The organism is Pseudomonas sp. OV546, from assembly GCF_900116845.1.
Lineage (GTDB): Bacteria > Pseudomonadota > Gammaproteobacteria > Pseudomonadales > Pseudomonadaceae > Aquipseudomonas > Aquipseudomonas petroselini.
Genome location: NZ_FPCE01000001.1, coordinates 1 through 57,671, shown reverse-complemented (window position 1 = coordinate 57,671; position 57,671 = coordinate 1). Strand labels below are relative to the sequence as shown.

The 57,671-nt window shown below is 61.3% G+C and carries 46 protein-coding genes and 6 pseudogenes (1 of these 52 running past the window's edge); 20 read left to right on the top strand and 32 right to left on the bottom strand.

The features are described from left to right. From BM403_RS00250 to BM403_RS00235, 4 genes are all read right to left on the bottom strand, one after another. A protein-coding gene (locus tag BM403_RS00250; protein ID WP_015885029.1) for a BPL-N domain-containing protein crosses the window boundary here: on the bottom strand, positions 1-253 show its beginning. 473 nt of this gene lie to the left of the window's left edge; only the first 253 of its 726 coding nucleotides appear in the window; it begins with the start codon at positions 251-253; the stop codon falls past the left edge of the window. Positions 254-380: 127 nt separating this feature from the next. Further along, the gene (locus BM403_RS00245) at positions 381-1,007 is read right to left on the bottom strand and encodes a glutathione S-transferase family protein (RefSeq protein WP_093541122.1); all 627 of its coding nucleotides are present in this window, start codon (positions 1,005-1,007) and stop codon (positions 381-383) included. Between the two features lie 135 nt (positions 1,008-1,142). Further along, positions 1,143-2,885 (bottom strand): OPT family oligopeptide transporter, encoded by a 1,743-nt coding sequence (locus tag BM403_RS00240; protein WP_093541120.1) that lies wholly within the window; start codon positions 2,883-2,885, stop codon positions 1,143-1,145. Between the two features lie 1,344 nt (positions 2,886-4,229). Then, positions 4,230-4,688, bottom strand: coding sequence for an REP-associated tyrosine transposase (locus tag BM403_RS00235; protein ID WP_064052818.1), 459 nt, complete (start codon positions 4,686-4,688; stop codon positions 4,230-4,232). Between the two features lie 430 nt (positions 4,689-5,118). On the opposite strand from BM403_RS00235, the gene BM403_RS00230 reads away from it, so the two are divergent. Further along, positions 5,119-6,240, top strand: coding sequence for a lactonase family protein (locus tag BM403_RS00230; RefSeq protein WP_093541118.1), 1,122 nt, complete (start codon positions 5,119-5,121; stop codon positions 6,238-6,240). Positions 6,241-6,243: 3 nt separating this feature from the next. On the opposite strand, the gene BM403_RS32410 is transcribed toward BM403_RS00230, so the two are convergent. The 3 genes from BM403_RS32410 to BM403_RS00215 form a co-directional block, all read right to left on the bottom strand. After that, the gene (locus tag BM403_RS32410) at positions 6,244-7,251 is read right to left on the bottom strand and encodes a methyl-accepting chemotaxis protein (protein ID WP_370636186.1); all 1,008 of its coding nucleotides are present in this window, start codon (positions 7,249-7,251) and stop codon (positions 6,244-6,246) included. Positions 7,252-8,703: 1,452 nt separating this feature from the next. Continuing rightward, positions 8,704-9,399 carry a tRNA (adenine(22)-N(1))-methyltransferase gene (locus tag BM403_RS00220; protein ID WP_093541116.1) on the bottom strand — a complete coding sequence of 232 codons (696 nt, stop codon included), beginning with the start codon at positions 9,397-9,399 and terminating at the stop codon, positions 8,704-8,706. Further along, complete coding sequence (locus BM403_RS00215) at positions 9,396-10,115, bottom strand: FadR/GntR family transcriptional regulator (protein WP_064052815.1); 720 nt, start codon at positions 10,113-10,115, stop codon at positions 9,396-9,398. Before BM403_RS00215 ends, BM403_RS00220 begins: the two co-directional genes overlap by 4 nt. A 325-nt stretch (positions 10,116-10,440) precedes the next feature. Here BM403_RS00215 and BM403_RS00210 point away from each other — a divergent pair, with 325 nt between their 5' ends. Next, complete coding sequence (locus tag BM403_RS00210) at positions 10,441-11,799, top strand: MFS transporter (protein ID WP_015885037.1); 1,359 nt, start codon at positions 10,441-10,443, stop codon at positions 11,797-11,799. Between the two features lie 19 nt (positions 11,800-11,818). Continuing rightward, complete coding sequence (gene gudD / locus BM403_RS00205; RefSeq protein ID WP_015885038.1) at positions 11,819-13,144, top strand: glucarate dehydratase; 1,326 nt, start codon at positions 11,819-11,821, stop codon at positions 13,142-13,144. 110 nt (positions 13,145-13,254) lie between these two features. Here gudD and BM403_RS00200 read toward each other — a convergent pair. From BM403_RS00200 to BM403_RS00195, 3 genes and pseudogenes are all read right to left on the bottom strand, one after another. Continuing rightward, positions 13,255-13,476: pseudogene (locus tag BM403_RS00200) on the bottom strand (DNA-binding protein); the annotation flags it as partial. 1 nt (position 13,477) lies between these two features. Further along, positions 13,478-13,552, bottom strand: a pseudogene (locus BM403_RS32040) (type II toxin-antitoxin system RelE/ParE family toxin); the annotation flags it as partial. Between the two features lie 134 nt (positions 13,553-13,686). Beyond that, on the bottom strand, positions 13,687-14,613 hold the full coding sequence (locus BM403_RS00195; RefSeq protein ID WP_093541114.1) for an ABC transporter substrate-binding protein: 927 nt from the start codon (positions 14,611-14,613) through the stop codon (positions 13,687-13,689). Positions 14,614-14,854: 241 nt separating this feature from the next. On the opposite strand from BM403_RS00195, the gene BM403_RS00190 reads away from it, so the two are divergent. Next, positions 14,855-16,096 carry an acyl-CoA dehydrogenase family protein gene (locus BM403_RS00190; RefSeq protein ID WP_093541112.1) on the top strand — a complete coding sequence of 414 codons (1,242 nt, stop codon included), beginning with the start codon at positions 14,855-14,857 and terminating at the stop codon, positions 16,094-16,096. 39 nt (positions 16,097-16,135) lie between these two features. Here the strand turns inward: BM403_RS00190 and argE are convergent, their stop codons facing one another. The 7 genes from argE to BM403_RS00155 form a co-directional block, all read right to left on the bottom strand. Then, complete coding sequence (gene argE / locus BM403_RS00185; protein ID WP_046036686.1) at positions 16,136-17,287, bottom strand: acetylornithine deacetylase; 1,152 nt, start codon at positions 17,285-17,287, stop codon at positions 16,136-16,138. Continuing rightward, complete coding sequence (locus BM403_RS00180; RefSeq protein WP_093541110.1) at positions 17,284-17,958, bottom strand: DUF1028 domain-containing protein; 675 nt, start codon at positions 17,956-17,958, stop codon at positions 17,284-17,286. Before BM403_RS00180 ends, argE begins: the two co-directional genes overlap by 4 nt. A gap of 9 nt (positions 17,959-17,967) precedes the next feature. Further along, positions 17,968-18,699, bottom strand: a complete 732-nt coding sequence (locus BM403_RS00175) for a class II aldolase and adducin N-terminal domain-containing protein (RefSeq protein WP_015885044.1) — start codon at positions 18,697-18,699, stop codon at positions 17,968-17,970. Between the two features lie 54 nt (positions 18,700-18,753). Beyond that, positions 18,754-19,584 carry an ABC transporter substrate-binding protein gene (locus BM403_RS00170; RefSeq protein ID WP_093541108.1) on the bottom strand — a complete coding sequence of 277 codons (831 nt, stop codon included), beginning with the start codon at positions 19,582-19,584 and terminating at the stop codon, positions 18,754-18,756. A gap of 40 nt (positions 19,585-19,624) precedes the next feature. Further along, on the bottom strand, positions 19,625-20,497 hold the full coding sequence (locus BM403_RS00165) for a phytanoyl-CoA dioxygenase family protein (RefSeq protein WP_093541106.1): 873 nt from the start codon (positions 20,495-20,497) through the stop codon (positions 19,625-19,627). Positions 20,498-20,524: 27 nt separating this feature from the next. After that, positions 20,525-22,042 (bottom strand): amino acid ABC transporter permease/ATP-binding protein, encoded by a 1,518-nt coding sequence (locus BM403_RS00160; RefSeq protein WP_015885047.1) that lies wholly within the window; start codon positions 22,040-22,042, stop codon positions 20,525-20,527. A 189-nt stretch (positions 22,043-22,231) separates the two neighbouring features. Then, entirely contained in the window at positions 22,232-23,221 is a 990-nt protein-coding gene (locus tag BM403_RS00155; protein WP_015885048.1) for a LysR family transcriptional regulator, read from the bottom strand. Between the two features lie 182 nt (positions 23,222-23,403). Here BM403_RS00155 and BM403_RS00150 point away from each other — a divergent pair, with 182 nt between their 5' ends. The 6 genes and pseudogenes from BM403_RS00150 to BM403_RS32400 all read left to right on the top strand — a co-directional run. Beyond that, the gene (locus tag BM403_RS00150; RefSeq protein WP_015885049.1) at positions 23,404-23,826 is read left to right on the top strand and encodes a RidA family protein; all 423 of its coding nucleotides are present in this window, start codon (positions 23,404-23,406) and stop codon (positions 23,824-23,826) included. Continuing rightward, entirely contained in the window at positions 23,823-24,803 is a 981-nt protein-coding gene (locus BM403_RS00145; protein ID WP_046036689.1) for an NAD(P)H-quinone oxidoreductase, read from the top strand. Before BM403_RS00150 ends, BM403_RS00145 begins: the two co-directional genes overlap by 4 nt. Positions 24,804-24,816: 13 nt before the next feature. Beyond that, positions 24,817-25,257: a type II 3-dehydroquinate dehydratase gene (locus BM403_RS00140; RefSeq protein WP_046036690.1), complete on the top strand. Its 441-nt coding sequence runs from the start codon at positions 24,817-24,819 to the stop codon at positions 25,255-25,257. Between the two features lie 93 nt (positions 25,258-25,350). Next, positions 25,351-26,604 carry a flavin-containing monooxygenase gene (locus BM403_RS00135; protein ID WP_093541104.1) on the top strand — a complete coding sequence of 418 codons (1,254 nt, stop codon included), beginning with the start codon at positions 25,351-25,353 and terminating at the stop codon, positions 26,602-26,604. A gap of 415 nt (positions 26,605-27,019) precedes the next feature. Further along, a pseudogene (locus tag BM403_RS32405) lies at positions 27,020-28,174 on the top strand (FIST signal transduction protein); the annotation flags it as partial. 507 nt (positions 28,175-28,681) lie between these two features. Then, positions 28,682-29,041, top strand: a pseudogene (locus BM403_RS32400) (methyl-accepting chemotaxis protein); the annotation flags it as partial. An 86-nt stretch (positions 29,042-29,127) separates the two neighbouring features. On the opposite strand, the gene msrA reads toward BM403_RS32400, so the two are convergent. After that, positions 29,128-29,634, bottom strand: a complete 507-nt coding sequence (gene msrA / locus BM403_RS00125) for a peptide-methionine (S)-S-oxide reductase MsrA (protein ID WP_093541102.1) — start codon at positions 29,632-29,634, stop codon at positions 29,128-29,130. Between the two features lie 135 nt (positions 29,635-29,769). Between msrA and BM403_RS00120 the strand changes: the two genes are divergently transcribed. Both BM403_RS00120 and BM403_RS00115 read left to right on the top strand, forming a co-directional pair. After that, positions 29,770-30,810, top strand: coding sequence for an alpha/beta hydrolase family protein (locus BM403_RS00120; protein WP_093541100.1), 1,041 nt, complete (start codon positions 29,770-29,772; stop codon positions 30,808-30,810). A gap of 119 nt (positions 30,811-30,929) precedes the next feature. After that, complete coding sequence (locus BM403_RS00115) at positions 30,930-31,091, top strand: DUF2986 domain-containing protein (RefSeq protein WP_080567208.1); 162 nt, start codon at positions 30,930-30,932, stop codon at positions 31,089-31,091. A gap of 1 nt (position 31,092) precedes the next feature. Here the strand turns inward: BM403_RS00115 and BM403_RS00110 are convergent, their stop codons facing one another. Then, complete coding sequence (locus tag BM403_RS00110) at positions 31,093-32,304, bottom strand: YeeE/YedE family protein (protein ID WP_093541098.1); 1,212 nt, start codon at positions 32,302-32,304, stop codon at positions 31,093-31,095. Positions 32,305-32,577: 273 nt separating this feature from the next. Between BM403_RS00110 and BM403_RS00105 the strand changes: the two genes are divergently transcribed. Then, positions 32,578-33,846, top strand: coding sequence for an MFS transporter (locus BM403_RS00105; RefSeq protein WP_093541096.1), 1,269 nt, complete (start codon positions 32,578-32,580; stop codon positions 33,844-33,846). Here BM403_RS00105 and BM403_RS00100 read toward each other — a convergent pair. Continuing rightward, positions 33,797-34,594, bottom strand: coding sequence for a DNA/RNA non-specific endonuclease (locus tag BM403_RS00100; protein WP_015885058.1), 798 nt, complete (start codon positions 34,592-34,594; stop codon positions 33,797-33,799). The two genes, BM403_RS00105 and BM403_RS00100, sit on opposite strands and share 50 nt — an antisense overlap. Positions 34,595-34,751: 157 nt before the next feature. Here BM403_RS00100 and BM403_RS00095 point away from each other — a divergent pair, with 157 nt between their 5' ends. Next, complete coding sequence (locus BM403_RS00095) at positions 34,752-35,813, top strand: SDR family oxidoreductase (protein ID WP_093541094.1); 1,062 nt, start codon at positions 34,752-34,754, stop codon at positions 35,811-35,813. Here the strand turns inward: BM403_RS00095 and BM403_RS00090 are convergent. The 4 genes from BM403_RS00090 to BM403_RS00075 all read right to left on the bottom strand — a co-directional run bounded on the left by BM403_RS00090 (position 35,810) and on the right by BM403_RS00075 (position 40,002). Next, positions 35,810-36,829 carry a sensor histidine kinase gene (locus BM403_RS00090; RefSeq protein ID WP_046036696.1) on the bottom strand — a complete coding sequence of 340 codons (1,020 nt, stop codon included), beginning with the start codon at positions 36,827-36,829 and terminating at the stop codon, positions 35,810-35,812. The two genes, BM403_RS00095 and BM403_RS00090, sit on opposite strands and share 4 nt — an antisense overlap. An 8-nt stretch (positions 36,830-36,837) precedes the next feature. Further along, positions 36,838-38,298 carry an ATPase domain-containing protein gene (locus tag BM403_RS00085; protein ID WP_046036697.1) on the bottom strand — a complete coding sequence of 487 codons (1,461 nt, stop codon included), beginning with the start codon at positions 38,296-38,298 and terminating at the stop codon, positions 36,838-36,840. Then, a complete protein-coding gene (locus tag BM403_RS00080) occupies positions 38,295-38,729 on the bottom strand; it encodes a hypothetical protein (protein WP_046036698.1) in 435 nt (144 codons plus the stop codon). Before BM403_RS00080 ends, BM403_RS00085 begins: the two co-directional genes overlap by 4 nt. 61 nt (positions 38,730-38,790) lie before the next feature. Next, on the bottom strand, positions 38,791-40,002 hold the full coding sequence (locus BM403_RS00075; protein WP_015885063.1) for an MFS transporter: 1,212 nt from the start codon (positions 40,000-40,002) through the stop codon (positions 38,791-38,793). A gap of 123 nt (positions 40,003-40,125) precedes the next feature. Between BM403_RS00075 and BM403_RS00070 the strand changes: the two genes are divergently transcribed. After that, on the top strand, positions 40,126-40,830 hold the full coding sequence (locus BM403_RS00070) for a TetR/AcrR family transcriptional regulator (protein WP_046036700.1): 705 nt from the start codon (positions 40,126-40,128) through the stop codon (positions 40,828-40,830). A 51-nt stretch (positions 40,831-40,881) separates the two neighbouring features. Here the strand turns inward: BM403_RS00070 and BM403_RS00065 are convergent, their stop codons facing one another. Both BM403_RS00065 and BM403_RS00060 read right to left on the bottom strand, forming a co-directional pair. Continuing rightward, positions 40,882-41,925, bottom strand: coding sequence for an NAD(P)-dependent oxidoreductase (locus BM403_RS00065; protein ID WP_093541092.1), 1,044 nt, complete (start codon positions 41,923-41,925; stop codon positions 40,882-40,884). 120 nt (positions 41,926-42,045) lie between these two features. Then, positions 42,046-42,942, bottom strand: a complete 897-nt coding sequence (locus BM403_RS00060; RefSeq protein WP_015885066.1) for a LysR family transcriptional regulator — start codon at positions 42,940-42,942, stop codon at positions 42,046-42,048. A gap of 122 nt (positions 42,943-43,064) precedes the next feature. Between BM403_RS00060 and BM403_RS00055 the strand changes: the two genes are divergently transcribed. From BM403_RS00055 to BM403_RS00045, 3 genes are all read left to right on the top strand, one after another. Beyond that, a complete protein-coding gene (locus tag BM403_RS00055; protein ID WP_046036702.1) occupies positions 43,065-43,730 on the top strand; it encodes an RraA family protein in 666 nt (221 codons plus the stop codon). Then, a complete protein-coding gene (locus BM403_RS00050) occupies positions 43,727-44,932 on the top strand; it encodes a pyridoxal phosphate-dependent aminotransferase (protein WP_093541090.1) in 1,206 nt (401 codons plus the stop codon). The genes BM403_RS00055 and BM403_RS00050 overlap by 4 nt, the downstream gene beginning before the upstream one ends. A 95-nt stretch (positions 44,933-45,027) precedes the next feature. Further along, positions 45,028-46,323, top strand: coding sequence for a cation:dicarboxylate symporter family transporter (locus BM403_RS00045; RefSeq protein WP_093541088.1), 1,296 nt, complete (start codon positions 45,028-45,030; stop codon positions 46,321-46,323). 223 nt (positions 46,324-46,546) lie between these two features. Here BM403_RS00045 and BM403_RS00040 read toward each other — a convergent pair whose 3' ends face one another. Further along, positions 46,547-47,005, bottom strand: coding sequence for an Hsp20 family protein (locus tag BM403_RS00040; protein WP_015885070.1), 459 nt, complete (start codon positions 47,003-47,005; stop codon positions 46,547-46,549). Positions 47,006-47,228: 223 nt separating this feature from the next. On the opposite strand from BM403_RS00040, the pseudogene BM403_RS31255 reads away from it, so the two are divergent. Next, a pseudogene (locus BM403_RS31255) lies at positions 47,229-47,327 on the top strand (LysR family transcriptional regulator); the annotation flags it as partial. A gap of 46 nt (positions 47,328-47,373) precedes the next feature. Here the strand turns inward: BM403_RS31255 and BM403_RS00035 are convergent. Both BM403_RS00035 and BM403_RS32395 read right to left on the bottom strand, forming a co-directional pair. Continuing rightward, on the bottom strand, positions 47,374-48,168 hold the full coding sequence (locus tag BM403_RS00035; protein ID WP_093541086.1) for a hypothetical protein: 795 nt from the start codon (positions 48,166-48,168) through the stop codon (positions 47,374-47,376). Positions 48,169-48,418: 250 nt separating this feature from the next. Beyond that, positions 48,419-48,547, bottom strand: coding sequence for a hypothetical protein (locus BM403_RS32395; protein WP_232504881.1), 129 nt, complete (start codon positions 48,545-48,547; stop codon positions 48,419-48,421). A 35-nt stretch (positions 48,548-48,582) separates the two neighbouring features. On the opposite strand from BM403_RS32395, the pseudogene BM403_RS00025 reads away from it, so the two are divergent. After that, positions 48,583-48,933 (top strand): annotated as a pseudogene (locus BM403_RS00025) (transposase); the annotation flags it as partial. A gap of 486 nt (positions 48,934-49,419) precedes the next feature. Here the strand turns inward: BM403_RS00025 and BM403_RS00015 are convergent. From BM403_RS00015 to BM403_RS00005, 3 genes are all read right to left on the bottom strand, one after another. Beyond that, positions 49,420-49,878: a DUF4279 domain-containing protein gene (locus BM403_RS00015; protein ID WP_198409082.1), complete on the bottom strand. Its 459-nt coding sequence runs from the start codon at positions 49,876-49,878 to the stop codon at positions 49,420-49,422. Then, on the bottom strand, positions 49,875-56,960 hold the full coding sequence (locus tag BM403_RS00010) for a two-partner secretion domain-containing protein (RefSeq protein WP_093541084.1): 7,086 nt from the start codon (positions 56,958-56,960) through the stop codon (positions 49,875-49,877). Before BM403_RS00010 ends, BM403_RS00015 begins: the two co-directional genes overlap by 4 nt. A gap of 33 nt (positions 56,961-56,993) precedes the next feature. Next, positions 56,994-57,671 (bottom strand): ShlB/FhaC/HecB family hemolysin secretion/activation protein (locus BM403_RS00005; RefSeq protein WP_139237931.1); only part of this gene is annotated, 678 nt, incomplete at its 5' end.

Here is a 57,671-nt window from a genome sequence, read left to right as displayed (position 1 = left end):
CGGGTTGCACGTAGAGGTCGTAGCGCGCCAGGGTTTTCGGCGTGATGTCGATGGCCTCATCCGCGCCCACGTAATCGATCTGGTAGCCGGGGTTGAGGCGATGCAGGGCCTTCGCCACGTTCTCGGAACAGTCATCGCAGCCCGCCGGACCCCGGTAGATGGCGACGTGGGTGATGGGCGTCGCAGCCTCGGCAGGCGAAGGCAGCAACAGCACGGATGCAAACAACGTGGCGGCGACAGCGCGTAGGCTCATGACCGAAGACTCCTGTACGGACAGGGCAAAGCCTATAACGACTGCGCCAATCAATCCGTTAACAGTTGTAAACACCGGTCACAATGGGCGCGCTGTTTATGGGCCTGGCGTGGCGCTGCCAAACCCTTCATTTGGCAAACGCATACTCCCCACCCTGCTCCACCGCCTTGCGATAAGCAGGCCGCGCCTGAAATTTTTTCACCCACGCCGCCAGGTTCGGGTAGGCCTGCAGCTTGCCTTGGGCCTTGGCGATTTCGCCGATGAAGCTCATCTGGATATCCGCGCCGCTCAACTCATCCCCCAGCAGATAGGACTTACCCGCCAGCTCGTCATTCAGGTAACCCAGATGGTTAGCCACTTCCGACTCGATACGCGGGTGCAGCGGCGCACCGGCGTCGCCCAAACGGCCGACGTAGAGGTTGAGCATCAGCGGCAGCATCGCCGAGCCTTCGGCAAAGTGCAGCCATTGCACGTAGGTGTCGTAGGCGGCGCTGGCAGGGTTCGGTTGCAGACGGCCCTGGCCGTGGTGGCGGATCAGGTAGTCGATAATGGCGGCGGATTCGATCAGCACCCGGCCGCCGTCTTCGATCACTGGGGATTTGCCCAACGGGTGGATGGCCTTGAGTTCAGGCGGCGCGAGGTTGGTTTTCAGGTCGCGTTGGTAACGCTTGATCTCGTAAGGCAGGCCGAGTTCTTCAAGCAGCCACAGGATGCGTTGCGAGCGTGAGTTGTTGAGGTGATGGACGATGATCATGGAGGCTCCGCTGGGCAAGAGTGGGTTGTGGATAAACAGACTACGCCACCGTCGCGCAGTGCCATCAAATAATTTTCCAGGTGACGAGCGCCATCGTTACCAGGGGCGTCGGTTGGAAAGGAGGCATTCGGCTGATCAGCCGTTCCCCACCATCGCCCACAACGAAGCCCCCACGCCCGTAATGCTCTCCCCCGCAATCAACCCCGCAGCAGCGGTGATCGCAAAGCGTTCGGTGATGCTCGGCCAGCGGCAGCTCACCAGCCAGGTGAGCACGGCGCCCAGGGCCATCATCAGCGAGACCGAGGCCGGCAATACAAAGGCCAGGCCCAAGGCGGCGGCGCTGGGCAGGTAGCGGGCGCGATGGGCCGCCAAGGTGCTGTCCAGCACGCCCAGCAACACGCCGACTAAGCCGCCGATAACGATTGCCCAGCGGATGCTCGTCGACAACGAATCCAGCCCGAGGGTCAGGGTTTGCGCCACGGCTTTCCAGGTGGCGACAGCCGGTGCCGGCCACTCTTCGGTGAGCAGCATGGAGTGGGGGTCGGGAATCAGCGCCAGGTAGGCGAACACGCCCACGATGCTGCCGACGAAAATCCCCAGGATCTGCGCGATCACTTGCTTGTGCGGCGTGGCGCCAATGGCCTTGCCCACCTTGAAGTCATTCATCAGGTCTGTGCACTGCCCGGCCGAACCACCGGCGGTGTTGGCGCTCATCAGGTTGATCGGCACCTGCCCCGGCGCGACGATGCCGAAGCTCAACTGCGACAGTTGCCCGATGGCGCCGATGGGCGGAATACCCGTAGCACCGACGACACGCGCGGCCACGGCGGCCAGGCAGATGGCCAACGGGATGGTCAGCAAGGCCATCCACAGGTTGATCCCGAATAACAGCGCCTGCAGGCCCACCACCAGCACAATCGACAGGGCGAAACCGGCGGCAGGTCCGGGCTTGGGGACACGCCAAGGGGTACCGCCATCGGCTTGGGTCGACCGGTGCAGGGCGCATAAACGGATGGTCAGCGAGGCCAAGGTGGAACACACCATCAGGCTCACCCCCGGCCACAGCAACCACTCCACCAGGGCGGCGAACTGGGGGCCGCTGCTGTCGGCCGGCAATGTCACCAAGCCTTGCGCCAACAGCCACGGCGCCAGGCCACCCCAGGCGAGCAAAGCACCGAGCAGCAGCGTCAGGCCCACACGAATACCGATGATCCCGCCGAAGCCCACCAGCAACAGCGATGGGTCGGCGGTGAAGGTCAGGCGCTCCCACGAGGCGCTCGGCGACCAGCGCGGGAAGGCCCAGATAAAGGTATCCACCCACTTGACCGCGCCGGACAATAACGCCGCACTGAGCAACACCTTCAAGCGCGTCGCGGCTTCGCGGCCGTGGTTGTAGATGTGCAGCAGGGTTTCCAGGGTGGCCATGCCCTCGGGGAATTTCAGTGCGTTGTCATTGAGCAGTGATGGGCGCAGGTACCAGGCGATCCAGATACCCAGGAAGCTCACCGAGAACACCCAGGCGATCATCGGGAGAGCGTCCAGCTGGTTGCCCGTGAGCAAGGTGTAAGCCGGGATCGGCGCCACCAGCCCGCCGGAAATGATCGACGCCGCTGCCGAGGCGACGGTCTGGTTGATGTTGCTTTCATGCAGCGTCCACGGCAGTTGCCCGGAGGAGCGCTTGGACAGGCCTTGCCAGATCGCGTAGCCGACCAGCAATGCGATGATCGACATGTTGAACGACCAGCCGATCTTCAACCCGGCGTACACGTTGGAAGGCGTGAGCAGAATGCCAAGGACAGTGCCGGTGATCACGGCGCGCAGGCTGAGTTCACGTTCGACAGGGGCGTGCATGGGGAGCGTTGGCAAGGTCGAGGGCATGCGGATTCCTTTCGGCAGGGAACGGGGCGACCAGACAAGTGAGCCCTGCGGGGGGCTGAAGGTTCCTGAGTTAATGCGCCCGGTCGGCCTTTTGTAGTGAGCGGGCTTGTCGAATCGTCGCACCGCCCGCGCTGGGCTGCGAAGCGGGCCCAATGCGACCAGTGCGTTGAATCAGGCAGAACGCGTGGCCAGGTTTGGGGCTGCTGCGCAGCCCAGCGCGGGGCAAGCCCGCTCACCACAAAAGCTCCACCATCACAAAAGCTCGATCACTACAGAGTCTTCACCAGATGAGCCCAGCAAGTGCGCCCGGGGGGCTGAAGGTTTCTGATTGGGTCCTGAGGGGCGGGCCTTTTGTAGTGAGCGGGCTTGCCCCGCGCTGGGCTGCGAAGCGGCCCCAATGCGACCAGTGCGTTGAATCAGGCAGAACGCGTGGCCAGGTTTGGGGCTGCTGCGCAGCCCAGCGCGGGGCAAGCCCGCTCACCACAAAAGCTCCATCATCACAAAAGCTCGATCACTACAGAGGCTTCACCAGATGAGCCCAGCAAGTGCGCACGGGGGGGGGTGAAGGTTTCTGATTGGGTCCTGAGAGGCGGGCCTTTTGTAGTGAGCGGGCTTGCCCCGCGCTGGGCTGCGAAGCGGCCCTAATGCGACCAGTGCGTTGAATCAGGCAGAGCGCGTGGCCAGGTTTGGGGCTGCTGCGCAGCCCAGCGCGGGGCAAGCCCGCTCACCACAAAAGCTCCATCATCACAAAAGCTCGATCATCAGAGGAGCCCAGCAAGTGCGCCCGGGGGCTGAAGATTTCTGATTGGGTGCTGAGGGGCGGGCCTTTTGTAGTGAGCGGGCTTGTCGAATCGTCGCACCGCCCGCGCTGGGCTGCGAAGCGGCCCCAATGCGACCAGTGCGTTGAATCAGGCAGAACGCGTGGCCAGGTTTGGGGGCTGCTGCGCAGCCCAGCGCGGGGCAAGCCCGCTCACCACAAAAGCTCGATCACTACAGAGGCTCGATCACCAGAGGATCCCAGCAAGTGCGCCCGAGGGGCTGAGGTTTTCTGATTGGGTGCTAAGGGGCGGGCCTTTTGTAGTGAGCAGGCTTGCCCCGCGCTGGGCTGCGAAGCGGCCCTAATGCGACCAGTGCGTTGAATCAGGCAGAGCGCGTGGCCAGGTTGGGGGATGCTGCGCAGCCCAGCGCGGGGCAAGCCCGCTCACCACAAAAGCTCGATCACCACGAAAGCTCGACCATCACAAAAGTTCGCTCACCACAAAAGCTTGCTTGCCAGAGAAGTCCGCTCATCAAAAACAGGGTGAGCCGAACGGGCGGTCTTGCTGGAAAAACCTCCGTTTCAGCTTAAAGCCACGCGGCATCCCATAATGAATAATCCCCTACCCGCTCCACCAAGCCGGCTCGCAATGGGTTGGCAATGATGTAGCGGGCCATCTTGCGAATATCGTCCTCTTCCCGCACCGCCCTGTCGTGATAGCCCGGTTGCCAGACACGTTCTTTGCTTTGACGGCGTCGGTTGATGGTCAATGTGCTACGCGACTTCATGCGTCGCACCACGTCGGCCAAGGTCATCTGCTTCAACTCAAACAACCAGTGAATGTGGTCAGGCATGATGACCCAGGCCAGAGAGTCGACCAGTCCCCGCTCATGAGCCTGCCGGAATTCGGCAACCAGCAGACGCCCCAGGGAAAGGTCTGTGAATAGACGCTGACGGTGATGAACGACGACGGTAATCAGGTAGCTGCGTCCGTGTTCCGAATAGCGACCGTGACGCAGACGATGGGATTGGGGTGTGGGGCGCATTCCGTTGCTCTTGGTGAAAGTCCTGAAGAGCAATAACGCTAGCGTGCGGTGTGCGGGGGGCCAGTATCACTTGATGACTGAATGTATCTGGGCCTATTGCGGCGCAAGCAGGGTGAGGCGGTTAGCAATTTTTTGTGGTGAGCGGGCTTGTCGAATCGTCGCACCGCCCGCGCTGGGCTGCGCAGCAGCCCCAATGCGACCAGTGCGTTGAATCAGGCAGAGCGCGTGGTCAGGTTTTGGGGCTGCTTCGCAGCCCGGCGCGGGGCAAGCCCGCTCACCACAAAAGCCAGCTCACCACAAAAGCTCGATCACCAGAAGAGGCCAGCAAGGGAGCGAGGCCATCGCCCATCGCGTTAAAAAACAACCATTGCCGAGATCCATTTACAGTCATACGATGACTGACCACAATCATAAAAATAAGGGTTCCGCAGTGAATAAACCTCTCCTCCTGGCCGCCGCCGTTGTCTGCGGCTTCAGTGCACACGGCAACGCCGCCACCTTTGCGTATATCTCCAGCCCCGGTGACGGGATGATTTCCCAGTACCGCCTCGACGAAGACAACGGTGCGCTGAAGCTGATCAATCAAGTCAACGCCGGCGACCAGGTCAACCCCATGGCTCTCAGTCCTGACGGCAAAACGCTGTTCGCCGCCTTGCGGGTCAAGCCGTTTCAGGTCCAGGGTTTCAGCATTGACCCCACCAGCGGGCATTTGACGCCGCAGTCCAAGGCGCCGCTGGCCGAGAGCATGGCGTACCTGGCCACCGACCGCGCCGGGCGTTACTTGCTCGCCGCGTCTTACGGTGCAGACACCCTCAGCGTGCAGCCCGTCGACAAGGCCGACAAGATCCTCACCTACAAGACCGGCCCCCACGCGCATTCGCTGCGCACCGACCCGAGCAATCGCTTTGCCTACGCGGGCAATCTGGGTGCGGACCATGTGCTGCAATACCGCTTCGACGCCGACACCGGCGCACTCACGCCCATCGGTACAGGCTACGTGAGTGTCCCGGCCAACACCGGGCCTCGGCACCTGGCGTTTTCGGCCAACGGTAAATACCTGTACGTGGTCGGGGAAATGAGCGGCACCGTCACCGCATTTTCCATCGATGACCGCAGCGGCGCGTTGACCCCGATTGGCGTGGCCAACGGCATTCCCGATCGCTTGAAACTGGCCCACGGCGAAGTGCGGGATGCGCGCAACAACGACTTGAAAGACGACCCGACGCCGCGCATCTGGGCGGCCGACCTGCGCCTCTCGCCGGATGGCAAGCTGCTGCTGATGAGTGAGCGCACCAGCAGTTCGGTATCGGCCTTTGCGGTGGATGCCGCTACCGGCGGCCTGCGTTTTCTCGACAACTACCCGGTAGAAGAGAAACAGCCGCGCAATATCGCCTTCTCACCCAATGGGCAGTGGCTGCTGGTGACGGGTGAGAAAAGCGACACCGTCGGCACCTATGCCGTCAGCGACACAGGTGCCTTGAAGCGAGTGAGCGAAGCACCGTCGGGCAAAGGCGCGCTGTGGATTGAAGTGCTGCACACCGCAGCGAAGTAACCCTCAGCTCAACCGGAACCGTGCGGTGTTGTCACTCAACGCCTGGCTGCCCTTGCTCAGGGTGTCCGCCGCGCGGTTGACCGCTCGCGCACCCTCCAGCAAGCGCCCCGCCGCCTGGTCCACTTGCTGGATGTTGCCGCTCACCTCGTCCGCCGTCGCGGCCTGCTCCTCGACCGCCGTGGCGATCTGCGCCAGCGTGTCGGTGACGTTCTGCACCGCGCCGGCGATTTCGCCTAAGCGCGCGCCCAGCCCGGTGACGGACTCGGCGTCGGTCAGCGCCTGATCGCACGCGGCCCCCATCAGGGTGACCGCCTGGCTGACGGTGGCGCGCAGGCTGTCCACGGTGCCGGCGATCTGCGCGGTGGAGGCCTGGGTGCGTTGCGACAGGCTGCGCACTTCATCGGCAACCACGGCAAACCCCCGGCCCTGCTCGCCGGCACGCGCTGCTTCAATGGCGGCGTTCAGTGCCAGCAGGTTGGTCTGCTCGGCAATGCCGCGAATAGTATCGACCACCGACTGAATCTGCTGGCCCTGCTGGCTCACTTGTTCCAATGCATTGGCGGTGTCGGTCAGGCGTTGGTTGAGCTGTTGGATGCTGGCGGTGGTGCGCTGGCTGTCGCGACTGCTGTCTTCGGCGATGCGACGGGTTTGCTGGGCACTGCCCGAGGCTTGTTCACAACTTTGCGCGACGCCCAGGGAGGTGGCGGCCAACTGCGTGGCGGCGGCGGCAATCTGGCTGATCTGGTGCTGCTGGTCTTCGACTTCGGTGAGGGTGCTGCCCGATTGCGAATTGAGGGTGAGCACCGCCGAGCCGAGCTGCTGGGTTTCGTGATTGACCCCGAGCAGGCTGGTGCGCAATTGCACCACCGCGACGTTCAGCGCGGTGCTGATGGCGGCGAGTTCGTCGCGCCCCTCCACCGCCACTTCCACACACAGGTTGCCGTCGCGCAGAGACTCGGCGAGCGTGGTGATGCCGCTGGCGCTGCGGCGGATGGAGGTTTGCAGGCACATGAACAGGTACAGCGCCGCCAAGGCCAGCAGGCCGAACGTCAGCGCCAACGGGATGAACTGCTGGCTCGCGCGGTCGTGGTAGTAGCTCAGGCGCGCATCCATGGACTTCAGCGACTGAATGCGCAGCGCGCCGAGCGAGTCGAGCATCGCGTCGATACTGCGTTCGAAACCGGCCGTGTCGAGCTTGATGCTGCCGCCGAATACGCCGTCGTCGAGCACTTTGAGTTCGTTATCCAGCAACTGCAGGCTGGTGTCGTATTGTGCAGTCCACGGTTCCATCCCGGCGTATTGCTTGGCCTTGAGCGAGGCGGCGGCCTTGGCCAACTGGTCCCGCGCATCGCCGATGCGGCTGCGCAGGTCGCGCAGTTGCAACCGGCTTTGCAAAGTGAACTGTCCCGAAGAAATAGACGACTGCCCGACGCTGGCCATCCGGCCGACCCGTTCAATCAGGTCAGGGGTGTGCTGGGTGCCCATCTGCATGAGCATGTAGGTTTCCAGCCAAGGGTCGAGGATCAGCCCGGCGTCCAGGGTGATCTGCTCGCGCAGGGTTTGCATCGCCGTCAAGGCCGCGGTGAAACGATCATAACCGTCCGGCCACCAGCCTACGGTGCGCAGGGATTGGGAGTCCATGCCCTTGACCGTGGCCTGCAACGCCTCGAAGCGCGCCAGGATGTCAGCGCTGGCGTTCTGGGTTTTCAGCGAATCGCCCAAGGCTTGCAGGCTTTGCTGGATCACTGGGAAATTCGCATCGACCTTGTCCATCGCTGCCTTCGCCGCCGGCGTCGGGGCGTGCAGGATGTCTGCCGCTTTCCAGCGCGCGGCCAGGTTGCGCTGAGCCGTCAACTGGCCATCTAACGCGTCCAGGGCTAACAGCTGCCGAAGGCCGGACTGCTCGCTGGAAATCACGCTTAATTTGTCGCGATAGTCCGACCCCATCATCCACAGGCTACCCGCCAGGGGCAGCATGAACAGGAAAAACAGGACCTGGAACTTACGCGCAAAGCCGAAACGCCCGAGCAGGCGGATACCGGGTGACAAAAGGCTGTGCATGTACGACAACTCCCCAAAACAACCCACACGGTGCAACGGTGGGCGAATGCTTGAAATGACTAACGGCAAAATGCCATGTCATTGATTGAGAAGGCCCAAGCAAGATACGGGCCGCTGCTGCACAGCCCTGAAACAGGGCGGGCGGTGCACCAGCAGCCTCCTCTGCGTGCTCGAAAATGGGGCGAAAACACTCAGCATCGACAACGGCGCTGTCACCGTCGGAGACGACTGCCCGAGACGCGTTCCAAAACACCCTTAATCACAGGCATCCTATCGGCCGCCCCCCGACCGAACTTGAGGGCCCGCAAACTTACTGGTGGTGAGCGGGCTTGCCCCGCGCTGGGCTGCACAGCAGCTCCGAAAAGAACGTTGGCCACCTGACGCTTTTGACCCTTCACCCGCTCACGCCAGCAATTGAGCAATCCACCCCGCCTGCCGGGCAATCTCTTGCACCTTGTCCTCCGGCACCGCCTGCCGCGCGTGCTCCAGGCTCGCCAAGGTCTTCTGCTTCTGATGCAACATGCGCTGCCACTTGGCGATGAACGCCGGGCTACGCGCCTGCATCTGCAAGGGGCCGAAGTACAGCTGTTCAGCGCTATACACCACCGGCCCGGCGCGCTCGGCAACGATGATCTCGTAATAGAAACGGTTCTCCCGCAGCAGCTCTTCACTGCGGATCGAATAACCGTTGTCCATCAGCCACTGACGCAACGGCTGCTCACCGCCGTTGGGTTGCAGGACCAGCCGCTCCTGGCCGCTCAGATGCGCCTTGCCGCTTTCCAGGATGTCCCGGATCGTCTCGCCGCCCATGCCGCAGACGCTGATCGCGGTGATCCCGTCCGCCGCCTCGATGGCCGCCAGACCATCGGCCAGGCGCACGGTGATGCGCTGCTCCAGGCCGTTGTCACGCACGGTGCGTTGCGCTGCATGAAAAGGCGTCGTCGCCACCTCCCCCGCCACTGCCGCAGCGATCACCCCCCGGCGCATCAACGCGACCGGCAGGTAAGCGTGGTCGGAACCGATATCGGCCAGGCGCGCGCCATGGGGCACGTTCGCCGCCACGCGCTCCAGGCGCAGGGATAAAGTGTGTTCGTTCACCGGTCTTGCTCCCCCGAAAAACGATCCCGGCTGTTGGTCAGGTGCAGCACCATAGCGGCGCGGGCGGCGTCCGGGTCCTGGCGTTTGATCGCATTGAAGATCGCCTCGTGTTCCAGGTTCGCCAACTGACCCAGTTTGGCAAAGTCGGCACCGCCACGTTCATCGCCCTTCACTTGGGTGCGCGGGATCATCGCATTGCCCAGGTGCAGCATGATTTCAGTGAAGAAGGTATTGCCGGTGGCCTCGGCAATCAGTTGGTGAAAGCGTTTGTCTTCCTCCACGCAGCTGTCGTTGTTGGCCAGGGAGGCTTGGTAGTCATCCAGCGCTTGACGCATGTGCGCGAGTTGTTCCCCGGTTCGGCGCAAGGCCGCCAGCGCCACGGCTTGCACCTCCAGGCCCAGGCGCAGTTCGAGCATGTTGCGCACGCTGGCCACCGTGTCCACGTGCAGGCGCAGCCCTTGTTGAGCCTGTTGCGCCAGCACAAAGGTGCCGATGCCATGACGCGTCTCGACCAACCCGGACGCCTGCAACTTCGAGAGCGCCTCGCGGACTACAGTGCGGCTCACCCCATGCTCAAGCACGATGGTGGATTCCGACGGCAATTTTTCACCGGGCTTCAACTGGCCGAGCAGGATGCGCTGGGTCAGGGCGTCGACCACGCCTTGGGCCAGGTTGGTGGAGCGTCTACGGGGAGGGGTTGCGCTATCAATCGGCATTACGGCGGGTCCACGGGGTTGGGCTGGGGGGAGCTTAACACCGCCTGGACGGGCAAGGTCCTGCAAATCAAAAATACGCCAAACTTGTATGACAACCAATCTGAGCCGCCGATTTAGTAATAATTTCAGAAATGCTCTTCCCCTTTCGCCAAACGCGCAAAAAACCCGTAAACACTGGAAAATAACCAGAACACACAATCAGGCAGGCCCCTTATAAGAACAAAAATACCCCCCATGCATTGCGATAAAAAGAAAACCACTTGTATGATGTCTATCAACAAAACACGCAAACCCGCATAAAAATAATCAGGGGGAGTTTTGAATTGTGAACAATTCAAGCCATGCATCTGCCGCACCAGAAAGTGATTCGGTCCTCGCACGCGCCGTGAGCAAAGTGAAGGGCCATGTGCTCCCACTGTTCGTGATCATGTTCATCCTCAACTACATCGACCGGGTCAATATCGGCTTTGTGCGCACGCACATGGAACATGACCTGGGCATCGGCGCCGCCGCCTATGGGTTCGGCGCCGGGTTGTTCTTCATCGGCTACGCCCTCTTCGAAGTGCCCTCCAACATGCTGCTGCAAAAGGTCGGGGCACGTATCTGGCTGACCCGCATCATGTTCACCTGGGGCATCGTCGCGACGATGATGGCGTTCATCCAGAACGAAACCCACTTCTACATCCTGCGTTTTCTGTTGGGCGTGGCCGAAGCCGGTTTCTTCCCTGGGGTGATCTACTATTTCACTCGCTGGCTGCCGGGCGTGGAGCGCGGTAAAGCCATCGCGATTTTCCTCAGTGGTTCTGCGGTGGCCTCGCTGATTTCCGGCCCGCTGTCGGGGGTGCTGTTGCAGATCGAAGGGTTCGGCTTTCACGGCTGGCAGTGGATGTTTGCCATTGAAGGCCTGGCCTCGGTGGTGATCGGTTTCTTTGTGTGGTTCTGGCTGGACTCCAAGCCCCACGACGCCAAATGGATGACCCGCGAAGAACAGGACGCACTGGTCAACGCTATCGACCAGGAACAGCGCGAACGTGAAGCCCTCACCACCGTCAAACCGACGATTGGCAAGCTGCTCAAGGACCGTCAGATCCTGCTGTTTTGCGCCCTGTACTTTTGCATCCAACTGACGATTTACGCGGCGACCTTCTGGCTGCCGAGCATCATAAAGAAAATGGGTGACTTGAGTGATGTGCAGGTCGGCTTTTTCAACTCGATTCCTTGGCTGATCTCGATCATCGCCATGTACGCCTTCGCTTCGCTGTCGGGCAAGTTCAAGTTCCAGCAGGCCTGGGTGGCGGCAGCGCTGTTGATTGCAGCGGCCGGCATGTTCATGTCCACCACCGGTGGGCCGGTGTTTGCCTTTGTGGCGATCTGTTTTGCGGCCATTGGCTTCAAGTCGGCATCGTCGCTGTTCTGGCCGATCCCCCAGGGCTACCTGGATGTGCGCATCGCCGCAGCGGTGATCGCGCTGATCAACTCCATCGGCAACCTGGGCGGCTTCGTCGCGCCGACCACCTTCGGCTTTCTCGAACAGACCACCGGTTCGATCCAGGGCGGCCTCTACGGCCTGGCCGGCACCTCGGTGCTCGCCGCGATCCTGGTGTTCTTCGCCAAGACGTCGCCGTCTGCCGTGTTGACGTCGCCCAGCGCACCAACAGGCGCCGCCATCAGCAAACCTCTCTGAGCCCCTTTAGGAACCTGCCATGAATACTCCCGTCGTCACTCACTTCCAGGTCATCCCCGTCGCCGGCCACGACAGCATGCTGCTCAACCTCAGCGGCGCCCATGGCCCCTACTTCACGCGCAACATTGTCATCCTCAAGGACAGCAGCGGTAATACCGGCGTGGGTGAAGTCCCCGGCGGCGAGCGTATCCGCGAAACGCTCGAAGACGCCCGCAGCCTGGTGGTGGGCCAGCCAATCGGCCAGTACCAGCGTGTCCTCAACCAGATGCGCAGCACCTTTGCCTCACGGGATGCGGCCGGCCGCGGCCTGCAAACCTTCGACCTGCGCATCACCATCCACGCCGTCACCGCCGTGGAAGCCGCGCTGCTCGACCTGCTGGGTCAGTTCCTCGAAGTCCCCGTAGCCGCCTTGCTCGGTGAAGGGCAGCAGCGCGATGCGGTGAAAATGCTCGGCTACCTGTTCTATGTCGGCGACCGCAACGCGACCGACCTGGCCTACCGCAACGAAGCCGACAGCGACGATGAATGGTTCCGCCTGCGTCACGAAAAGGCCCTGACCAGCGACGCCGTGGTGCGCCTGGCCGAAGCCGCCCAAGCCAAGTACGGCTTCAATGACTTCAAGCTCAAGGGCGGCGTGCTCAGTGGCGATGCCGAAATCGAAGCCGTCACCGCCCTGGCCGAACGTTTCCCCGACGCACGCATCACCCTCGACCCGAATGGCGCCTGGTCATTGAAAGAAGCCATCCGCCTGTGCCGCGACCAGCACCACGTACTCGCCTACGCCGAAGACCCCTGTGGTGCCGAAAACGGCTACTCGGGCCGCGAGGTCATGGCCGAATTCCGTCGCGCCACCGGCCTCAAGACCGCCACCAATATGATTGCCACCGACTGGCGCGAAATGGGCCATGCGATCCAGTTGCAATCGGTGGACATCCCCCTCGCCGACCCACACTTCTGGACCCTGCAGGGCTCGGTGCGCGTGGCGCAGATGTGCAACGACTGGGGCCTCACCTGGGGCTCGCACTCCAACAACCACTTTGATATTTCCCTGGCGATGTTCACCCAGGTCGCCGCCGCTGCCCCCGGCGACATCACCGCCATCGACACCCATTGGATCTGGCAGGACGGCCAACGCCTGACCAAGGCACCGCTGAAAATCGAAGGCGGCTACGTGAAAGTGCCGAGCAAGCCAGGCCTGGGTGTGGAGATCGACATGGACGCGGTGGCCAAGGCCCACGAGGTATACAAAGGCATGGGCCTCGGCGCGCGGGATGACAGCGTGGCGATGCAGTTCCTGATTCCGGGATGGCGCTTCAACAACAAGCAGCCGTGCCTCGTGCGGTAATTCCCTAAGGCAACTTAGGTCAATGTGGGAGCTGTCGAGCTCCCACAGTTGACCTTGGTTATTTTGCCGATTGTGGTCGTTTGATGGGCTGTACGGTCAGCTCAACCCCTAACGCCTGCCGCCTCGGCAACGTTGTTCACGCCTTGCGCTTTGGCGACCTCGGCAAGCGCCTTCATGAGTACCTGCGGATCTTGGGCCATCATGCTTTGCGCAAGATACGCACTGATGCTTTCCGGGCTATCGAGGAAGCGCGACGCTTCATAAACGCTGGTACCGGACGTATCAAGATCGAGGATCGGCATGTCCTCGGGTTTGAATTTCGACTCGTTCATGTCATCTACCTCTCAGGGCATCAAGAATCTCTTTTGCGCGCTTGATTCCTCGCTTCTGGTCGGTTTTATCCCCCCCTCAAACCGTCGAGCCCTGTATCAAACTCAGGCGTCCTGCCAATCAAATCACTCACAGAATCACTTGTAGCCTGATGGCTACTCCCTGTCGATGCCAGTGATTTTTTGTTTCCGATGAGCCCCGGAAGAAAAATCCTAGTTCAGCACCCGATCAAACAACGGCGCCACGTCATACCGCTGCTTCAGCATCTGGGCATCTACCAGGAAATCCGCCGTGGCCTGGGCCTCGCTGACAATCGTCGGCGAGATCGGGAGCACCTTGATCGCATCGCGCTTGAACCACACCTTGGCGATTTCCGGTGCCGACTGGTTGGCCTTGGACCAGGCTTCGGCGTACTCATCGATGTGCGTGTTGCTCCACTCCCGAGCGCGGGTAAGGCGGGCAACAAAGTCTTTGATGATCGCGCTTTTCTGCGCCAGGGCCGGCTCGTACGCCACGATGTAGGTGGGCGCGCTCATCAAGCCTTTGGCGTTGCGGATCAGGCTGCTGCCTTCTTTTTCCTGCAACGACACGTAGGGTTCCCAGGTGCCGAAGGCGTCGATGTCGCCTTGGGTCAACGCCAGGCTCGCCTCGGCCGGCAGCAGGTACTTGAAGTGGACGCTGCTGCGCGGCACACCGGCCTCATCCAACGCCTTGTACGCCAACTGTTGGCTCCACGAACCGTTCCAGATGGCGACGGTCTTGCCCTTGAGGTCGGCCACTGAATGAATGCCCTTGCGTGCCACAATGCCGACGCCGTCGAGGCTGGTCTGGGTACTGGCGACCACCTTCACCGGCGCGCCATTCGCGGCCAGGCTGATCACCGGGGTATCGCCGACGATGCCCACGTCCAGCGCGCCGCTGGCCACCGCCGAGGCCACGGGGGAGCCGGTGTTGAAACGCTTGAAATCGATGGTGTACGGCAGGTCTTTCAGCTCGCCGGACAGCTCCAGCACGATGCGGTTGGAGAAGAACTGGTCGCCCACCGTCAGGGTCAGCGGCTCCGCTGCCCAGGCGGAAGGGCCCTGCAGGGTCAGGGAAGCAAGGCCCAGCAAAGAAAGCAGTGTTCGGCGGTTGATCATAAAAATTCCCACACGGTTAGATGGCTGTTTCAACCATCTGTGGGCATGCAGTCTGGTCGTTCAGCGTAGAAGCTATCGCAATAAGAGGGCGAGGTTTAATACTGTTGCGCACTATCGATAGAACCGTCGTACAGGTCGCTAGCTGCTTTTCGTATTAAAAACTTGGCCGCCCCTGAGTTAGGGTGACGTCACCAGACCACTGGACCCCAGCACCTGAACCACTTTCTGCAAGGTCCATTGCATGCCGACTCCCGCTTTGAATATCTGGGGCACGCCGCCCACTGCCCGCTACGAACACCTGGCCGCGCCGTTTCGGCCGCTGTTTGCGCACATCCTCGCGCAGGCCGCCGAGGCGGATCAAACACACGCCAGCCTCGCCACGGTGATCCAGCAACTGAACGCCCTGGGCTTGCCGCGTTGGCGTCTGCCGGCCAGCTATGGCGGCCAGGACGCCACGCTGGTCGAGCTGCTCACGTTGCTCACCGAGTTATCCGCCGCTGATTCCAACATCACTCAGGCCCTGCGTGGCCACTTTGGTTTTTGCGAAGACGTGCTCAGCGCCAAGGACCGTGACTGGCGCGCTAAATGGCTGGACCGGCTCGGCCAGGGCGCCCTGCTGTCGCCGGGCAGCACCGAAGTCGGCAGCCAGGCCCGTGGCGATTTCGACACCCGCCTGCACCGTGACGACGCCGGTGCGCTGCGTATCAGCGGCAAAAAGTTCTACACCACCGGCGCGCTCTACAGCGACCTGATCAACACCATCGCCACTGGCGAAGACGGCACGGTCTACAGCGTGGTCGTCGACCTCAAGGCCCCCGGCGTGCAGATCATCGATGACTGGAACGGCTTCGGCCAACGCCTCACCGCCAGCGGCACCTGCATCTTCGACAACGCACCGGTGGTGGACAACGATGTGCGCCTCACCCACCAGCGCTTTGGCCATGGGCAATCATTCTTCCAGCTCTACCACCTCAGCACCCTCGCCGGCATCGCTCGGCGTGCCGCGCTCAGTGGTGCCGAAGAACTCAGCAAACGCGCCCGCACCTTCACCACCGGCAACGCCGACACCGCAGGCCACGACGTGCAGCTGCTGCAAGTGATCGGCGAAGTCGCCAGCCAAGCCTATGCCGCGCAAGCCATCACCCAACAAGCGGCGCAACGCCTGGAGCACACCGCGCAGTATGTGATTGCCCACGACCAACCGCTGCAGGATGACGACCCCCAGGTGGCCTTGGCGGAGCTGGAAGTGTGCCTGGCGGTCAACCCGGTGGTCGACGCAACGCTTGCGGCAACCACGGCGCTGTTCGATGCACTGGGTGCCAGTGCCACCGCCAGCGACAAAGCGCTGGACCGGCTGTGGCGCAATGCGCGCACCCTGGCGAACCACAACCCGCGCGTATACAAGTCGCGGATTGTGGGGAATTACCTGGTGAACGGGATTTTGCCGCCGGCGCAGTGGCGGGTGGGTGTGGCAAAACCCTGACGGCTGAATGACACACCACAATGCTGATCGGCGCATGACTTACCGGCTCACAAACGCCACCACCCGCGCCAACATCCGGTCACACGCCTGCAGCTGTTCCATGCTGATGAACTCATCCGGTTTGTGCCCCTGCTCCATACTGCCGGGGCCGCACACCACCGTGGGAATGCCGGCCTCGTCGAACAGACCGCCTTCCGTACCAAAGGCCACCGTGCCAAATTCCCGCGAGCCGCAGAACTGCGCAACCCACTCGGCCGCCTGGCTTTCCAGCGACGTGGCCAGGCCCGGGTAACTCGACAGTTCGCTGATGCTGATCGCCGATTGCCCGCTCACCGCCCGCATCGCCGGCAACAACGTGTGTTCAGCGTAACCCTGTAACTGCTGCACCACCTGCCAAGGATCCTGGGCCGGCAGCGAGCGCACTTCAAAGTCGAACGTGCATTCCTGCGGGACGATATTCAGCGCCTTGCCGCCGTTGATCAGGCCGGTCTGCACCGTGGAAAATGCCGGATCAAATCGCGCATCCAGATGCTCGGGTGCCTTGAGCGTTTCGCCCAGACGCACCAGTTCGCTGATCAAGCGCGCGGCGTATTCGATGGCATTTACGCCCGACGGCGCATACGCCGAGTGGCACGCCGCGCCATGCACATGACAACGCATCGCCAGCTTGCCTTTATGGCCCAGCACCGGCTTGAGTTCGGTGGGTTCGCCGATCACACACAACAGCGGCTTGACCGCTTGCCCATGAAACCGCTCGATCAGCGAACGTACGCCCAGGCAGCCGACTTCCTCATCGTAAGACAGCGCGATATGCACCGGCATGCGCAAAGGCGCCTTTACCAGGGCCGGCACGCACGCCAGCACACAGGCGATATAGCCCTTCATGTCCGCCGTGCCACGGCCATGCAGCTTGCCGTCCTTCTCGGTCAATTCAAACGGCGCCACGCTCCAGCGTTGACCGTCCACCGGCACCACGTCGGTATGCCCGGACAACACAATGCCGGGCACATCCGCCGGGCCTAGGGTCGCCAACAGGTTGGCCTTGCTCTTGTGTTCGTTGTACACCAGCTCACAGGCCACGCCGTGGTCCTGCAGGTACGTGCGCACGAAGTCGATCAAGGCCAGGTTGGACTCGCGGCTGGTGGTGTCGAAGCGCACCAACTGCGCCAGCAGGTCGCGGCTCGTGTTCATCGGTCATCTCCCGGCACAGCGTAGCCCGGTGCGATCTGTGGGTTGATGGCGCGGTCGATGTAGTCCTGCAATTGCCCGCGATAGGCCTGCCAGAGCTGATCAAGCGCGCTGATGGGGTCGACGTCGGCCCAGTCTACGCGCAGGTTGACGACCGGCCACAACAGGTCATCGACGATGACCAGCGCCGCCGAATGCACCGGCCCGGCTTCGCCACCGCCGGCCACGCCGGCATGCATCGCGGCCAGCAGGCGGTCGGCGAAGTGCCCCGAGGCCGTTTCAAACGCCGCCACCATGGCATTGATCACGCCGGGATTGGCCAACATGTTCCCGGCCGCCACGCATTGCTCACCACTCACCGCGTTGTGAATACCCAGGGTCTGCGCACCACTGAAATGCGCGGTGCGGCCCTGGCTATCAATTACCGTCACCTGACGGTATTGGCTGTGATCCTGCTCGATCAGGGTGGCCAGCGCCTCACTCGGCGTCAGGCCCTGCTCCAGCACGTCCAGCACCTGCGGCCCCAGGCTCGGCAAGGTGATGTTCTGCGACGCCACCGCGCCCACGCCAGGCCGTAGCCATGGGCAACGCGCGCCCACCGCTATGCTCGATGAGCTGATGGCGATACCCAACTGGCCCGTCTCGGCGCAGCGGGCGACAACGGAAAATGTCATGGGGTTTCCTCAGTCGAGCACTGAAGGGTCAGCGTCGATCATCAACTGCTTCATTTCTTCAAAATGCTGGCGGGAAAAATCGGCAATGCCTTCCCAACCCCGCGCGGTTTTCTCCGCCACGTCATCGGACAACACCCGCAACGGCTGCCCGGTCGACCAGGCCGTCACAAGAATCTGGCAGGCGCGTTCCAAGGTCCAGATATCGTCAAATGCCTCGCCGATGGACCCCGCCGTCACCATCACGCCGTGGTTGCCCATCAGCAGGCGACTCTTGCCGTCGAGCAGCCCGGCCAGGCGCGCGCCTTCAGCCTCGGTGTCAGCCATGCCGCCGTACAACTCGTCCACCGCCACGCGGTTGAAATACCGCGCGGTGTTCTGGTCAATCGGCGGGATGTGCGGCGTCGCCAGGCACGCCACCGCCGTGGTGTAAACCGGGTGCAAGTGCAGCACCGCACGGGTGTGCGGCAGCAGCCGGTGAATCTGCCCGTGGATCGACCAGGCGGTGGCGTCCACGTTGGGGTGATCGGCACAGGACGTGTCGTCCGCGTTCAGCAGCAACAGGTCACTGGCGCGGATACGCGAGAAGTGCTTCCACTTCGGGTTGAGCAAAAACTGCTTACCGTCGGCCGACACAGCGGCGCTGAAGTGGTTGGCCACCGCTTCATGCATGCCCAGGTGCGCAATGATGCGAAAGGTCGCCGCCAGGTCGATGCGCGTCTGTTCTTCGTGGGATAACGCCATGAATCGATCTCCGCAGGGCGCGGCCGCACGCGAATGCGGCACGCGCTTGTAGGTTTACTTCGGCATCAGTGCTGCGATGTCCGCATCGGTAGGTGCTTCGAAGTTGTACTTCTTGAGCAAGGCGGCGTACTCCGGCGTGGCGCGGTATTTTTCCAGGCCATCGAGCAAGGCCTTCTTCACCGTGTCATTGCCCTTCTTCACACCGAAGCCATTGAGCACCGGGTAGATCAGCGTGTCGGACGAGATCACCACGCGGTTGCCGAGTTTGTCGATCACGCCCCGGGCCACGGCGGCGTCGGTGATCTGCGCTTCAACCGCGAGGGCCAACAGGGCCTGGGTGGTTTGCGGGTCAGTGCTGTATTCGCTGATCTGGATCGGCTTCAAGCCCTTGGCCACGCAGTACTCCGCCGACAGCTTGTTCATCTGCGCCAGCCACGAGGTGGCGCCCATGGAGCCGATCTTGTGGCCGCAGAACTCTTCCGGGGTCTTGGGCTGGAAGGTGCTGTCCTTGAGGGTCAGGATCGACTCGCCGCTTTTCAGATAAGGGATCATGTCGATGACCTTGACCCGCTCGGCGGTGATGTACATCGACGAGTTGGTCACATCGAAACGCCCGGCCTGCAGGCCGGTGATCAGGTTGGGGAAGCGTGTGTCGAGGGTCTCGACCTTGCGGCCCATGACCTTGCCCAGGCCGTCCATGAACTCGATGTCAAAGCCTGCGGGCTTGTTGTTATCCATATACTCATAGGGAAAAAACGTCACATCGGACCCGGCGATGATCTTGCCATCCTGCTGGAACGCCGAAGCCGCCAACGAAGTCATTGCAACCGCTGCGCCCAGCAGGCACACGGCAAGGGGACGAACACTTTTACGAAACGCTGTCATGGTGATTACCTGCGAGGGGTTTGGGTAGCAAGGAATTGGGTTAGGCAGTGGCTGAATCTTGTCCTGCCTGTTGCACGAAGAACGAGGCGCCACGGGGCTTCTGCGGCAAGCGCATGTGGTTGTCGGTGGAGCGCACCAAGCCGCTTTCTTCACCGGCCACCAGCAGGCCGGCATGTGTGCTGGGCAACGGGTTTTCGCCGAATGGCAGCGCGTCTTCAGCGGCGTACACGCTGATGAAGAGGGTGCGCGGCAGTTCGGTCTCGTTGGGGCTGGAAGCATGCAGAAGACGGGTGTGCATGAAGCACACGGAGCCGGCCGGGCCATAGCAGGCCACCGGTTGCTGGCAGTGCTCCTCAACCACCGCATCGTCCACCGCGCCGGTGAAGCGCTGGTGCTGCCAGTGCGACCACAGCGGGCCTTTGTGACTGCCGGGGATCACGTTCAAAGGGCCGTTTTCCGGTGTGACTTCGCTGACCATCAGCAAGGCGGTGACGATGTCATCGTTGCTGTGGGGCGTGAACAGGAAGTCCTGGTGCCACTTCACCTGGGTCGCGGTATGGGGCAGTTTGGAGTTGATCTTGCTGTGGTGAAAACGCGTGCCCTTGGCGCCGATCAACTGCGCTGAAATCGCTGCCATCCGTGAGTGCAACGCCACGCGTTCATACGCCGGGGAAATCTCGGTGGGCGAACTGACCCGGCGCAGCGATGGGTGATCGGCGCGGTGATCACCCTCCAGGTCAAAGCGCTCGCGGCCATCCACGGTGGCGCCCCAACCCCGGTCATGGCTGCGGCTTTCTTCTACCCACTGGTCGAAGTCGTGCTGCAGCGCGGCCACTTCGTCCACCGACAGCACGCCTTCTACCACCAGGAATCCGTCACGCTGGAATTGTTCGATTTGCGCTTGCTCAATCATTTTAGTGTGTCCTGAACGTTAAAGAGATCACGCCAGCGAGACGTCCTTGAGGAACGCCTCCACGCGTGGATTGTGGCCGCTGCGCAGGGCGCCCGGCGTGTCCTCGCAGACCACGCGGCCCTTCTCCATGAACACGATGCGGTCGGAAACCTTGAAGGCGAAGTTCATCTCGTGGGTGACGATCACCATGGTGATGCCCTCCTCGGCCAGGGCCTCGATCACCTGCAGCACTTCGTTGACTTTCTCCGGGTCCAAGGCCGAGGTGGGCTCGTCGAACAGCATGATCTGCGGGCGCATCATCAGGGCCCGGGCGATGGCCACACGTTGCTGTTGGCCGCCGGACAGCTGGTGCGGGTACTTCCAGGCGTGGTCGAGCATGCCGACCTTGTGCAGCAGCGCGTAAGCCTGTTGCTTGAGGTCGGAGGTCGCTCCCAGGCGATGGTATTTCGGCGCCATCAGCAGGTTGTCGAGCACGCTCAAATGCGGGAACAGGTTGAAGCTCTGGAACACCATGCCGATGTTCAGGCGATGTTCGGCGTGCTCGATGTACTGGGGTTTCTGCGCGCCGACTTTATTCAAGTGAATGAACGGCTGGCCGTTGATCCGGATCTCGCCGTTGTCCAATTGCTCAAGGCCATTGAGCAGGCGGATCAGCGTGGTCTTGCCCGAGCCCGACGGGCCGATCACCGACACCACTTCACCGGGTTGGATCTGCAGGTTGACCGAGCCCAGCACCTCGATGTCGTTGTAGGCCTTGTGCAGCCGTGCGGCTTGCAGCGCGGGCTCGCCGTTGGTGGCCGGGCGCGCCAAGGCCGTGCGCCGTTGGGTCGCGAGGGCCAGTACCGCCGCGTCGGGAACGCGGGAAACGTTGCGCTGGTTGACGTCGAGAAAGCGCTCCAGGCGCTTGAGCAGGAAGTCGAACACCGTGACGATAAACACGTAGAAGAACGCCACCGCCGCCATGGTTTCGATCACCAGGAAGTTCTGCGAATACAGGCGCTGGCCGACCATCAGGATCTCGGTCAGGGAGATCACCGACACCAGCGAGGTGAGCTTGACGATGGAAATGTATTCGTTGGCCAGTGACGGCAACGCCACCCGCAGCGCCTGGGGAATCACCACGCGCCATTGAGTGCCGAAGAACTTCAGGCCCAGCGCACGCGCCGCCTCACCCTGCCCCTTGGGAATCGAGAGCAGCCCACCGCGATGGATCTCGGCCACGTAGGCAGTCTCGCAGATGACCAGGGCCAGCAGGCCGGACCAGAACGGGTCGGCCAGCACCGCCGACGTGCCGGGCAGCGCCTGGGGCAGGTTGTAGATAAAGATCAGCAGCACCAGCAGTGGCAGGCTGCGGAACAGCCAGATGTAGCCACGGGCCGGCACGCTGAGCAGGCCATGCTTGGATTGCTTGGCCAGCGCCAACAGAAAACCCAGGCCAATACTCAGGACCCAGGTCAGGGTACTGAGCTTGATCACCGTCCACGTCGCGCGCCAGAACTCGGCATCGGCCAGCAAACCAAACATGTAATTCCAGTCGAATGTCATCGTCGCCGTGCCCTGAGAAGTTGATCTACATCGATGGGTTCAGAGTCGTGGGGGGAGGCACTTGGGGTCAATTCGTAAAAGCCGGGGCACTGGGTAGGCAGAACCTATGCAGCTCAAAAGGGTGCACGCCGGAATTCACGGCGCGTCGGGCGCCGCATTTCGGTGCAAAACCGGGTTACCGCGTGATCGTTAACGACCTTCGCGAACAAGCTCGCTCCTGCAATCGCGCACCGCATGCGGGTCAAAAAAGCTCGGCGGTGCCATGCCGGGGATGTATTGGTCAGACACAAACATGCGGCACCGCTCGGCAAACGCCGACACCACGCGCGACAACTGGGTATTGCTGGCCGTGGCGTAGCCCAGGCGCATCGGCCGGTGCGCGCCCGCCAGGCGCAGGCGAATCACGCGTTTGCCGTCCTGGGACATGTTCGATTTGGGCCGCGCATTCGCGAAGGAATAGCCGATCCCATTACCCACCATGGCGCGCACCGTTTCGAGGTTGGTAGAGCGCATGATGATGTTCGGCGTAGTGCCCGACTGGATGAACAGACTGAGGAAATAGTCACGGCTCCACGGCGTGTCGAGCAGCACCACCGGGTAGGCCTCAAGGTCTTGCATGCTCACCGCCGGCAAGCTCGCCAATGGGTGGTATTCGCCGACCATGACATAGGGTGGCAACTGCGCCAGGGGTTGGAAGTCGATGTCCGGGCTGGTCACCAGGTCGTAGGTCAGGGCGATGTCCAGCTCACCGCTGCGCAATTTTTCCAGCAACTCCTCGTGGTTGCCTTCGGCTTGCGTCAGCCGCACGCCGGGAAACGCACGGCCGAAACCGAACACCAGCTCAGGCGTGATCATCGGCGCCAGCGACTCCAGGCACCCCACGCGCAACGGCCCACGCACGGTGTTCAATGACTCCGACGCAATGGTGTAGAGGTTGGTCATCTGTTCCAGGATCAGCTTGGCCTCCTGCATCACCAGGCGCCCTACCGCCGTGAGGGAAATGCCTTGGGCGTGGTGGCGGATAAACAGCTGGATACCCAGCTCTGCCTCCATATGCGTGATCGCTGCCGAGATCGACGGCGACGACACGTGGATGCGCTCGGCGGCCGCACTGATGCTGCCCGCCTCTCCTGACGCAACGAAATACTCCAGTTGACGCTGAGTAATACGACTGAGCATTACGCCTGCCCCTCAACAATGACTGTGTGGGTCACGTTGCAGGGTTCGTGCCGGGTCAGGCGCCAACCGATGACCTGCAAGGGCTTCGGTTTTTCCTAAGCACTACCCCGCGCAAATGCTGGTTTCGCCGGAACCGGGGCGGTGTGAAGCTGGACTCATCCCGCTTTCCACGAGTTACCGTCATGCCTACCCACACCCGTATCCGCATGTTCAACACCCAGCAGACCTACCCCAACCAGGCGCTGGACAACGACCTGTGCCAGGCCGTGCGCGCCGGCAACACCATTTACGTTCGCGGTCAGATCGGCACTGACTTCGACGGCAACCTGGTCGGCCTTGGCGACCCGCGTGCCCAGGCTGAGCAGGCGATGAAAAACGTCAAGCAACTGCTTGAAGAGGCGGGCTCGGACCTGTCGCATATCGTCAAGACCACCACCTACTTGATCGACCCCCGCTACCGCGAGCCGGTGTACCAGGAGGTGGGCAAATGGCTGAAGGGCGTGTTCCCCATCTCAACCGGGCTGGTGATCTCCGGCCTGGGGCAACCTGAATGGTTGATGGAGATTGATGTAATCGCCGTGGTACCGGACGACTGGACCGTATGAAAGCGGTGATCGCCCGCGAGCCTGGCGGCCCAGAAGTGCTGCAGGTGGTAGAGCGCCCCGTCCCGGAATTACACGCCGGTGAAGTGCTGATTCGTGTAACGGCGGCCGGGGTCAATCGCCCGGACCTGATGCAACGCAACGGCTCGCCCATCCCCTCAGGGGTCACCGATGTGCTGGGCCTGGAAGCAGCGGGCATTGTCGTCGCGGTAGGCACGGGTGTGGATGAGTTCGCCATCGGCGATCGCGTGATGGCCTTGCTCAGTGGCGGCGGCTATGCCGAGTACTGCGTGGCGCAGGCGGCGCATTGCTTGCCGGTGCCTGCGGGCTTGTCACTGCACGATGCCGCTGGGGTGCCGGAAGCGGCGTTTGCCGTGTGGCATAACCTGTTTGAACTGGGCCGTTTGCGCAGTGGCGACACGGCGCTGATCCACGGTGCCGCGAGTGGTGTCGGCAGCTTTGCCGTGCAGTGTGCGCACGCCGCCGGTGCGCGGGTGATTGCCACCGCAGGCGGCCCGCAGAAAGTCGCGATGCTGCAAGCGCTCGGCGTGTGGCGTGCGGTCGATCGCCATGCTGAAGACTTCGTCGACGCAGTGAACGACTGCACCGAAGGCCGCGGCGTCGACGTGGTGCTGGATAACGTCGGCGGTCCTTACGTGGCGCGCAACCTCGCCGCCATGGCCATGGGCGGTCGGCACGTGAGCCTGTCGTTCCTGCAAGGCGCGCGCATCGAGTTGGACTTGCAAGTGCTGATGCGCAAAAACCTCAGCCTCACCTCCTCCACCCTGCGCCCCAAAAGCCATGCCGAAAAAGCCCGCTTGGCCGTGTGCATCCGTTCGCGTTTGCTGCCCTGGCTGGCCTCCGGTTTGGTACGCCCGCAGGTCCACGCCCAGTTGCCACTGGCTCAGGCCGCCGACGCGCACCGCCTGCTGGAAGCCAATGCCAATATCGGCAAAGTCGTGCTGACCGTCGCCGAATAACCTGGAGCCCTTCATGACCCACCGCGTGTTTTTCCTCAACGGGCCCAACGCCAACCTTTACGGGCTGGACAAAAACGGCACCTACGGCAGCGAAAGTTTCGCCAGCATCGAAGCCCGTTGCCAACGCCATGCCGCCGCGCTGGGCCTGACCCTGGACTTTCGCCAGAGCAACCACGAAGGCGTGTTGGTGGACTGGATCCAGGAAGCACGCCTGAACGCCGACGCCATCGTGATCAATGCGGCCGGGCTGAGCTACAGCAGCGTGCCGATACTCGACGCGCTGCTGGCGTTCGACGGCCCGATCATCGAAGCGCACATGAGCAATATCTGGAAGCGCGAGAGCTTCCGGCATCACTCCTACGTGTCCAAAGCCGCCACCGGCGTGATCGCTGGGCTAGGCGCGCTGGGCTATGAACTGGCACTGACTGCCCTAGCTGCGTTGCTGACATCTTGAAACCACAACACTTCAAGTGTGGGAGCTGGCTTGCCGGCGCCTTCGGTTGAAATCGGTGTTGCAGACAAACCCCTTACTTTCCAGGAACCGCCCATGTCAGTAGAAACCATCAACACCTTGGTCGTCGGCGCAGGCCAGGCTGGCGTCGCCATGAGCGAACACCTGTCCCTGATGGGCGTGCCCCACATCGTGCTGGAGCGCCACCGCATCGCCGAACGCTGGCGCTCGGAACGCTGGGACTCCCTCGTCGCCAACGGCCCGGCCTGGCACGACCGCTTCCCCGGTCTCACATTCGAAGGTATTTCACCCGAGGCCTTCCCCCCCAAAGAGCGCATGGCGGATTACTTTGAAGCCTATGTGCACCAATTGCAGGCCCCGGTACGCACGGGTGTGGAAGTACAGTCGGTGGAGCGCCATGTTGGTCGACCCGGCTTCAAGGTCACCACCTCGGCCGGCGTGATCGAAGCCACCAACGTCGTTGCCGCCACCGGCCCGTTCCAGCGCCCGTCCATCCCGAATATCGTCCCCGCCAGCGCGAAAATTCATCAACTGCATTCCTCTGCCTACAAGAACCCCGGCCAACTGCCCGAAGGCGCCGTACTGGTGGTCGGCGCCGGCGCCTCCGGCTCGCAGATCGCCGAAGAACTGCAAAAGGCCGGTAAGACCGTGTACCTTTCGGTCGGCGAGCACTACCGTCCGCCCCGCGCCTACCGCAGCCGCGACTACTGCTGGTGGTTGGGTGCGCTGGGCCTGTGGGACGAAGTCAAAATCCAGCCGAAGAAAAAGCACGTGGCATTTGCGGTGAGTGGTTATGAAGGTGGCAAGACCGTCGACTTCCGCCGACTCGCGCACCAAGGGATTCAGTTGGTGGGCGTCACCCAGAATTGGCAGGACGGTGTCATGACCTTCCAACCGGGCTTGGCCGAGAACGTGGCCGAAGGCGACCGCGCTTACTTTGATGTACTGCGCGATGCGGATGCCTACATCGAGGCGAACGGATTGCCGTTTCCCCTGGAGCCGCAAGCCTGGGAATTATTGCCTGACCCGGAGTGCCTGGTGAATCCGATCCTCAGCCTGGATCTGGCTGAGGCCGGCGTGACCACCCTCCTGTGGGCCACCGGTTTCAGATTCGATTTCAGCTGGTTGAAAGTGGATGCGTTTGACGAGAAAGGCGAGCCGTTCCACAAGCGCGGGATTTCGGCGGAAAGCGGCATCTACTTTTTGGGGCTGCCGAACCTGGTCAACCGCGCGTCATCGTTTATCTACGGGGTGTGGCACGATGCAAAATACGTCGCGGACCATATCGTGCTGCAGAACGAGTACAAGGCCTATAAAAAGCCTGAGTAAGAAGGGACATTCTTTTCGCGACCACAACGCCCACAAACAACGCCGCTCCCCTGTGGGGGGGTGTCGAGCCTTGGCGAGGCATAAGCCTCATCGATCAGATGCTCTTGTCTGTGCTTGATGGTGGCTCTGCGCAGGGCGCCCTCGGGCGCGCCGGCTTTGTGTGTTTCCCCGGTCTACTCACCTGCGTACAGCCGCAACGCTCTCGTTTAGTAGCGAAAAGGTGTTGGCCCTAAAACAGGCACAACACACCTGTTCAACGTCACGCCTAATCCACCCTGTGGCTGGATAACTATTTCAAACCGCGGCCATCCGTCGCATCCCCCTTCCCCGCCCTCCAGACCCCACCCCACCCGCCGATACCCTCACTATCCACACACTTCTCCCGTGTGCCCCCATCCTTTCGAGCCCCCACCTAATGAACCCACTCTCCCTCTTCAAAAGCCCCCGGGCCGCTCGTCAAGGCACCACCACGCTCACCTGCACCGCCAACGACCTGGACGCTTCCCTCACCACCCTGCGCATCACCCCCACCCTGATCACCGGTTTCATTTCCCCCCACCTCGACATCGACGCCATCGCCGTCAAGCTCAAACGCCGCTTCCCCCAGTCCACCATCAGCCTCTGCACCACCTCCGGCGAGCTCTGCAACGCACCCAATTCGCTGTATTGCGCCACGGGCGAGCGTTGGGACCGGATCGTCTTGCAGCTGTTCGACGACAGTGTGATCGCCTCCGCCGAAGTCGTGATGGTGCCGCTGGAATGCGAGGACATCCGCAGTGGCGGCAAGCGCATGGGCATGCAGGAGCGCATTGCCAAGTTGGTGAGCAATATCAAGCGGGTGCAGGTGCGTACCGCGATTGATCATCGCGATACGTTGGCGTATGTGGTGTTCGATGGGTTGTCGGCGTCGGAGTCGTTTTTTATGGAGGCGCTGTATGAGTCGGGCCGCTTTCCTTGCCTGTTTGTGGGGGGGTCGGCCGGGGGTAAATCGGATTTCAAGAAGACGCTGATTCATGACGGCCAGCGCAGTTATCAGCACCATGCGCAGATTGTGTTCCTGAAGACGGCGGCGCAGGTGCGGTTTGGGGTGTTCAAGAGCCAGAACTTCAAGCCGGCGGATTTGACCTTCAGTGTGCTGACGGCTTCGGTGGAGGACCGCACGATTGATCAGGTGATCGACAGCGCCGGCAATATCAAGAGCATGGTGCAGGCGCTGTGTGATGCCTTCAGTTGTGCGCCCCAGGCGCTGGAGTCGAAGCTGGCGGATTATTCGTTTGCGATCCGGGTGGGCAGTGAGTTGTTCGTGCGGTCCATCGCGCGCATCGACTTTGAGCAGCAGATCGTGCAGTTGTTTTGCGACGTGGCGCCGGGCGAGGAGTTGGTGATGGTGCGGCGCACACCGTTGCGTGAGGCGACGCGGTTGGACTACGAGCAATTTTTGCGTGGCAAGGGCGGTGTGCCGGTGGCGGGTATTTTGAATGACTGCATTTTGCGTCGGCTCAACAACGCCGCCGAGCTGGGCAGCATGGCCGGGGCGTTTGGGGACGTGCCGCTGGCGGGGTTCTCGACCTTTGGTGAGATTCTGGGGTTGAACCTGAACCAGACGCTGACGGCGATTTTCTTTTTCCGGGTCGCCAAGGGTGCCAGTTTCAGTGATGAGTACGTGGATAATTTCATCGCGCACTATGGCGAGTTCAAGGCGTTTTTCCTACGTCGCCAGGTGAAGAAGCTGGCGGGGTTGAACCATGTGGTGGTCAAGCAGATTGCCGCATTCAAGAACAACGACTTCACCAACACCCTGAATACCCGTGGGCTGGACCGCAATATCCTGCCGGTGTTCGAAGGTCTGGCGGACTTGGGCCTGGTGCTGGCACATGCCGAGCGTCAGCAGGAGGACATCGCTGCGCAGCTCAAGCATTACTCTGGTGAGCTGCATGCGTCGATGGACGACCTGGTGGGCACTATTGATCGGCAAAACAGCGTGTCGGCCCAGGCAGGGGCGACGGTGGAGGGGCTGTCCAGCCAGGCGGATGTTGCCGTTGAAGGCGCGCGGACGCTGGCCGGTTCGAGTTTGCGTATCCAGTCGATTGTGCAGGTGATCCAGCAGATCGCCGGGCAGACCAACCTGCTGGCGCTCAACGCCGCCATCGAAGCGGCGCGCGCGGGTGACCTGGGCCGGGGCTTTGCGGTGGTGGCCGATGAGGTGCGAAAACTGGCGGAGATCACGCGTAAGAATGCGGCGGAAATCGGTGTGGATATCGACCTGCTGTCGAGTGAGATCCAGCGCGTTGCGCAGCAGATTGAAGATCAGTCCACCGGGGTCGGCGCACTGCGCGAGATGCTCGATGCACTGGAGGCCTCCAGCCGCGCCACGGAAGGCACGGCGCAACGCACCAAAACCATTGCGGATACGTTGACCGGGCTGACCCACGCGTAGGCAAGGCAACGGTTCACATCAAGAGGCGGCGCGCACACCTTTCGCTGGCGCGCCGCCACCCTTGACCTTCCTCCTCACCGCCCTCTTCAACTCCGCTTCGGCAGCTTCCAATTCGGCCGCACAAAGTGGCACGTATACCCATTAGGAATCCGCTCCAGATAATCCTGATGCTCCGGCTCCGCTTCCCAAAACGGTCCGGCCGGCTCGATCTCTGTCACCACCCGACCCGGCCACAACTTGGATGCATCGACATCCGCAGCCGTATCTTCGGCAATATCCCGCTGCTGCTCACTCAGGTAATAAATCGCCGAACGATAACTGGGCCCAAGGTCATTGCCCTGTCGGTTAGCCGTGCTCGGGTCATGGATCTGGAAAAAGAATTCAAGAAGCTGCCGGTAACTGATCACCGCCGGGTCAAACACGATCTCAATCGCTTCGGCATGGTTGCCATGGTTGCGGTAGGTGGCGTTCGGCACATCGCCGCCGGTGTAGCCAACCCGCGTGTGCAGCACGCCGGGGTAGCGGCGCAAAAGGTCTTGCATGCCCCAGAAGCAACCGCCGGCAAGAATGGCGGTTTCGGTTTGGTTGGTCATGGTCGGCATTTCCCCTGAATGGATACAGGGTAGTTATGGGGCTGTGTTGGCCAATACCAAGGGCGGGTTGGGGGGATACCCGGACGAACGGTTTCAGGTAATGATGCACGCCCCGAATCAAGGACGATAACAAAAATGAAAACTGCTTTTCGCGCCCTGTTCCTGCTCTGCCTGGCCACGCCTGCCTTCGCCGACGAACGCTCCGTCGGTTTCACAACCACCACGCTGCCCGCCGCGCAAACCAACCGCGCGCTTGAAATGGTGGTCTGGTACCCCGCCGCCACCACTGTTCAACCCCAGCTGATCGCCGACAACGCGGTCTTCATCGGCGCCCTTGCCGTGCCTGACGCACCACCGGCCAGCGGCGACCATCCGCTGGTCGTGCTCTCCCACGGTTACGGCGGCAATTGGGGCAAACAGGTGTGGCTGGCCAGTGCTTTGGCGCACAAGGGTTACATCGTGGCGGCGGTCAACCACCCCGGCACCACTACCCAGGACCGCAGCCCGCAAAACGCCGCGCAGTTATGGCAACGCCCGGCCGACCTGAGCCGTGCTATCGACGCGGTCCTGGCCCAGCCGAAGCAATTTGGCGCAGTGGCGAAAAACCAGATTGCCGCCGTGGGCCACTCCCTCGGCGGCTGGACCGTGCTGGAAATCGCCGGGGCGCGCTTCGACCCCGACCTGTTCAGTCGCGACTGCGACGTCCACCCCAAACTGGGCGGTTGCATTGGCTACCGGGAGATGAACCCCGCCGGCACACCAGACGGGAAGGCCCAACTGGCGGCGGATTTGCGCGACAAGCGCGTTACCGCCATCGTGTCATTGGACCTGGGCCTGTCGCGCGGTATGACCGACGCCAGCCTGGCCGCACTGCAAGTGCCGACATTGGTGATTGCGGGGGGCGTGCCAACCGAGGATATGGACTTCAATCTGGAGTCCGCCGACTTGGCCAAGCGGCTGCCAGAGGCGTCGACGCAGTACGTGAAGATCGACGATGCCACTCACTTCAGTTTCATGCCGATCTGCAAGCCAGGTGGCATGGCCTTGGTTGAAGAGAGTTCGCCAGGCGATGGCATGATCTGCCGGGATGGTGAGGGCGCGCGGCCGCGAGCGGTGATCCAGCAGCAGGTGATCGCGCTGATCAGCGAATTTTTGCAGCGCACGGCTCACCCCTAAGAGCAACGCCAACAGTCGGAAAAGGCTTTATCAAGCGCCTTATGCTGAAAAGCGCGCAGGGGAACAGCCCGCTTTTTTAAACTGGTATCATCGAGGCCTTTCAAAGGTTGGTAAAAGACATGAATCGCCAGAAAAAACTCCAGCAGCTCTTCAAGGCCAAAGCCAAAAAAGCCAGCGCCAAATTGGCGCCGAAGAAAAAAGATACGTACGTCAGCAAGGCGGACCGGGAAAAGCTGGCGGCTGAAGCCGCTCAGGCGCCAGACATTTCCCCGCAGAGCTGACTCAGCAACCGCTCAACGCGACCTGCGGCCGCTCGCCGGCAAAGAAAAACGGCCGTAACCGCACGCCCACACCATTGCCGATAAACGCTGCCACCAGCCACACCCAACCATGCAGGCTGCCCGAGGCGATGCCGCTGAAGTACGCGCCGATGTTGCAGCCGTAGGCCAGACGCGAGCCATAGCCGAGCAACAGGCCGCCGATCACCGCCGCCACCAGCGAGCGCGCCGGGATGTTCAGGCTGGGGGCGAAACGCCCGGCCAGGCCTGCGGCCAACAACGCGCCGAGGACAATGCCGATGTCCATGACGCTGGTGATGTCTTCCCATACCGGCGCGGCGAGGGCCTTGGCATTGCCCGGCATTTGCCAGAACGCCCAGCTGGCCACGTCCACACCCAGACCGCTTGCCACCTTGGCGCCCCACAAGGCGAACGCAGAAGTAATACCCCATGGCCGCCCCGCCAATGCCAGGGTGGCGTAGTTGAGCAGGGCCAGGCCGATGGCGCCCCACACCAGTGGCCACGGCCCACGCAGGAAGCGGCGCACGCCTTGGTGCTCGCTTTTTACGCCCTCTTCCAGCTGACCATGACGGCCCTTCTCCAGGCGCACGGTGATAACCGCAATGAGCGCAAACACAGTCAGGCTCAAGCCCAGCGCCGGCAGCACGCCGAAGCTCTTGACGATGGACACCGCCGGGAACGCAGGCAGCGCAAACCACCAGTCAACGTGGTGTGTGGCAATCAACGAACCGCAGATAAAGAACAACAACGTCACCAGCATGCGCGCATTACCGCCACCCACGGTGAACAACGTGCCCGACGCACAACCGCCGCCCAGCTGCATGCCGATCCCGAAGATAAACGCCCCGAACACTACCGACACCCCGGCCGGCGCCACCAGCCCGACCACCGGCTGGCCGAACAAGCTGCCCGCCCCCAACGCGGGGAAGAACAGCAGCACCGCCACCGCCAGCATCACCATCTGCGCACGCAAGCCGGCGCCACGGCGATCATTGATAAACACACGCCAGGCCGAGGTAAAACCGAAGGCCGCATGGTAAAGGGTCAAGCCCAGTGCAGCGCCGACCACCAGCAACAGCACCTGGCGTGAGCCGACACTGTTTTGCAGGAACAGGGCGCCAAGCACCAGGATGATAAAGGCCACCAGCGGCGCGACAGGCTTGCGCGCAGGGGTGAGAGGGAGAGAGGTGCTCATGGGGTATCCCGGGTTGATTGAATGGGTTGATTGCGAGGGGGCGAGTATAACGCCGTGGGGTGATATTCAGTGTGGGAGCTGTCGAGCCCCAGCGAGGCTGCGATGGCGGTGGGTCAGGCAAAGAAGAGGCTGGCAATACCGCCGCCTTCGTAGCCTCGCTGGGGCTCGACAACTCCCACATTGATCTTCACTGTGGTTGTGAACTGCGCCTGCCGCGTCATACACCCAGGCGCTGTTTAGATCATCCCGCCTTGAGGAGTAAAAAATACCGCCATGAGTTTCCTCGGCACCTTCCGCTCGCTGCGCAGCCCCAACTACCGCATCTGGGCCGCGGGTGCGTTGGTGTCCAATATCGGCACTTGGATGCAACGCACCGCCCAGGACTGGCTGGTACTCACTCAGCTCACCCCGCACAACGCCGCCGCTGTCGGCATCGTCATGTCGTTGCAGTTCGGGCCGCAGTTGCTGCTGTTGCCGTGGACCGGGTTTGCCGCCGACCACTATGACCAGCGCAAGCTGCTGATCGTCACCCAGGCGGTCATGGGCTTGCTGGCGCTGACGCTGGGGGTGTTCACCATCACCGGGTTTGTCGAGCTGTGGCACGTGTATGTGTTCGCGTTCCTGTCCGGCTGCGCGTCGGCGTTCGATGCGCCGGTGCGGCAGATTTTCGTCGCGGAGCTGGTGGCCGAGAAGGACTTGTCCAACGCCATCGCGCTCAATTCCACCTCGTTCAATATGGCGCGCATGATCGGCCCGGCGGTGGCCGGCCTGACCATCGCGTCGGTGGGCACCGGCTGGGCATTCCTGCTCAACGGCAGCAGTTTTTTTGCGGTGCTGGCGTCGTTGTTTTTCCTGCGGGTGTCGGGGCAGCACGCCAAGGTTCGCGCCCTGCGCACCAAGGGCAGCCTCACCGAGGGCTTGCGCTATGTGTGGGCGCGGCCGGACTTGAAGGCGATCCTGCTGATGCTGTTTCTGATCGGCACCTTCGGCATGAACTTCCCGATTTTCATCTCGACCATGGCGGTCCGCGTGTTCGATACCGATGCGCGCGGCTATGGCCTGTTGTCTTCGACGTTGGCCATCGGCACCATCGCCGGCGCCTTGATCGCGGCTGGCCGTGAACGGCCGCAGTTCAGGTCACTGCTCAACGGCGCGGCGATCTTCGGGATCGGCTGCACGTTGGCGGCCCTCGCGCCGAACTACTGGCTGTTTGCCGTGGCGCTGGTGATCATCGGCGTGGGTGCCATGACCTTCAGCAACACCACCAACAGCCTGATGCAACTCACCACCGAGCCGGCCATGCGCGGTCGGGTGATCGCCCTGCGTGTCGGCGTGGCCCTGGGCGGCACGCCGATCGGCGCGCCTATCGTCGGCTGGGTGGCCGACCACCTCGGGCCGCGCTGGGCGCTGGGGGTCGGCGCTGTGTCGGGCATCCTGGCGGTGGGTGTGGCGCTCTATACCCTCAAGCGCCAGATGGATCGGCTCGCGTCGATCACGTCCGCCCCACCGACCCGGAAACCGGAAGATTCCCCAACAACTTGAGCCCGGTGCTCTTCACGAAGGTGTCGTAGTCCATCGGCTTCTGGATGCGCGTCTCAGCATTGGGCAGCACATACGCCCAGGCGCGCCGGGACGAGGCGTCGTACACCAGCTTGAACAAGCGCGTCGGCACCCAGACCTTGTTTTTACCGATGGTGCTGTAGCCGGCGTCGAACAGCGGGCCGGTAAACACGTACACATCGCCGCCGGAGCGCTGGGCAAACTTGCGCACGTCGGCCTCGACCTTGCTCCAGATCTTGCGGTTGTTGGTGGGGTCTTGCGGCACCATGTTCGACAGCGCGAAGGATTGAGCCATGGCATGGGCGTTGGGCGCATCGGCGGCCGGGGCCTGGTGGCCACGGTCCACGGCCGGGTGCTGGCTGCGGTAGTCGCTCAGCTCGGCGCGCCCGGCCTTGGGGATGCGTGGGTCGGGGTAGAACTGGTTGGTGCGCTCCTCGCCTTTTGCGTCTTTCAACTGCGTGGCATTCAGGCGTTCAACCACCACCAGCGGGGTCTTGCTGGTTTGCGAGTACAGCACCGCGAAGGTGTCGGAGCACAGGGCCAAGGGCTTCATCGACGCCGGGACGGTGGCCATGTTGATCGGGGTGGTGGCGGGAAAGAGTTGGGCGCAACCGTCAAACGAACTGCGTTGCTGCGTGGGGGTGTAGGGATTGGCCAGGCTGCGTGCGTCTACAGCGGTGGAGAGTAAAACGAGGGCCGACAGCCCGACTGCAATCTTGCGTAGGTACATGCGTTAGATCTTATGGTGAGGGTAAACGGACGAGCGCGAATGTTCGTGCGGGGCGTATGGACCCTGATATACCGGTTTGGTGCCGCAAGGCTCACGGATAAGGTTGAACCTCTCCTACACGCCAGGGCTCAGAACCCTACATCCTAGGGAGAATTGTATGACCCAGACCGCACTCGTCGTGGGCGCCAGCGGCATCGTTGGCAGCGCCACCACCCAGTTACTGCTCGATAACCAGTGGCAGGTTGCCGCGCTGTCCCGTAGCCCGTCCCAGATACCCGGCGTGATCCCGATAGCCGCCGACTTGCAAGACCCGGCCTCAGTACAGCAGGCACTGGCCGAGTTGAACCCCACCCATGTGTTCATCACCACCTGGTCGCGCCAGGCCACGGAAGCCGAGAACATCCGCGTCAACGCCGCCATGGTGCGCAACGTGCTGGACGCCGTGCGCCCGGCCGGCACGGTGCAGCATGTGGCCTTGGTGACCGGTTTGAAGCACTACCTCGGCCCGTTCGAAAACTATGGCAAGGGCAGCCTGCCGCAGACCCCGTTCCGCGAAGAACAAGGCCGCCTGGACGTGGAGAATTTCTACTACGCCCAGGAAGACGAAGTGTTCGCTGCGGCTGAGAAAGACGGCTTCACCTGGAGCGTGCACCGCCCGCACACCGTCACGGGCGTCGCCGTGGGCAATGCGATGAACATGGCGACCACCCTCGCCGTCTACGCCAGCGTGTGCAAACACACCGGGCGCCCGTTTGTGTTCCCAGGTTCGCGTGTGCAGTGGGACAGCCTCACCGACATGACCGATGCCCGGCAACTGGCCCAACAACAGCTATGGGCGGCGACCACACCGACGGCGGCGAACCAGGCGTTCAACATCACCAATGGCGATGTGTTCCGCTGGCAATGGATGTGGGGGCAAATCGCCAATTACTTTGGCCTCACCCCGGCAGACTTCCCCGCCCAGCCCTGCCCGCTTGAGCAGCAGATGGCCGATGACCAGTCCGCCTGGAGCCAGATGGTTGCGCAGCATGGGTTGAAAGAAGCCGACATCAGCCGGCTCGTCTCGCCGTGGCACACCGATGCCGACCTGGGGCGGCCGATCGAGGTGGTCACGGACATGTCCAAAAGCCGCCAGCTGGGTTTCACCGCTTACCAGGCCAGCGACCAGGCGTTTTTCGCGGTGTTCGATCAGTTGCGCGCCGCGCGGTTGATCCCTTAACCCGACAGGGGCAGCATCACCACAAACTCGCTGCCCTTGCCATGCCCCTCACTCTTGCCCGTCACCGTGCCGCCATGGGCTTCGACCAGTTCGCGCACCACGGTCAAGCCAATGCCCAGGCCGGCACTGTTGAAACCGATGGCGTGGGCGTCTTGCACATAAGGATCAAAAATGAACGGCAAGGCCTTGGCGGTTACGCCAATGCCGTTGTCGGCAATGCTGATCTTCAGCTGTCCGGCCTCCGCGGTCACCACCATCGCAATGGTGCCGCCCGCCTGGGTGTACTTGGCCGCGTTGCCCAGCAGGTTGTGCAGGATCTGCGCAAGTCGCACGGGGTCGCCGTCCACGGTCAGGACGGCGTCGGGCAGCGCCACGTCGAATTGCTGTTTGCGGGAGATCATCACCGGGCTGCAGGCGTCGACGGCAGCATTCAGGATGCGCAGCATGTCCACCTCACGGCGGTGGATGCGCAGTTTGCCGGTGCTGGCGCGTGAGACATCCAACAGGTCGTCGACCAATTGGGAAATATGCTGCACCTGGCCTTCGATCAACTCGCGCATGCGCGGCAGTTGGTCGCTGGGCAGCCGCACCATGCGCTCGGCAATCAGGCTGATCGGCGTCAGCGGGTTGCGCAGCTCGTGGGCGACCATCGCCAGGATGCTTTTTTGCTGGCCCAAAGCCTGCTCCGCCGTGGCCTGCAGGTCCTGGGCGCTGAGTGCGGCGATCACCAACTGCGCGTTCGCTTCGCGCAGCGCCTGAAACAGCGGCTGATCCTCGACCTGGGGGGCCGCAACCGCGTCGGATTGCGCCAGGAGTATCGCCAACACTAACTGCTGGTTGGCCTCGATCAGTTGCTCGACGTGCTGGGAATCCTCCAAACGGCTGTTGGCGTCGTCCAGCTGTTGCTGCAGCGCGGCCAATACCGCGCGGGCTTCAACGGTTTTCTGGCCGAGCAGGAAGAGTTCGTGGGCAGCATTGGCCACCTTACGCTCCTCCTCTCCAGGCGTATTACTCATGGGTCAGCTCAAACATCAGGGTCTCCTGTGCGCCGGGTGGTCGGGCGTCCACCGAGCAGCCCCTCCTGGTCAACGAGCATCTCGCCGATCTGCAGGCCATCGTCATTGATGTGGTATTGGCGCAGCTCGTCGCAGTGGGCGCTGGCGCGCACTTTGACCACGGCCATGATGCGCAACAGGCGGCTGCGCACTTCGATGTAGCGCTGCACGATGATCGCGTCGGTGAGGAACGCCGTGCCGTAGGGGCTGAAGCGCAGGTCGGTGTAGCGATCTTCCAGCTCCGACGTCATCAACACACTGACCCCGGCGCGGGTCAACGCGGTGACCATGCGCGACAACGACTCGCGGAAGTCGGCGCGAAAGGTCGGCGCCAGGGCCAACTCAAAGCCCGACAGTGAATCGATGACTACCCGCGTGGCGCTCAGGCGGCTGATTTCGCTGAGCAGCAGTTGGACAATCTCATCAATCGACAGGTCCGGCGCCCGGCTGTCCACCAGACCAACCTTGCCGCAGAGGATCAAGTCAGCGAGCGTGGCGTTTTGCGAGTGATTGGGGCGTTGCTCGAACACCGCGATAACCCCGGTTTCGCCATTGCGTGCGCCTTCGGCCAGGAAGGTGGCCGCGAGAATGCTTTTGCCCGACCCCGAAGGCCCCGCCACCAGCAGCGAATAACCTCGGGGCAAGCCGCCGCCGAGCATCTCGTCGAGGCGTGGCACGCCCATTTTCAGGCGTTGCACCGGCAGCGTCATCGGCGTCTCGACCGGGTTGAGCGGGGCCGGTGCGAACACCTTGATGCCCGAACTGGCGATCCGGAACGTGTGCAGCCCCGGCAAGGTCGGCTGGCCGCGCATCTTCATGATTTCCATCTTGCGCACCATCGAATTGCGCTCGACGCTCTGGCGCAACCAGATCAGCCCATCGGCCACGGTGAAAATCGGGTTGGTGTCGGTTTCGGTGAAATACTCGCCGATCAGGAAGGTGGTCGCCTGCCAGGTGGTCATCAACATGCCCAGTTGCTGAACGAACTGCGGCAGGTTGTTGTTGGGGTTGTGCTGGGTCTGGCTGGCCAGCACCACCGAACGGAAGGAGTCGACAAACACCAGTGACGGTGAATGCGCCTCGACTTCGCTGACGATGCGTCGCAGCACTTCATCCAAATCACCGGCCAGGGTGTCATCGGCCAGGTTGATGTAGCGGATCGACTGGTTGATCGCTTCGTTGTCGAAAAAGTCGAACTGCTGCTGATAACGCAGCATCTTCAGCGGCGGCTCGCCCAGCACGGTGAAAAACAGCGCAGGGCGTTCAGGTGTCGCCAGGGCGAACATCATCTGATGCGCCAAGGTGGTCTTGCCGCAGCCGGGCGGGCCGGCGATCAGGTTGAACGAAAACTCCGGCAAACCTCCGCCCAGCACCTCGTCCAGACCTGGCACACCGGTAGCCAGGCGGTTGATAGTTACTTTGGTGCTCATGGCGATTTTTCCTGCGAAGGGGTGTCGCTCAAAGAAGGTGCCCATACGTCGCGCAGTAAACGCGCGGTCAGCGAGGGCCCGATCAGCGTGGTGAGCAAGGCGTAAAAGGTGGTCAACAGCTCTTCACCGAAAAACAACGCATCGGCTTCGCTCTGCTCGAGCAATAGGGCTTTGAGTTCGGCCCGATCCGGCGCGGCCTGCACGCGATCATGCACACCGGCCAGTCGCGCATGCTTCGAGGCGCTGAGGTGCAGGCTGCGACGCAACAGCGCGACACAGCCTTGCTGCCCGATAATGGGGGTGAGTGCTGCGTCCATGTCCTGCAATATCGACATGATCGCCTGGGCGATGCCTGCAATATCAGCGGTGGGACCAACACGGTGCGCCAGAGAAGCTACGATCTGGCGGCTCTCTTCGCTTTGTGTGGACATGAAGGGCTAATATCCGATGAATTGAGACCCAGCGTACACCCTATGGCGCTCGACCGAAGGTTTAATGGGCCACTATTGCCTCAGCGGCCCGTCGGCCGGGCTTGAAACCATGGGCGCTGGCACCCCAGGCAATCGCCAGGGACACGCCCACCAACACCAGCATCGCCCACGGAAACGACGCCACGCCCCAGGTATCCAGCAATACCCCGCCGACCACGCCGCTGCCGGCAATGGCGCTGTTCCAGGCCACCACGTTCAACGACAACGCCACATCCGCGCCATCCCCCGCTGCATCGGCCAGCGCGGTTTGCAGCAAGGTTGCCGCGCCGCCAAAACTCAGGCCCCAGACCGCCACACCGAGGTACACCACTTCAGGCACGCCACCGAAAAAGCCCAACACCAGCGAGACGCCCCCAAACACCGCCAGGCTGGCCAGGACCGTGTTGCGCAAGAGCGGCTCCACCAACCTGGCCGCGATCCAGATCCCCGCCAACGCGGCCATCCCGAACACCAACAGCACCAGGTCAACCCGCTCCGCCAAGCCGGCAGGCGCCACGAACGGTGCAATGTAGGTGTACAGAATGTTGTGCGCCAGCATCCACGTCATCACCACCGCCAGCACTGGCCGTACGCCCGGCGTCGTCAGCACCTTGCCCAACGACACGCGTTGATGCGCAGGCTGGGGCGCGTAGTCCGGGACTTTCACCAGCACCCACGCAATCAGTACCAGGCTCACGGCCGACATCAGGCCGAAGGTGGTGCGCCATCCCACCCACCCGCCCAGCCATGTACCCAGCGGTACACCCAACGACAGCGCAATCGGCGTGCCGACCATCGCCAACGCCAGCGCCCTGCCCTGTTGATGGGGCGCGACCATACGCCGGGCGTAACCGGCCAGCAGGCTCCAGGCCAACCCCGCCGCGACACCGGCAAAGAAGCGTGCCACCAGAGTCACGCCATAGTGGGACGACAGCGCCGTGATGGAGTTGAACAGCAAAAAGCCGACGATGGTCAGCAGCAACACATTACGCCGGCGCCAGCCGCGGGTGGCGATGGTCATGGGGATCACTGCCAGCACCGAGCCCAAGGCATACGCGGTGACCATCTGCCCGGCCATGGACGGGGAAATCGCCAGGCCGTCGCTGATCAACGGCAAGAGGCCGGCGGGCAGGGTTTCGGTGACGATGCAGATAAAGCCGGTCATCGCCAGGGCGAGCAAGGCGCCGATGGGCAGACGGTCGGATGACGCCGATAAGGTCAATGAGGGGGTCACGGGCAACTCCTTGAGCGGAACTTAAATACTGATCGATACAGATGTTGCGGGCGTACGCCATGCGTTGTCAACGACTTATGTATCGACTAGTATTTATCTCGCTTCCCCACCCGGAGATCAGACATGGCACAGATGGGCCGCCCCCGCACCTTCGACCGTGAACACGCCGTGGAACAGGCCATGCACCTGTTCTGGCAGCACGGCTACGACGCCACGTCACTGGCCCAGCTCAAGGCCGGCCTGGGCGGCGGGATCTCCGCGCCGAGTTTCTACGCAGCCTTCGGTTCCAAAGAAGCGTTGTTCGACGAATGCGTGCAGCGCTACCTGGCGACCTACGCCCAGGTCACTGAATGCCTGTGGGACGAAAACCTGCCACCGCGCCGGGCCGTTGAAACCGCACTGCGCCAATCCGCGCGCATGCAGTGTGAAGACGGCCACCCCAAGGGCTGCATGGTGGCGCTGGGCGTGATGAGCGCGCCGAGCCCGGAGAATGCGCGGGTGGCGGATGGGTTGACGCAGTCGCGGCTGCGTACGCGGGCGGGGATTGTGGCGTGTGTGGAACGGGCGATTCGTCTGGGGCAGTTGCCGCCCACGGTTAACCCGGCAGTGATGGCGTCGGTGTTTGATAGTTTCCTGCAGGGCGTTTCGATTCTGGCGCGCGATAACGTCCCGCACGCCACCCTCGACGCAGCGATCAGCCAACTCCTGCTGACCTGGGATATTGCGGCCTCCCTCGCCTCCCCTGTGGCGAGGGAGCTTGCTCCCGTTGGGACGCGCAGCGTCCCCACATCGGCTGATACAGGTGCGTCAGGGACGGCGCGTTCCTGAGGGCTGCGGCTGCTGCGCAGCCCAACGGGAGCAAGCTCCCTCGCCACAGGCTCACGTGAGGCTGAACGCATGGATCTTGTCGACAATCTGCCGTGAAGCCCTACGGATCGCCGTCGTCGTATTGCCTGCGATATGCGGTGTGAGTTGGGCAGTGCCGACGCCTGCCAGGGGCGAGTTGAAGCGGTCTTTTTCCAGCGCGAAGGTATCGATGGCGACCGCTTTGATGTGCCTGGGAAACGCGGTCATGAAGCTTGCCAACTGGGCTTCATCGACGATGCCGCCGCGAGCGGTGTTGATCAGCACCGACCCTTGGCGCATTTGCCTGAACTGGGCAAGCCCGAACAGGCCTCGGGTGAGCGGTGTCAGCGGGACGTGGATAGAGACCACGTCGGCCTCCCCCAGCACGTGCTCGAGGGTTGGTCGTCGCTCAAGCCCAAGGCTGCGCGCGGCCTGCTCGGTAAAACGTTCGGAACCGGTGGCGATGACCTTGATACCGAGCGATCCCGCTTTGCGTGCGACCTCTTGAGCAATGCTGCCCGTGCCGACCAACCCTAGCGTGAGTTCGCTGAATTCGAGGCTTGGCGCCAAGGTGCCCTTGGACCAGCGACCGCAGTGCGTTTCAGCGTTGTAGTGGTCCAGGTCTCTGGATAAAAACAACGCCTGGGCCACCACATAATCGGCGACCGCCGCCGCGTTGGCGCCCGGCGTGTTCAACAAGGTCACGCCACACCGCTGCGCCTCTTGCTGGTCGATATGGTTGAGGCCTGCACCGGCTTGGGCGATAGCGCGCAGCGGCGTGGGCAAGGCCGGTGATACGGCGGCGCGGATCAGTTCGCCGTCCATGGGAATATTCAGGCGCGTCTTGAACACGCTGTACCCCCCGGCCTGAGTCACGGCATCGATGAACGCTTGCCTGTCGTGGCCGTTGATCTCGGTGTACCGCAGGCGCTCGCCATAGTGTCGGCGAATGCTGTGTTTGTCCGCGAAATAATAGAGATTGAGGGTGACCACCAGGCCCAACTCAAGTAAGCGGTCAACTTCCTCAAATAACAATGGAGGGCCGGGTGCATCCAGTATCAGGGTGGTAAATGCCATGCGCTTGGACCTCTTGCTAGAGAGAGGAGCGGGTCGATGCATCGTCAAGAACGTTGAACTTACGCCATCACGCTACCGAGACACAGGCATACCCACCGGCCTGGCCACGTTCCACGTGCGCTAAAACAACAGGCGCGAAAAATTGCAGCACGCCTGCGCCATCCGCGCCACGTCCTGGTTCAAGCCAAATTGCCGATCCACCCGGTGCAGCGCCACATACTGAATAGTCGGCAATTCCGGCTGCGTGACCAACGCGCGCAACGCCCCTTGCTCGATCAGGTGGGACAGACACGCCTTGGGCAAATAGCTCACACCGATCCCCGACAACGCCAACCCCACCTGCACCAGCAGGTTATGGCTGGTGAGTGTGCGTGGCATCTGCACGTTGTGCGCGGCCAGCCAGCGCTCGTAGATCAAGCCGGTGCCCGACTGTGAACCCTGGGTCAACACCGTGTAGTTGGCCAGGGTTTCAAGGCTGACAGGGTCTGCGTCAGGGATAAGACCCGGCGAACAGATCCAGGCGTTTTCCACGCATTGCAGCGCGGTGCTGTGGAAACGCGGATCGCTGTACACGTCGGGCACGATCACCAGGTCCAGTTGGTCGCTTTCCAGTTTGCGGAACAGCTCGCTGCTGAGTTCCACAGACGGCTCGATTTGCACCTTGGGGTAGGCCTGGCGCAGCGCTTCCACCAACGCCGGTAACCAGGTGAGCGCGGTGAGTTCAGTGACGCCCAGGCGAAACCTGCGCACCAGCACCTCACGGGCGCTGACCCGTTCCAGCAATTGGTCGCGGCTGTTGAGCAGGTCACGGGCGTAGTCGAGCAGCTCGCCGCCCTTTTCCGTCAGCCGGGCATTGCGCTTGCTGCGGTCGAAAATCTCGACGTCGAAGGTGTCTTCCAGCTCCTGGATACGCTTGGAGATGGCCGACTGCGACATGTTCAGCTTGTTGGCCGCCGCTTCGAAGCTGCCCAGTTCAGCGATCCAGTACAGCGCGTCGATTTGCTTGAAGGTGATCATGGCGGAGCGCTCATGAAAAAAAGCGATGCTAACACATCATAAAATATCGCTAAAACTCTCCGATTATCACTCCTAAGATCTGGCCATAGCCCGTTGCTATCCAACGATTCTGGAGATTTGCCATGTCCTTGCCCGGTTCACGCATCCTTCCCAACGCCCCCATGGCCTCGGCCGAATTGGTCGAGGCCTTCGCCCAGGTGGTCACCCCGCACATCAGCGACAACCTCGGCCGGCACATCGGCGCCCGTGGCCTCACGCGCTACAACCGCACCGGCAAATTGGTCGGCACGGCGATCACGGTAAAAACCCGCCCCGGCGACAACCTGCTGATCTACAAAGCCTTGAGCTTGCTGCAACCCGGCCATGTGCTGGTGGTGGATGGCCAGGGCGATACCAACAACGCGGTGATCGGCGAGTTGGTAAAGCTCTACGCCCAGCAACGCGGCTGCGTGGGGTTTGTGATTGATGGGGCGATCCGCGATGTCGCCAGCTTTGAGGACACCCCGTGCTATGCCCGCGCCGTTGTGCACACCGGCCCGTACAAAACCGGCCCCGGCGAAGTGAACGTGCCGGTGTCGATCGGCGGTATGATCATCAACCCCGGCGACCTGCTGGTAGGCGATGAAGACGGCCTGGTCGCGTTCTCCCAGGCAGACGCCGCCGAAGTGCTGCGCCGCGCCGCGCAGCATGCCGAACATGAAGACGCCGTCAAAGCCGAGATCGCCAGCGGTGCCGTGCGCCAGAGCTGGATCGACAAGGTCCTGGACAATGCAGGGTTGGCGCCATGAAGCACTTTTTGTCTGACCGCGTCCTGGGCATCGCGCCCTCCCCCAGCATTGCCGCCAATGCGCTGGTGACCGAGTTGCGCGCCCAGGGCCGCGATATCGTCAACTTCACCGTAGGCGAGCCGGACTTCGACACCCCGGCGCATATCCTTGCAGCCGCCGGCCAGGCGATGCACAGCGGCGACACCCATTACACACCAACCACCGGCACCCTCGCCCTGCGCCAGGCCATCTGCCTCAAGCTGCAACGGGACAACGACCTGGCCTACGGGCTGGATGAAGTGGTGGCCGGTTGCGGCGGCAAGCACATCATCTATCACGCGCTGGCCGCCACGCTGAATCGAGGTGATGAAGTCATCGTGCACACGCCTTACTGGGTGTCGTACCCCGATATCGCACGCCTCAACGATGCAACGCCGGTGATTATTCCCGGCGACGAAAGCCTGGGGTTCAAGCTGTCGCCCGACGCCTTGGAACAGGCGATCACCCCGCGGACCAAATGGGTGATCCTCAACAGCCCGAACAACCCCAGCGGCGCGGTCTACAGTGAGGCCGACCTGCAGGCGCTGGCACAGGTGCTGCGGCGTCATCCTCACGTGCTGATCATGGCCGACGAAATCTACGAGCACTTCGTGTATGGCGAAGCCCGGCACGTGCCATTGACGCGCCTGGCGCCCGACCTCAAGCCGCGCACGCTGATCGTCAACGGTGCCTCCAAAGGCTACGCCATGACCGGCTGGCGCCTGGGTTTTGGTGCCGGCCCCACCTGGCTGATCGCGGCCATCGCCAAGCTGCTGTCGCAAACCACCACGTGCCCCAGCTCGTTGAGCCAGGCGGCTGCGGTGGCTGCGTTTGCCGGAGACCAGGCGCCCATCGCCGCGATGCGCGAGGAATACCAGCAACGCCACGCACGCATGCTGACCCTGCTGGCGGGCATCCCCGGCGTGAGCTGCACCCCGCCGGACGGCGCGTTCTACGTGTTCGCCAACGTCAGCGCACTGATGGGCAAGCTCACCCCACAAGGCGATCGCCTCGACAGCGACACCCAACTGGTGGACTACCTGCTGCGTGACTACGGCCTGGCCACCGTGAGCGGCGCAGCATATGGCATGTCGCCCTATGTGCGCCTGTCCTTCGCAAGCTCGTTAGAAGCGATCGAAGAAGGGTGCCGTCGTCTCAAGGACGCTTGCCGCGACCTGCGCTGACGGTTTCCCGCTGCACCCGGCGACCCACGGACGGCCGCTGTTTTGACTGCCTAGAACAACAACTTAAAATCATTGATCTCAAATGAGGCATTCCTATGCACACGCCCCGTATCGCGCTGGTATGGCAAATCATGATCGGCTTGCTCGCCGGCATCGCCCTGGGTGCCCTTCTGCACCGCTTTCCCGAATCCCGGCCGTGGCTGGTGGACAATCTCTTGCAACCGGCGGGCGACATTTTTATCAAGCTGATGAAGATGATCGTGGTGCCTATCGTATTCTCGTGCATGGTGGTGGGCATTGCGGGCCACGGTGACGGCAAATCCCTGGGCCGGATCGGGGCGCGCTCACTGGGGTATTTTTTCTGCATCACCACCTTGGCGATCATCGTCGGGCTGGTGCTGGGCAACCTGCTCAAGCCGGGCGCCGGCACGGAATTGTCCAGCCTGCACGCGGCGACTATCACCCTGCCCACCAGCAATGGTGGCGGCCACAGCCTGGGGCAAATCATCGTCGGCATCATCCCGGACAACGTGATCAACGCCATGGCCCAGGGCAGCCTGTTGTCGGTGCTGTTTTTTGCGGTGATGTTCGGGTTGGGTGTGGCGCGCTTGCCCGCCGAGCGCAAAGACCCAGTGATTGCCCTGCTACGGGGCGTCTCGGATGCGATGTTCAAGGTCACCTCGATGATCATGGCCTACTCGCCCATCGGCGTGTTCGGCATGATCGCGGTGACCGTGGCCAACTTCGGTTTCGGCTCACTGATGCCGCTGGCCAAGTTGATCATGGTCAGCTACGTGGCCATCGCCTTTTTTGTACTGGTGGTGCTGAACCTGGTGGCACGCCTGTGCGGCATCAACTTGTTCGCGCTGATGCGGCATATCAAGGATGAACTGGTATTGGCCTTCTCCACCGCCAGCTCGGCGGCGGTGATGCCGCAACTGATGAAGAAGCTCGAAACCTACGGCGTACCGCCTTCACTGGTGAGCTTTGTGGTACCGGTGGGGTATTCGTTCAACCTCGACGGTGCCTCGCTATTCCTCGGCATCGGCACCTTGTTCGTGGCGCAGTTGTACGGTATCGACCTGAGCTTTGGGGACCAGGCGCTGCTGGTGGTGACGATGGTGCTCACCTCGAAAGGCGCTGCGGGGGTGCCAGGGTTTATGTTCGTGATTCTGTCGGCGACCCTGGCCAGTGCCGGGTTGCCATTGGAAGGGATCGCGTTCATCGCGGGGGTGTATCGCTTGATGGAAATGCCGACGACCGCCCTGAACGTGTTGGGCAATGCGCTGGCGCCGTTGGTGATTGCCAAGTGGGAGGGCCGGGAGGCACGGGCTGCGCAGCAGCAAACAGCCCAAACACTCCCGGATTGTGGTGTGCAGAACAAGCCGTGATCCCTTCAGCTAAGGGAGAACCACTGTGCCAGTGGCGAGGGAGCTTGCTCCCGTTGGACTGCGCAGCAGTCCCAGGTCTGTCATGCAACAACGGGGGCCGCTTCGCGCCCCAACGGGAGCAAGCTCCCTCGCCACAGGTTACTTTGCACCGTTTGGGCACCGCGACATCGTGTATGAAGACCACGAATAAAGGCGCTCCAAAGAGCGCCTTTATTCATTTCAGTCACTGCTCGCTGATGGACTTCACATCCGCCTTCGCAGCACCCCCAATCGCAATACGCTTAGGCTTGGCTTCCTCCGGTACGACCCTGAGCAGGTCAATGCTCAGCAAACCATTGGAAAGCTGCGCGCCCTGCACTTCAATGTGGTCGACCAGGCGGAACGACAGGCGAAACGCGCGCTGGGCGATGCCCTGGTGCAGGTAGGTGATGCCTTCATTGTGCTCGCGCTTGCCGCCGGCGACGGTCAGCACACCTTTTTCCACCTGGATATCCAGGTCATCCTCCACCAGGCCTGCGGCCGCGATGACGATTCGGTAGTGGTCATCGCCGTGCTTTTCGACGTTGTGAGGTGGATAGGTGGTACCGGCCTCGCTGCGAAGCGCCGATTCGAAAAGGTCATTGAACCGGTCAAAGCCGACGGAGTGGCGGAACAGTGGGGCCAACGAAAGAGTAGTAGCCATTGCAAAATTTCCTGAGTTTTCTCCAAGTGATTAAGTACGCGACCCGGATTCGGCATCGCGTAAAGCCTAAGTAGGTTCAGGCGGAAAAATTTCAAGCGGGGTCCGTAAAATTTTTTTATCTGGGGTCATGATCCCCCGAAGAAAGGCTGACGCACCGGCGCGCAAGGATCGTTGTGGGATCGACCAAAGCGACACTGTGAGCCCCTATCTCAAACATTTCAGGTTGATGCGCATGGCTATCGAGGGCTATGGCCTTGCCTGGTTGCCGCAGAGTGCGGTGGTGGATGAACTGGAGCGCGGCGTGCTGGTGCGCGCCGGGGGGTGATAATCACGCAAGACGTAGTGCTCGGACACTTCCCCCCTCCTCCTTACGCTAAGTTACGCAGGGCTGCTTCAAGCAGCCGCACTGCGTTCTGAGCCTCAGCGTTGGCGGTAAGCGTTGCGTTCGAAACATAGCCGCCGTTAGCAGCACCTTCTGCGTCCACCGCTGAAGCCGTCTGGACCGCCGTAGACCTGGCCTGAACCAGGTTTTGCTGCAACTCTCGTCTAAGAGTGGCTTGTTGTGTCACTCTCGGATCTTCCTTGCCGCCCTTCAAACCGACATCCCTCTGCCAGCCTCCATTCCCATCGGATACAACGCGCGTGGCGCTCTGCTTATAGGCCCCCGTCTTGGTATCCAGAAGATAAAGCGAGTGCGATTGACGGGGGTTCGCAGGCTCCTTGAAGTAGTAAGTTGAGGCATCGCCCGCTAAGACGAAGGGTTTGAATCCATGCTTTTGTGATTCATTCAGTGATGGGACGGTAGGTGGGCGCGACGCAATTGGCAAAGTGGCGGGTTGCTCTCGCAGCAAAGAGGGTAGAGATGCGGAATAAGGCAGTGCGGCGCTGGCTTTCAGGTTGTTGGATTCCTGAACAATAAATGGGTGGTTACGGATGAATAACTGCTGGGATGACGTTTGCCAGCAGACAAGCCAGTGGTGGGTTGGCAGATAAGGCCAGTTCCACCGCATCCAAAATGGATCCATGACTTTATTTTTCAGGAGTCGGACAAACGCCCGCTTTACGGACTCAGCGCTATGGCATTGAGGATCGTTGTCTAAGGCAACGACCTGTGCGTTGGCCAGGGAGGGCTGGGTCAAATCCAAGGCAAAAAAAGCCTGCATCTGTGCAGGCTTCTCTTTATGTCGCTATTTGCGCTCCATGAGCTGGATTCGAACCAGGGAGCCAATGATTAACAGTCATTTGCTACTGAGAAATCACAGCGGTGCCACGAAAAACGTGGTGGAGGCGTACATCGAATCTATAGCTCAACAAAAATAAAAACTGCCACGCGTCAAAAATAGTCGCGAGTCAGCGCGAAGTCAAAGCAGCAAAATTTCTTGGCCTGTAGGAAAAGTGGATAGCTGCAGCCAGTCACCGCATCTCCTCCAGCGCATACCGCACCTGGTCGACATCCACGTGCACGTATTTCAGGGTGGTACTGATGCTCCGATGTCCCAAGAGATCCTTGACGATGTGCAAATTACACTTGGGCTGCCTCATCAAATCGGTGGCAATCGTATGCCTGAATCGGTGTGGGCTCACATGGGCGTCAATTCCTAGGCACGTGGAACGGCAAGCTGGTCTGTAACGACTTCGCCGGCTATAAGACAAGCTTCGAGTTGGGCATCACTGAAATCGGCTGAATGGGCCCCGCGCGCCGCAAGTTCTTCGACCTGCACGTCGCGAATAAAAAGCCAGTTGGCGGAGCAGGTGCTTCAATCGATTGGCGGGCTGTACGAAGTCGAGCCACACTCCAAGGAAATGAGCCACGAAGACCATTGGCAATTGCGCTAGGAAACGGCGGTGCCCATAGCTGAAAACTGCATGAGTAGATGCTGGCCCAACGCGAACTCGTGCCCGAGGGATCTGCTACGGCCAAGGCCCTGCAACGCATACTGAACACCACCACGCGTTCCCGTGACCGTCACATTCGTTTCCCTGAGTCCCTTCGTATAATCTAAATCAATAGTATTACCAGCAGAGTCCGTAATGAACCTGTGTGTATTTGGAGCGTTAGCAGTTGCTTTCGGACCAACCAAAGAGCCAAAAATCACGAAGCTCTAACGACCCTGACCACGACCTCGGTATGCGTGTGCGGGTCGGAATGATATTCCGCAGGCTTACCTTGGTTCCCATACCCGTGGTTAGTGTAATACGTTCTTTCAACCTGCCGGCCATACTGGTCGTACTCGATCACAGATTCTTCCAGTTTCCCAGTCGCTGGGTTGTACCTCTCCTGTGTCACACTCCCTGTTCCAGGAGTCGTCTGAAACGGTTTCTTTCCGGTAAATACCTCGCCTGGAAACGTTCCTTCATTTACAAAAACTTTCCCACGCCCGTCGCAGCTGTATCTGCTACCTCTTTTGCACCAACTAACTTTCGACAAAGTAAACATCAAAAGAGCATTCTAAATCCAAATCCGCCAGAGCTCTCATTTGCTCCGGCCAAAGCACAGGACCACTATGACCTAGCAAGGAAAACCACACACATTTCAACGTAATTTTAACTCCATCAATTTTTTGAACTGTTCTCAGCGATTCACGATGCGGAGAAATTTTTTCAACTATCCAGTCAATGTGCTCTCTAAGATCTTTTGACAATACATATCCTTCGGTAGACAAAAACCAACCAGAGTTTTTTACCTCTCTTGTTAGCCCACGACTATTTGTAATTTTCTCACCAGCGACATTAATTAATGTTGGCCGAACCTGCATGATATTAGTGATTTCATCGGGGTGCCTCTCCCCAGGGTAAATCATCAACCTTACGTAGCACTCAGCACATGTTTCATAGTCCGACGAAACAGGAGTAATCCTAGAGTTTTTACTCATGGCAGATAATCTCTAATATTTCCAATAACCTCGCCAGCTTTACCTACATAATCCCCATTGTCTAGTATTCTGCCATGAAAATTATTAGGAAGCTTTCCAGCGTCAGCTTTTAATGCCTCAAGTGCTCTGCCCCATTCACGCGGAGCTAAACTTTCACCAAAATGCTCATTCAGTGCGTTAGCTGTACTCTTATTGAGAGTATTACCCCCAGTTTGCAAAACATTCGGGACTCGCCCAGATGCACCTACACTGGAAGGAACAGGTAATGGAAGCCCTTCAGCATCAACCCACGTCCCATTTATTAGCTGATTGCCTTTTGCACCGGCTACTATCTCCTCTGCCGCAGCTCCTGCCCCCTCGGCGACTGCACCTCCAGCTTTCGCACCAATCTCTGACGCGCCACCCGCACCGGCCCTGGTCCCCGCTCCAGCTAATGCTTCACTTGAAGACTTACTGAACATCCCAGTGATTCTAGCTATGAACCCCTCGGCAGCCCCGCCCAGCAATTCAGGGACAAGCCCCATCAGGATGAATAACGATATTTCCGCTTTGAGCTTATCGACGTCAGACGGCGTATTCTGCGGTGGCAAGCCATCGTCATTAAACTGATCGGTAGGGTCAAGGTGAAACCCCTGATCATTGTACTTTTCCGCCGTGCCGCCAATCAGGCTACCTGTCTCCGGGTTCCCACCTGCGGCTCCCGCAGCAATCAAACCAATGATCTGCGCTGTTCCGATCTTCAACTGGCTTCCTGCGGCACTTAGGTCGGCCGCCTCAAAGCGTGAGCTGACATACTCCGCCAACAAGCCATTCGCAATAGGCGTCAGCCCTTGAGCCACACCGCCTGCAATGGCTCCACTGGCAAAACTCTCTCCGCGAGCCTTGGCGATCAGGCCACCCAATGCCGCATGCAGTACCAGCTTCTCAGCTATCTTGGGGGCAACGTCCAGATTCGCCGCCAAGTCACCAATCTTCTTGTTCCCGATTGCGGCACCTAGCTCAATGCCTTCACCAATGAACGCCTCTCCAAGATTCGAACCTAAACTTCCGCCGGTAATGACCGTAGAAACACTGCCGTTGATGAGTGCATGGGTGCCACTTCTCAGGAGAGTATTGGCCCAGTTTTCCGGTTTGAGCATGCTTGAGGCATAGCCAGGATTCTGTATCGGCCCGCTGGAGACAACTGTTGAGCCGCCATTAGTCGCTCCACTCGCATCGGAAAACCACTTGGTGTCTGCATAGTCGATTAGACCCGCCGTCACGCCCGCAACAGCAGCGTTTTTCAAGCTGCCCGCACTGAACGTTTCTTTGATTGCCAGCCCCAGGTTGCCCTTGTTATCAATGGTGCTGGTGACGGCAGTGGTGCTTAAGCTCGTTGCAACGGCCAAGTTGGCGCCCTGCAACCCGAAACCTGCTGGGCCCATGATGAACGACATCAAGATTGCGATGGCAATCTTTGCCCCCGCCCCCAACCCAGAAGACTCGTATTTGAAGCTATCGTGAATTTCTTTTACTTGGCGCCAATCGATATCGCCCCGAGCTTCCGCCTGCTTCATCCAAGCAAGGTTCGGATCAGCTTGAACCATCGCGTCGATGGTTTGGCTAACGCTCTGTTGATCGACCTGTTTGATGTCAATACGAATGCCTTCGGCCGCTTTAATGACAAGCTTGCCTTGAGCGATCAGAGCGCTTTGCCGAAGGGTCTCATCCGTTTTCCCTTCGCCTTTCATCTTGTACCAAGCCAAGTCACCCTTGCTCTTGGTATGGCTCTCATCGTGGAAGTCCTTCACGCCCTCAAACACGATGCGGCCACCGCTATCCAGTGTCAGGTCCTTTCCGCTGTCCAGGGTTGCCACTTGATAACGTTGATCGCCGCCGCTCTTGAGCGTGAGATCGCCGCCCGTCTTGATTTCACTCCCGACGTTCGTGTGCTGTGTTACCTCATCCCGTTTAGCAGCGTTACTCCCCCAACTGCCCTTCTTGGTCATGTCATAAAGGGAGTAGTCGCGATTGAGCTCAGCCAGTAAATTCATCTGGTTACCGGCAACAAGATACGCTTCATTACCGGCGTTGATTTTGCTGGCGACCATCGTCACGTCGTTCAGCGCAGCGACGTTTACATCTCCACCGGCATCAATCGTCGTACCCTGCTGCCGAATATGGTCTTCCTCCTGATTGACCTTCTTGCCGCTGCGTTTATAGCGATACTCAGTTGATTCTTCGTTGGCAGCCGCCAGGAGGTTCACATCCTTGCCAGACAGGTTGACGTCGCTCCCCGCCTTTACATGGCTGGCGACCATCGTCAGCTCATTCGTCGCCACAACATCGAGATCCCCACCGACCTTGATCTCACTGGCATGCTGCACCGTCTGGCTTTGTTCCCAAAAATGCCGTTTGTCCTGACGCATAGACCCGGTCTCTTCGCGAGCCGCCGCAATCACCACGTCATTACCCGCGCTCAACTCCGCGTTCTTTCCTGCTGTAATGGCCCCGCCCACATTCAGCAGATCCCGCGCGGCGTGCATCGTCAGGTTGTTTCCGGCTTCAATGCTTGCGGCGCTATCCACAACCGCAGTCTTGGAGCTGAATCCTTTTCCACTGTTTTCAATCGTGGTGATGGTCCGGTCATTGCGGATGTCCCCAGTCAACGTGCTCAGCTCAACATCCTTGCCCTTGAGGATGCCGCCTTGCATGTTCACCAGGTCCTTGCCCGCCACCAGCTTTAGCTTCTCCCCAGCCTCGGCTAGCCGCGTGTTCACCAGATTGTTACCCGCGGCTGCCGACAGATTTTCACTGGCACGCAAGGTCCCGGCGTTCTTCAAATCCGCCCCGGCAATCAGCGTCACATCCTTGCCTTGAATCAACGCCCCATCCGCCGTCAGGCGGTTGTTCGCCTGAGCCATGTACAACACCGGTACCAGCACGTGCTCGCCATTGATGACCTGGTCTTCCATCCAGACGATGTCGTGGGTCAGCGCTGCGACTTGTTGGGAGGTGAGGGTCACGCCGACGGCGAGGTTGAGTTGCTCCTTGCTGGCGATGGCGTTGTTCATCAGGTACTTGAACATGCCTTCATCGGTGGTCTGGCCGTCGATGAACCGTTGGCCCGTGCGGGCGGTGACGGCTTGTTGGATCAGGCGTTGCTCGTAGAGGCCATCGCCCAGGCGCCTCCAACTGGTTTCCGGGTCGTAGCCGAGCTTGCCCAGCAGGTAGTCCGAGCTCATGAATTGCTTTAGGTCGGTGAGCGCCGGGTCTGTGACGACCATGTATTTCGGCCCGGTGATGACACGGCTGGCGTCCGAAGCTTGGATGTTGGCCTGGCTCAAGTCTTGGCTGCTTTTGGCAGCAGCGGCGCTGTCGACCAGATGAAACAAGCCGCTCTGGCCGGTCGGAAGCGTGAAGCCGGGCATGGTGGTCGGGTTGACTTGTTGTTGCGCCAGGTCGGGTGGCAGTTGCGGGTTGAGCACAACGACTGCGGGCTGGGCTACGGTAGTGGCGCCGCCCTTATCCCCGACCGGTTTGGGCGGTGTGAACTGCACGATGCTGCTGTTTTCCAGCTGCTGGGTTGCCTGGATATTGACGTTACCGGCGGCCTGAATCACTGCCGCTATCGGATCGCCTGGGGTCACAGTGGTGGTGTCACCCACGAGGCTGAACGAGTTGAGCGCGCCAACCGGCAATACTTTTGGGTTGGGCTGGGCGTTGTAGGGGTTGATCCAGTTGGCGCGGAAGCGCTCATCAGTGCCGTCCGTCACTCGGCCTGTGTTCCAGGTACGCGTGCGTGTACTGATACCGGTAGTAGCGCCGATGTTGGCGAAGTTGTCGGCGGTGATCAGCAGATCCGCGCCCGAGGCCATGGTGCTGTATTTATTGAGTACGCTTGAACCGTCGACGGTCAGCTTGGCGCCACTCTGGATCGAGGAACTGGCCGAATCTGTCGCCACCACACTTTTGGAGACTTCGTGTGCCACATAGTCGACGTTGTGATGATCACCACCGCAGTCGTAGCACGTCACGCTGAGGTAGCCCGACACCGCCTCGTCGATCGTACTGAACACATCCTTGCGGTTGATCACACTGTCGCTGCGTACCAGCACATCGCTGGCGGCTTCGATATGGCTGGAGATGTTTTCCAGCGATCCGCTGCGGGCGACGCCATCGCGGCCCATCATACTCAGGCCGCCTAGGCTGTAGATGTCGGCGTAGTAGTTGGTGAGATTCTTGAAACGCAGCGCCATGTCGGTGCCGCTGAAGATCAGGCCGCGATCATTGCGCACGGCATCGGCGTTCAGCTCAACTGCTCCAGCACCACCGAGGGTACCGGTGTTGATGACGTTGGTAGCGGTCAGGGAAAACGCCCCGCCACTGGTGATGCGCCCGGCATTGGTCCACGTGTCGCCCTTACCGGTGAAACTCTGGCTGGCGGCAAGCTTGCCGGTGGCTGCCTGATTGAACTGGCCTACGGTGACGTTGAGCACATCAGCTTGAACGTCTGTGCTGTTGTCCCAGGTCGCGGCGTCGACGGTCAGTGTGCCGGCAGTGGCGACGCTACCACCGATATTGCTGAACTTCGCCAGATCAACGCCAAAAGTGCCGGTGCCGACATGGCGGACATTACCGTCGGTGTTCTTGAAGCTGGCCATGCGCAGGGACACGTCATGGTTGGCGGCTTCGATCATGCCGCTCTGGTTATCCAGTAACTGCGCGCTGGCCACGCTGGCGGTACCTTGCTGACCAAGAGAACGCAGCTTGCCGTTCTGGTTGTTGATGGAGGCAGCGTCAATCACCAAACCGCTGCTGCCTTCGACCAGGCCAGATTGGTTGTTTAGCTCGCCGGTCAGGCCGAAATCGATGGCATCAGCGGCCGCACGGCCTTGGGTGTTGTTCAGATCGGTCGCACGTACGGTCAGGAATTGCTTTGCCAGCAATGCACCGTTCTGGTTGTCCAGGATAGAGGTGGTGATCTCGGTATCGCCGGTCAGGGCGGAAATCTGGCCGCCGTTGTTGAGCACCGACTGTTGCGCGCCCAGGTTGAGCGACTGGGCCTGGATCAGTCCCGCTTCACTCGGGGCCGTCAGTGACTTGCCGTTGTCCAGCACCGTCGCCAGGGTGGTTTTAAGCGTGCCCGCAACGCTGGCCAAAACGCCGCCCCGGTTATCAACGTTGTTGGCTTCAATGTTGAGGTTATCGGTCTGGGTGATGACGCTACCATCTTGGTTATTCAGTCCACCGCTCAAGGTGGCGGTGATGCCACTCTGGCTGAGCAGGCTACCTGTGGTGTTGTCCACCGCACCGCCATTGATTGTCAGGCCCTGCTGAGTGCTGATGATGCCTTTGCCGGTATTGGTCAACTGCTCGTGAGCTGTGAGGGCCATGGCATTGGCGGAGGCGATGTAGCCGTCGAGGCTATTGTCGATGGTGTCGGCGGCCAGCGTGAGCTGGCCTTGGCTGATCAGTTTGCCGCCTTGCTGATTGAAGGTTTTGGCGGTGGCGAGGATGTCTCCCTGACTGGTGATCTGGCCCTTACCGTTTTCGACGGTGGTGCCGCCCAGAGTCAGTGCGCCTTTGGCGGTGATTTTGCCGCTGCTGTTGTCGAGGCTGGCCACGTCCAGGCCGAGGGTGTCCTGGCTGCTGACGACACCTTTGGTGTTCTTCACCGTTGCCGCTGTCAGTGTCTGCTCACCGCTGCTGGCGAGGGTACCGTTGTCGCGGTTATCGAGCGTACCACCGAGGGTAGTTTTGACCGTACCCTGGCTTATCAGGGTGCCGCCGCGATTGTCGAGGTCCTGGGCGTTGAGGACCATCCCGGTGTTCGCCGACAGCGTACCGGCGCGGTTGTCGAGGGTCTCGGTGACGGTGGCCTTGAGGTCGCGACTGGCGATGACGCTCTGGCCACGGTTGTCGATGTTCTTGGCGGCGAGGGTCACATCACCGGTTTGGTTGCGGGTGTTCTCCGGGGTGACGCCGGCCTCGATCATGCCCAGATTGTTGAGCTGACCGTCGCTGGCCAGCTTGACGCTGTCCTGAGCCGCGATGGATCGGCGGTTGGTCAGCGTGCCTTGGGTTGTGGCTTCGACACGGGTACCGGCATAAATCGCATCTTGGGCATAGAGACTCCTGGCGTTAATGACAACCGCTTCAGCTGCAGTGGCTTGCGCCAGGCTCAGGTCCCCGTTGGCCTCGAGTTGAATATCGCCACCGCTGGCGACCATTTTTCCATCGAGTTTTACCCCTACGCCGGCTTCGCTACTGACCAGCCTGATGGCACCGGCGTACATACCGCCCAACGCCGAGGAGTCGATGGCCAGTTGCGGCTTAGTCGCCGGGGCTGCAGCGCGGGCGGTGGCCTTGAGGGTTTTCGCGTCGACGTCATTGGCGCCGGCGATGATCGTCAGGTTCTTGGCCTGGATTTCGGCATTGATCTTGGCCGAGCGGGTGATGATCTCGAAGCGGTCGATGTTGTTCGCGTTGAGCTCTGCGCCCTCAACGGTGACGCTGCCTTGATCGACTTGATAGCGACTGACCTGCCCGTTTTCAATTACTGCTTTGCCGGTGGTCAACGTGGCTTGCGGGGTGTTGATGAAGCCGCAACCGTTGCAGGTAATGCCATACGGGTTGGCCACGATCACATGCGCCGACTGCCCCGCCACTTCGGTAAACCCGCGCAACTGGCTGGGGCTGCCGCCGTTGACCTCGTTGAGGATCACGCTGGCAGCCGTACCATTGAGGTTCTGGTTACCGAGTATGATCCCGCCCAACTGGGTCGACTGGGTCCGACCGGTCGCGTTGTTGAGGATCACGCCCTGCTGACCGACGTTGTAATCCTGGAATTGGTTATGCGACAGCCCACTGCCATTGGGCGCGGCAATGTTGACGATAGGCACGCCGTTGCCCGCCTGACCGAGCGTCGTCCCCGGCGCGCTGACCACAATCCCGTCCGCCTGGGCCAGCAACGGTTGCCAGAACATCGCGTTGGCCAACACTAACGCCAAGCCACGCTTGGGCAATCCAAGGAAGTTGGAACGACTTTTCAGGGCCGCAGAAGGTTGGCGCGCGAGGAAAGCGAACTGGCGAACGTCCATGTGTTTTCTCGATGCCCGAGGGGCGGTAAAAATTTAAAGGAAGAAATCCAGGCGGAAATAGATCGGCGCTTCACGTTCAGTGATCGGCCCCGGGCGTTCCAAAGAGTGTGCAAAGGTCACCGTGGCCGCGACGTTCTGGCCGCGCGCGAACAGGTCCACGGAGTTGCTGGTCATGCGCCCGTGCTGTTCGGCGTTGTAGCGGCCATGGCTGATCACGCCCTGGTCGTAGCCGAGGCTGGTGCCGTATTCGCTGAAGACTGGCTGCATCCAGGCCCAGGTCACCGGACGGCTCCAGCGCAGGTCATTGCGCCAATAGCCGCCGCTGTCGCCGCTCAGACTCTGGTCCTTGTAGCCGCGTATCGACGACTGCCCGCCCAGGCTCATGCGCTGCGGGCTGAACAGCACGTCTTCGCTACGTTGGCCGGTCATCAGGCTGCTGAAACTGAACGACTCGCCCCACAACTTGAACGGGTACAGGTAGCTCAGGGTCGCGGTGTATTTGCGGTAGCGCGCATCGGCCTGGCCAGGGCGTGGGTTGTGATTGGCCTGGGCGTCGAACGCGCCGATGCCGTCCTGCATGCCCAGGTCGATGTTGAGGAACGAACCGCCAATACGTCGGCCATGGTTGATGCCGAATTGGGCTTCGCTGAGGCGGTTGCTGCTCAGGGCGAGTTTGCTGTCTTCGATGAAGTTGTTGGTGCGCAGGTAGGC

What these genes read in the sequence shown, in the direction of transcription:
- BM403_RS00245 (WP_093541122.1), bottom strand. Translation starts at nt 1,007, where the DNA reads ATGATCATCGTCCATCACCTCAACAACTCACGCTCGCAACGCATCCTG.
- BM403_RS00240 (WP_093541120.1), bottom strand. Translation starts at nt 2,885, where the DNA reads ATGCCCTCGACCTTGCCAACGCTCCCCATGCACGCCCCTGTCGAACGT.
- BM403_RS00235 (WP_064052818.1), bottom strand. Translation starts at nt 4,688, where the DNA reads ATGCGCCCCACACCCCAATCCCATCGTCTGCGTCACGGTCGCTATTCG.
- BM403_RS32410 (WP_370636186.1), bottom strand. Translation starts at nt 7,251, where the DNA reads ATGTGCCTGCAAACCTCCATCCGCCGCAGCGCCAGCGGCATCACCACG.
- BM403_RS00215 (WP_064052815.1), bottom strand. Translation starts at nt 10,115, where the DNA reads ATGCCGATTGATAGCGCAACCCCTCCCCGTAGACGCTCCACCAACCTG.
- gudD (WP_015885038.1), top strand. Translation starts at nt 11,819, where the DNA reads ATGAATACTCCCGTCGTCACTCACTTCCAGGTCATCCCCGTCGCCGGC.
- BM403_RS00195 (WP_093541114.1), bottom strand. Translation starts at nt 14,613, where the DNA reads ATGATCAACCGCCGAACACTGCTTTCTTTGCTGGGCCTTGCTTCCCTG.
- BM403_RS00190 (WP_093541112.1), top strand. Translation starts at nt 14,855, where the DNA reads ATGCCGACTCCCGCTTTGAATATCTGGGGCACGCCGCCCACTGCCCGC.
- argE (WP_046036686.1), bottom strand. Translation starts at nt 17,287, where the DNA reads ATGAACACGAGCCGCGACCTGCTGGCGCAGTTGGTGCGCTTCGACACC.
- BM403_RS00180 (WP_093541110.1), bottom strand. Translation starts at nt 17,958, where the DNA reads ATGACATTTTCCGTTGTCGCCCGCTGCGCCGAGACGGGCCAGTTGGGT.
- BM403_RS00175 (WP_015885044.1), bottom strand. Translation starts at nt 18,699, where the DNA reads ATGGCGTTATCCCACGAAGAACAGACGCGCATCGACCTGGCGGCGACC.
- BM403_RS00170 (WP_093541108.1), bottom strand. Translation starts at nt 19,584, where the DNA reads ATGACAGCGTTTCGTAAAAGTGTTCGTCCCCTTGCCGTGTGCCTGCTG.
- BM403_RS00165 (WP_093541106.1), bottom strand. Translation starts at nt 20,497, where the DNA reads ATGATTGAGCAAGCGCAAATCGAACAATTCCAGCGTGACGGATTCCTG.
- BM403_RS00160 (WP_015885047.1), bottom strand. Translation starts at nt 22,042, where the DNA reads ATGACATTCGACTGGAATTACATGTTTGGTTTGCTGGCCGATGCCGAG.
- BM403_RS00155 (WP_015885048.1), bottom strand. Translation starts at nt 23,221, where the DNA reads ATGCTCAGTCGTATTACTCAGCGTCAACTGGAGTATTTCGTTGCGTCA.
- BM403_RS00150 (WP_015885049.1), top strand. Translation starts at nt 23,404, where the DNA reads ATGCCTACCCACACCCGTATCCGCATGTTCAACACCCAGCAGACCTAC.
- BM403_RS00145 (WP_046036689.1), top strand. Translation starts at nt 23,823, where the DNA reads ATGAAAGCGGTGATCGCCCGCGAGCCTGGCGGCCCAGAAGTGCTGCAG.
- BM403_RS00140 (WP_046036690.1), top strand. Translation starts at nt 24,817, where the DNA reads ATGACCCACCGCGTGTTTTTCCTCAACGGGCCCAACGCCAACCTTTAC.
- BM403_RS00135 (WP_093541104.1), top strand. Translation starts at nt 25,351, where the DNA reads ATGTCAGTAGAAACCATCAACACCTTGGTCGTCGGCGCAGGCCAGGCT.
- msrA (WP_093541102.1), bottom strand. Translation starts at nt 29,634, where the DNA reads ATGACCAACCAAACCGAAACCGCCATTCTTGCCGGCGGTTGCTTCTGG.
- BM403_RS00120 (WP_093541100.1), top strand. Translation starts at nt 29,770, where the DNA reads ATGAAAACTGCTTTTCGCGCCCTGTTCCTGCTCTGCCTGGCCACGCCT.
- BM403_RS00115 (WP_080567208.1), top strand. Translation starts at nt 30,930, where the DNA reads ATGAATCGCCAGAAAAAACTCCAGCAGCTCTTCAAGGCCAAAGCCAAA.
- BM403_RS00110 (WP_093541098.1), bottom strand. Translation starts at nt 32,304, where the DNA reads ATGAGCACCTCTCTCCCTCTCACCCCTGCGCGCAAGCCTGTCGCGCCG.
- BM403_RS00105 (WP_093541096.1), top strand. Translation starts at nt 32,578, where the DNA reads ATGAGTTTCCTCGGCACCTTCCGCTCGCTGCGCAGCCCCAACTACCGC.
- BM403_RS00100 (WP_015885058.1), bottom strand. Translation starts at nt 34,594, where the DNA reads ATGTACCTACGCAAGATTGCAGTCGGGCTGTCGGCCCTCGTTTTACTC.
- BM403_RS00095 (WP_093541094.1), top strand. Translation starts at nt 34,752, where the DNA reads ATGACCCAGACCGCACTCGTCGTGGGCGCCAGCGGCATCGTTGGCAGC.
- BM403_RS00090 (WP_046036696.1), bottom strand. Translation starts at nt 36,829, where the DNA reads ATGAGTAATACGCCTGGAGAGGAGGAGCGTAAGGTGGCCAATGCTGCC.
- BM403_RS00085 (WP_046036697.1), bottom strand. Translation starts at nt 38,298, where the DNA reads ATGAGCACCAAAGTAACTATCAACCGCCTGGCTACCGGTGTGCCAGGT.
- BM403_RS00080 (WP_046036698.1), bottom strand. Translation starts at nt 38,729, where the DNA reads ATGTCCACACAAAGCGAAGAGAGCCGCCAGATCGTAGCTTCTCTGGCG.
- BM403_RS00070 (WP_046036700.1), top strand. Translation starts at nt 40,126, where the DNA reads ATGGCACAGATGGGCCGCCCCCGCACCTTCGACCGTGAACACGCCGTG.
- BM403_RS00065 (WP_093541092.1), bottom strand. Translation starts at nt 41,925, where the DNA reads ATGGCATTTACCACCCTGATACTGGATGCACCCGGCCCTCCATTGTTA.
- BM403_RS00060 (WP_015885066.1), bottom strand. Translation starts at nt 42,942, where the DNA reads ATGATCACCTTCAAGCAAATCGACGCGCTGTACTGGATCGCTGAACTG.
- BM403_RS00055 (WP_046036702.1), top strand. Translation starts at nt 43,065, where the DNA reads ATGTCCTTGCCCGGTTCACGCATCCTTCCCAACGCCCCCATGGCCTCG.
- BM403_RS00050 (WP_093541090.1), top strand. Translation starts at nt 43,727, where the DNA reads ATGAAGCACTTTTTGTCTGACCGCGTCCTGGGCATCGCGCCCTCCCCC.
- BM403_RS00045 (WP_093541088.1), top strand. Translation starts at nt 45,028, where the DNA reads ATGCACACGCCCCGTATCGCGCTGGTATGGCAAATCATGATCGGCTTG.
- BM403_RS00040 (WP_015885070.1), bottom strand. Translation starts at nt 47,005, where the DNA reads ATGGCTACTACTCTTTCGTTGGCCCCACTGTTCCGCCACTCCGTCGGC.
- BM403_RS00035 (WP_093541086.1), bottom strand. Translation starts at nt 48,168, where the DNA reads ATGCAGGCTTTTTTTGCCTTGGATTTGACCCAGCCCTCCCTGGCCAAC.
- BM403_RS32395 (WP_232504881.1), bottom strand. Translation starts at nt 48,547, where the DNA reads ATGAGGCAGCCCAAGTGTAATTTGCACATCGTCAAGGATCTCTTGGGA.
- BM403_RS00015 (WP_198409082.1), bottom strand. Translation starts at nt 49,878, where the DNA reads ATGAGTAAAAACTCTAGGATTACTCCTGTTTCGTCGGACTATGAAACA.
- BM403_RS00010 (WP_093541084.1), bottom strand. Translation starts at nt 56,960, where the DNA reads ATGGACGTTCGCCAGTTCGCTTTCCTCGCGCGCCAACCTTCTGCGGCC.